51 protein-coding genes (2 of these 51 running past the window's edge) are annotated in these 57,671 nt (G+C 43.8%); 35 read left to right on the top strand and 16 right to left on the bottom strand.

From position 1 onward, the window contains the following. The 9 genes from IDJ77_RS03955 to IDJ77_RS03915 all read left to right on the top strand — a co-directional run. Positions 1-552, top strand: the 3' portion of a protein-coding gene (locus IDJ77_RS03955; protein ID WP_191187630.1) for a TerB family tellurite resistance protein. The gene continues 96 nt to the left of window position 1, outside the view; only the last 552 of its 648 coding nucleotides appear in the window; its start codon lies off the left edge, out of view; the stop codon is at positions 550-552. Positions 553-607: 55 nt separating this feature from the next. Then, complete coding sequence (gene traJ / locus IDJ77_RS03950) at positions 608-1,816, top strand: conjugative transposon protein TraJ (protein ID WP_191187629.1); 1,209 nt, start codon at positions 608-610, stop codon at positions 1,814-1,816. A 2-nt stretch (positions 1,817-1,818) separates the two neighbouring features. Continuing rightward, positions 1,819-2,439, top strand: coding sequence for a conjugative transposon protein TraK (gene traK, locus IDJ77_RS03945; RefSeq protein WP_191187628.1), 621 nt, complete (start codon positions 1,819-1,821; stop codon positions 2,437-2,439). Continuing rightward, positions 2,436-2,663 (top strand): hypothetical protein, encoded by a 228-nt coding sequence (locus IDJ77_RS03940; RefSeq protein ID WP_191187627.1) that lies wholly within the window; start codon positions 2,436-2,438, stop codon positions 2,661-2,663. The genes traK and IDJ77_RS03940 overlap by 4 nt, the downstream gene beginning before the upstream one ends. 1 nt (position 2,664) lies before the next feature. Continuing rightward, positions 2,665-3,693, top strand: a complete 1,029-nt coding sequence (locus IDJ77_RS03935; protein ID WP_191187626.1) for a conjugative transposon protein TraM — start codon at positions 2,665-2,667, stop codon at positions 3,691-3,693. Continuing rightward, positions 3,694-4,920: a hypothetical protein gene (locus IDJ77_RS03930; protein ID WP_191187625.1), complete on the top strand. Its 1,227-nt coding sequence runs from the start codon at positions 3,694-3,696 to the stop codon at positions 4,918-4,920. Between the two features lie 131 nt (positions 4,921-5,051). Then, entirely contained in the window at positions 5,052-5,819 is a 768-nt protein-coding gene (locus IDJ77_RS03925; RefSeq protein WP_191187624.1) for a hypothetical protein, read from the top strand. 177 nt (positions 5,820-5,996) lie between these two features. Beyond that, the gene (locus tag IDJ77_RS03920) at positions 5,997-7,502 is read left to right on the top strand and encodes a CehA/McbA family metallohydrolase (protein ID WP_191187623.1); all 1,506 of its coding nucleotides are present in this window, start codon (positions 5,997-5,999) and stop codon (positions 7,500-7,502) included. 19 nt (positions 7,503-7,521) lie between these two features. Then, positions 7,522-8,907 (top strand): hypothetical protein, encoded by a 1,386-nt coding sequence (locus tag IDJ77_RS03915; RefSeq protein WP_191187622.1) that lies wholly within the window; start codon positions 7,522-7,524, stop codon positions 8,905-8,907. Here the strand turns inward: IDJ77_RS03915 and IDJ77_RS03910 are convergent. The 10 genes from IDJ77_RS03910 to IDJ77_RS03865 all read right to left on the bottom strand — a co-directional run bounded on the left by IDJ77_RS03910 (position 8,904) and on the right by IDJ77_RS03865 (position 23,601). Then, entirely contained in the window at positions 8,904-9,563 is a 660-nt protein-coding gene (locus tag IDJ77_RS03910; RefSeq protein WP_191187621.1) for a hypothetical protein, read from the bottom strand. The genes IDJ77_RS03915 and IDJ77_RS03910 overlap by 4 nt on opposite strands. Before the next feature lie 128 nt (positions 9,564-9,691). After that, positions 9,692-16,768, bottom strand: a complete 7,077-nt coding sequence (locus tag IDJ77_RS03905) for an FG-GAP-like repeat-containing protein (RefSeq protein WP_191187620.1) — start codon at positions 16,766-16,768, stop codon at positions 9,692-9,694. 528 nt (positions 16,769-17,296) lie between these two features. Beyond that, on the bottom strand, positions 17,297-19,216 hold the full coding sequence (gene mobC / locus IDJ77_RS03900) for a conjugal transfer protein MobC (protein ID WP_191187619.1): 1,920 nt from the start codon (positions 19,214-19,216) through the stop codon (positions 17,297-17,299). 4 nt (positions 19,217-19,220) lie between these two features. After that, positions 19,221-20,432 carry a relaxase/mobilization nuclease domain-containing protein gene (locus IDJ77_RS03895; RefSeq protein WP_191187618.1) on the bottom strand — a complete coding sequence of 404 codons (1,212 nt, stop codon included), beginning with the start codon at positions 20,430-20,432 and terminating at the stop codon, positions 19,221-19,223. Next, positions 20,399-20,809: a plasmid mobilization protein gene (locus IDJ77_RS03890; protein WP_191187617.1), complete on the bottom strand. Its 411-nt coding sequence runs from the start codon at positions 20,807-20,809 to the stop codon at positions 20,399-20,401. The genes IDJ77_RS03895 and IDJ77_RS03890 overlap by 34 nt, the downstream gene beginning before the upstream one ends. A gap of 146 nt (positions 20,810-20,955) precedes the next feature. Next, positions 20,956-21,234 carry a hypothetical protein gene (locus tag IDJ77_RS03885; protein WP_191187616.1) on the bottom strand — a complete coding sequence of 93 codons (279 nt, stop codon included), beginning with the start codon at positions 21,232-21,234 and terminating at the stop codon, positions 20,956-20,958. Positions 21,235-21,399: 165 nt separating this feature from the next. Beyond that, positions 21,400-22,017, bottom strand: a complete 618-nt coding sequence (locus IDJ77_RS03880) for a ParA family protein (protein WP_191187615.1) — start codon at positions 22,015-22,017, stop codon at positions 21,400-21,402. 38 nt (positions 22,018-22,055) lie between these two features. Beyond that, positions 22,056-22,364: a hypothetical protein gene (locus tag IDJ77_RS03875; protein WP_191187614.1), complete on the bottom strand. Its 309-nt coding sequence runs from the start codon at positions 22,362-22,364 to the stop codon at positions 22,056-22,058. Positions 22,365-22,418: 54 nt separating this feature from the next. Beyond that, positions 22,419-22,739 carry a helix-turn-helix domain-containing protein gene (locus IDJ77_RS03870; protein WP_224750955.1) on the bottom strand — a complete coding sequence of 107 codons (321 nt, stop codon included), beginning with the start codon at positions 22,737-22,739 and terminating at the stop codon, positions 22,419-22,421. Between the two features lie 211 nt (positions 22,740-22,950). Next, a complete protein-coding gene (locus IDJ77_RS03865; protein ID WP_191187613.1) occupies positions 22,951-23,601 on the bottom strand; it encodes a TetR/AcrR family transcriptional regulator in 651 nt (216 codons plus the stop codon). Positions 23,602-23,924: 323 nt separating this feature from the next. Here IDJ77_RS03865 and IDJ77_RS03860 point away from each other — a divergent pair, with 323 nt between their 5' ends. From IDJ77_RS03860 to IDJ77_RS03790, 15 genes are all read left to right on the top strand, one after another. Further along, positions 23,925-24,977: a sensor histidine kinase gene (locus IDJ77_RS03860; protein WP_191187612.1), complete on the top strand. Its 1,053-nt coding sequence runs from the start codon at positions 23,925-23,927 to the stop codon at positions 24,975-24,977. Continuing rightward, positions 24,974-25,696, top strand: a complete 723-nt coding sequence (locus IDJ77_RS03855; protein ID WP_191187611.1) for a LytR/AlgR family response regulator transcription factor — start codon at positions 24,974-24,976, stop codon at positions 25,694-25,696. The genes IDJ77_RS03860 and IDJ77_RS03855 overlap by 4 nt, the downstream gene beginning before the upstream one ends. Before the next feature lie 209 nt (positions 25,697-25,905). After that, positions 25,906-27,063, top strand: coding sequence for a DUF6268 family outer membrane beta-barrel protein (locus IDJ77_RS03850; RefSeq protein WP_191187610.1), 1,158 nt, complete (start codon positions 25,906-25,908; stop codon positions 27,061-27,063). Between the two features lie 35 nt (positions 27,064-27,098). Continuing rightward, positions 27,099-27,629, top strand: a complete 531-nt coding sequence (locus IDJ77_RS03845; protein WP_191187609.1) for a YceI family protein — start codon at positions 27,099-27,101, stop codon at positions 27,627-27,629. Between the two features lie 2 nt (positions 27,630-27,631). After that, complete coding sequence (locus tag IDJ77_RS03840; protein ID WP_191187608.1) at positions 27,632-28,954, top strand: TolC family protein; 1,323 nt, start codon at positions 27,632-27,634, stop codon at positions 28,952-28,954. Further along, positions 28,951-30,048, top strand: a complete 1,098-nt coding sequence (locus IDJ77_RS03835; RefSeq protein WP_191187607.1) for an efflux RND transporter periplasmic adaptor subunit — start codon at positions 28,951-28,953, stop codon at positions 30,046-30,048. The genes IDJ77_RS03840 and IDJ77_RS03835 overlap by 4 nt, the downstream gene beginning before the upstream one ends. Positions 30,049-30,050: 2 nt before the next feature. Then, positions 30,051-31,298 (top strand): ABC transporter permease, encoded by a 1,248-nt coding sequence (locus IDJ77_RS03830; protein ID WP_191187606.1) that lies wholly within the window; start codon positions 30,051-30,053, stop codon positions 31,296-31,298. A 2-nt stretch (positions 31,299-31,300) separates the two neighbouring features. Continuing rightward, positions 31,301-31,987 carry an ABC transporter ATP-binding protein gene (locus IDJ77_RS03825; protein ID WP_191187605.1) on the top strand — a complete coding sequence of 229 codons (687 nt, stop codon included), beginning with the start codon at positions 31,301-31,303 and terminating at the stop codon, positions 31,985-31,987. A 12-nt stretch (positions 31,988-31,999) separates the two neighbouring features. Next, positions 32,000-34,579 carry a DUF5686 and carboxypeptidase-like regulatory domain-containing protein gene (locus tag IDJ77_RS03820; protein WP_224750954.1) on the top strand — a complete coding sequence of 860 codons (2,580 nt, stop codon included), beginning with the start codon at positions 32,000-32,002 and terminating at the stop codon, positions 34,577-34,579. A 21-nt stretch (positions 34,580-34,600) separates the two neighbouring features. Beyond that, complete coding sequence (locus IDJ77_RS03815) at positions 34,601-34,870, top strand: hypothetical protein (protein ID WP_191187604.1); 270 nt, start codon at positions 34,601-34,603, stop codon at positions 34,868-34,870. Positions 34,871-34,915: 45 nt separating this feature from the next. Then, positions 34,916-35,566, top strand: a complete 651-nt coding sequence (locus IDJ77_RS03810) for an NAD(P)-dependent oxidoreductase (RefSeq protein ID WP_191187603.1) — start codon at positions 34,916-34,918, stop codon at positions 35,564-35,566. A gap of 401 nt (positions 35,567-35,967) precedes the next feature. Then, positions 35,968-36,405, top strand: coding sequence for a thioredoxin family protein (locus tag IDJ77_RS03805; protein ID WP_191187602.1), 438 nt, complete (start codon positions 35,968-35,970; stop codon positions 36,403-36,405). Positions 36,406-36,422: 17 nt separating this feature from the next. Further along, entirely contained in the window at positions 36,423-36,644 is a 222-nt protein-coding gene (locus IDJ77_RS03800; protein WP_191187601.1) for a DUF4266 domain-containing protein, read from the top strand. Positions 36,645-36,667: 23 nt separating this feature from the next. Further along, positions 36,668-37,942, top strand: a complete 1,275-nt coding sequence (locus tag IDJ77_RS03795) for a DUF3570 domain-containing protein (protein ID WP_191187600.1) — start codon at positions 36,668-36,670, stop codon at positions 37,940-37,942. Positions 37,943-37,948: 6 nt separating this feature from the next. Continuing rightward, on the top strand, positions 37,949-38,890 hold the full coding sequence (locus tag IDJ77_RS03790; RefSeq protein ID WP_191187599.1) for an FAD:protein FMN transferase: 942 nt from the start codon (positions 37,949-37,951) through the stop codon (positions 38,888-38,890). Positions 38,891-39,342: 452 nt separating this feature from the next. Here IDJ77_RS03790 and IDJ77_RS03785 read toward each other — a convergent pair whose 3' ends face one another. After that, a complete protein-coding gene (locus IDJ77_RS03785) occupies positions 39,343-39,732 on the bottom strand; it encodes a hypothetical protein (RefSeq protein ID WP_191187598.1) in 390 nt (129 codons plus the stop codon). A 389-nt stretch (positions 39,733-40,121) separates the two neighbouring features. Between IDJ77_RS03785 and IDJ77_RS03780 the strand changes: the two genes are divergently transcribed. The 5 genes from IDJ77_RS03780 to IDJ77_RS03760 all read left to right on the top strand — a co-directional run bounded on the left by IDJ77_RS03780 (position 40,122) and on the right by IDJ77_RS03760 (position 46,243). Next, a complete protein-coding gene (locus tag IDJ77_RS03780; protein ID WP_191187597.1) occupies positions 40,122-40,784 on the top strand; it encodes a LytTR family DNA-binding domain-containing protein in 663 nt (220 codons plus the stop codon). A 147-nt stretch (positions 40,785-40,931) separates the two neighbouring features. Beyond that, complete coding sequence (locus tag IDJ77_RS03775; RefSeq protein WP_191187596.1) at positions 40,932-43,247, top strand: TonB-dependent receptor; 2,316 nt, start codon at positions 40,932-40,934, stop codon at positions 43,245-43,247. Between the two features lie 4 nt (positions 43,248-43,251). Next, positions 43,252-44,052, top strand: a complete 801-nt coding sequence (locus tag IDJ77_RS03770; protein ID WP_191187595.1) for a DUF4249 domain-containing protein — start codon at positions 43,252-43,254, stop codon at positions 44,050-44,052. Between the two features lie 10 nt (positions 44,053-44,062). After that, entirely contained in the window at positions 44,063-45,115 is a 1,053-nt protein-coding gene (locus tag IDJ77_RS03765; RefSeq protein WP_191187594.1) for a sensor histidine kinase, read from the top strand. 24 nt (positions 45,116-45,139) lie between these two features. Then, complete coding sequence (locus tag IDJ77_RS03760; protein ID WP_191187593.1) at positions 45,140-46,243, top strand: MBL fold metallo-hydrolase; 1,104 nt, start codon at positions 45,140-45,142, stop codon at positions 46,241-46,243. A 340-nt stretch (positions 46,244-46,583) separates the two neighbouring features. Here the strand turns inward: IDJ77_RS03760 and IDJ77_RS03755 are convergent, their stop codons facing one another. From IDJ77_RS03755 to IDJ77_RS03740, 4 genes are read right to left on the bottom strand one after another with little or no spacing between them, the layout of a single operon-like run. Then, positions 46,584-46,748: a hypothetical protein gene (locus tag IDJ77_RS03755; protein ID WP_191187592.1), complete on the bottom strand. Its 165-nt coding sequence runs from the start codon at positions 46,746-46,748 to the stop codon at positions 46,584-46,586. 31 nt (positions 46,749-46,779) lie between these two features. Next, on the bottom strand, positions 46,780-47,220 hold the full coding sequence (locus IDJ77_RS03750) for a DUF6934 family protein (RefSeq protein ID WP_191187591.1): 441 nt from the start codon (positions 47,218-47,220) through the stop codon (positions 46,780-46,782). Then, positions 47,201-47,590 (bottom strand): ORF6N domain-containing protein, encoded by a 390-nt coding sequence (locus IDJ77_RS03745; RefSeq protein WP_191187590.1) that lies wholly within the window; start codon positions 47,588-47,590, stop codon positions 47,201-47,203. Before IDJ77_RS03745 ends, IDJ77_RS03750 begins: the two co-directional genes overlap by 20 nt. Positions 47,591-47,604: 14 nt before the next feature. Beyond that, positions 47,605-48,855, bottom strand: coding sequence for a site-specific integrase (locus IDJ77_RS03740; RefSeq protein WP_191187589.1), 1,251 nt, complete (start codon positions 48,853-48,855; stop codon positions 47,605-47,607). A 434-nt stretch (positions 48,856-49,289) separates the two neighbouring features. On the opposite strand from IDJ77_RS03740, the gene IDJ77_RS03735 reads away from it, so the two are divergent. From IDJ77_RS03735 to IDJ77_RS03725, 3 genes are all read left to right on the top strand, one after another. Beyond that, complete coding sequence (locus IDJ77_RS03735; RefSeq protein ID WP_191187588.1) at positions 49,290-50,333, top strand: site-specific integrase; 1,044 nt, start codon at positions 49,290-49,292, stop codon at positions 50,331-50,333. Next, entirely contained in the window at positions 50,330-50,917 is a 588-nt protein-coding gene (locus tag IDJ77_RS03730; protein ID WP_191187587.1) for a hypothetical protein, read from the top strand. The genes IDJ77_RS03735 and IDJ77_RS03730 overlap by 4 nt, the downstream gene beginning before the upstream one ends. A 457-nt stretch (positions 50,918-51,374) precedes the next feature. Beyond that, positions 51,375-51,722, top strand: a complete 348-nt coding sequence (locus tag IDJ77_RS03725; RefSeq protein WP_191187586.1) for a hypothetical protein — start codon at positions 51,375-51,377, stop codon at positions 51,720-51,722. Positions 51,723-51,810: 88 nt separating this feature from the next. Here the strand turns inward: IDJ77_RS03725 and IDJ77_RS03720 are convergent, their stop codons facing one another. Beyond that, entirely contained in the window at positions 51,811-52,251 is a 441-nt protein-coding gene (locus tag IDJ77_RS03720; RefSeq protein WP_191187585.1) for a hypothetical protein, read from the bottom strand. 430 nt (positions 52,252-52,681) lie between these two features. Between IDJ77_RS03720 and IDJ77_RS03715 the strand changes: the two genes are divergently transcribed. The 3 genes in view from IDJ77_RS03715 to IDJ77_RS03705 are tightly spaced (at most 26 nt apart) and all read left to right on the top strand, a layout consistent with a single transcriptional unit that may run on beyond the window. Continuing rightward, a complete protein-coding gene (locus tag IDJ77_RS03715; protein ID WP_191187584.1) occupies positions 52,682-53,749 on the top strand; it encodes a hypothetical protein in 1,068 nt (355 codons plus the stop codon). A gap of 26 nt (positions 53,750-53,775) precedes the next feature. Further along, positions 53,776-57,591, top strand: coding sequence for a SpvB/TcaC N-terminal domain-containing protein (locus IDJ77_RS03710; protein WP_191187583.1), 3,816 nt, complete (start codon positions 53,776-53,778; stop codon positions 57,589-57,591). A 24-nt stretch (positions 57,592-57,615) separates the two neighbouring features. Next, on the top strand, positions 57,616-57,671 hold the start of the coding sequence (locus IDJ77_RS03705; RefSeq protein WP_191187582.1) for a DUF6443 domain-containing protein. It continues 3,595 nt past the right edge of the window; 56 of the gene's 3,651 nt are visible here — the first part of the coding sequence; it begins with the start codon at positions 57,616-57,618; its stop codon lies off the right edge, out of view.

Below are 57,671 nucleotides of genomic sequence, written 5' to 3'. Positions count from 1 at the left end.
CAATTGTTGCTGAACATCGAAAAGCTCACCCAGTTTAAAGCAATCCTATCCGATATGAAAAAAGGTTACCAGATCTATCAGCAAGGTTATGGTACAATATCTAATTTATCAAAAGGCAATTTCGACCTGCATAATGTCTACCTGACCGGTTTGATGGGGGTAAATCCGGCGGTACGGAACAATCCCAGGGTCTCAGAGATCGTAAGCCAGCAAAATGATATCATCAATGAATATAAACGCAGTGCCGGTATGTTCCGTCAAAGCGGTTCATTTAGCCTGAAAGAACTAAACTATTTTGATAATGTGTATAATCAACTGGTGAGGCAGAGCAATGCCAATATCGACGACCTGGCCAGTGTGACATCCGCCGGGCAATTGCGGATGTCAGATGATGACAGGTTACGGGCCATTGACCGTATTTATACGAACAGTTCAGACCAGCTACAATTCCTGCGTTTTTTCAACCGGCAAGCGGTAATGTTGAGCTTGCAGCGTAGTAAAGACTTAAACGATATGCAGGCCCTCAAACGGCTTTACGGCATTGCTAAGTAAAACTCTCAGGCGCCATTTTAAAAAAATGGTTGTGCGAAAAACTACATCTAATATTATGAAAAAGAAGCTAATATTAAGCGCCACACTGGCGCTGACGGGGATTTTCATTCCCTTATTTTCCAGGGCTGACGGCCTCGCAAATGACATTCACGGCCTGCAAAGTGTACTGGATAATGTCTACTCCGAAATGCTCCCTATGTGCAGCCAACTGATCGGTGTGGCCCGGGGCATTGCCGGTTTCGGTGCCCTTTGGTATATAGCGGCCCGTGTCTACCGGCATTTAGCGAACGCCGAAGCGGTTGACTTTTATCCGCTGATGCGTCCTTTCGGTATTGGCCTGGCCATACTTTTATTTCCAACCGTGATCGCAGTAATTAATGGTGTAATGAATCCTGTGGTGACCGCTACGGGTAACATGGTTAAAAGTTCAGATCAGGCCATCACCAAATTATTGGCGCAAAAGCAGGTCGCAATTGAAAAGACAGATACATGGCAAATGTACATTGGAGACGACGGCGAGGGTGACCGCGACAAATGGTACAAATACACTCATCCAAAAGATCAGGACGGACAAAACGATAAATATCTATCAAGCCTTGGCAATGATGTTAAATTTGCCATGGATAAAGCCAGCTTCAAATTCCGTAATAGCGTAAAGCAGTGGATGTCCGAAGTACTACAGGTCGTGTATGAAGCTGCCGCGCTTTGTATCAATACCATTCGTACGTTTTACCTCGTGGTACTGGCAATACTCGGGCCAATCGTATTCGGCCTTTCCGTTTTCGATGGATTCCAGCATACACTTACGACCTGGCTGGCCAAATATCTGAATGTATTCCTATGGCTACCCGTGGCTAATATCTTTGGCAGTATCATCGGGAAAGTGCAGGAGAATATGTTAAGGCTGGATATTCAGCAGGTACAAAGCGCAGGTGACACATTCTTCAGTTCCACAGATACCGCTTACCTCATCTTTTTACTGATTGGTATCGTAGGATACTTCACCGTTCCCGCTGTAGCAGGCTATATTATCAATCCCGGTGGTGGTAATGGCTTACTAAACAAAGTTACGAATCTCACAGCAATCACTCTAAGCACCGTTCAGTCATCTTCTTATGCTGCCGGATCAGCATTAGGAGGGCGCATGGCACAGGGGGCTCAGAATATTGTCAATGCGCCGGGCCATGTTGCTGAAGGTTATCGCTCCGCAGGCTCCAGTAATGTCCAGTCTGAAAAATTAAATGGCAACCCTAAAAAGCAATAATCATGTTTACACACCTAAAAAATATCGAAACTGCATTTCAGCAGAACAAACGCATTGTCGCCTTGGTCATCATGACCAGCGCCATCATCTCTGTCGCGGCAATTTACTTTGCATTTGCCGCTTATCAGAAGGCCTCAGCGCATATTTATGTATTGGCCAACGGTAAAGCACTGGAGGCCATCGCAGCTGACCGGAAAGACAATATCCCGGTTGAAGCAAAAGATCACATCAGTATGTTCCATCATTACTTTTTCACGCTTGATCCGGATGAAAAAGTTATCGATGACAATATCAGCAAAGCATTGTACCTGGCTGATGAAAGCGCCCGTAATCAGTATAATGGCCTGAAGGAAAAAAGCTATTACAACAATCTTATTTCGGGGAATATTAGTCAGACCGTACAGGTTGACAGCATTCAATTAAACATGGATAGCTACCCGTTCGCGTTCAAATGCTTCGCGACTGAAAAACTGATCAGGGCGACCTCCACTATCTACAAACTCCTGGTCACTCAGGGTTACCTGCGTAACGTCAGCCGTTCCGATAATAATCCGCATGGTTTCCTGATTGAGCATTGGGAGACCCTTGTTAATCGAGATACTACCATAAATAGCCAGCCATGATAAAAAATGTAATCGACCGGTTCAGCCGTTGGTTTAATAACCTTCATGGGGGCAGGCAGGTGTGTTATTATTTCGCGTTTTGCCTCTTATTCCTCCTGCTGCTATGGCTGAGTATACGCTATATAAGATTTGATGTGCAAATGTATACCGGCCGGATGCCGCAGCACATCGGCAAGCCATCCGGCCCGCAATTCTCAGATTCATTAACTTTTAAAAAACACTGATATGGAAAAGCAACAAAATTTTTTAATGGTACTACCACTATTGATCATTCCATTTTTAACGATGGCATTTTGGGCTTTGGGTGGCGGCAAAGCCAGCAGCCAGCCTGCAGTCGCCAACAAAGGCCTCGATACCAATCTGCCGGAGGCACAATTCAAGGACAAAGCCAAAACGGATAAAATGGCCATTTACCAGGCAGCACAGCATGATTCCACACAAAACGGCGTTAGCCCTGCCTTTTTACAGTCCATGGGCCTTGATAAGGCATCGCCTAAAAAGACGGATTCAATTACCACTTCCGACGACCAGGCGCAAAAAATCCAAGCGAAACTTGCCCAGTTAAACAAGCAGTTGAGTCAACCTGAGGATGTACGCTCACCAACGGCGGTAAGCGACGAAGAACCAGAACCGCAGCAAGTAAAGCAGCTTAAAAAAATGATGCGCAATATGGATGGTAATAATAACAGGCCCGATCCCGAAATGCAACAATTAAATAAAATGCTGGATAAAATACAGGCTATTCAAAATCCCGCATCCGTGCAGCCGAAGAAAACTACTACGGATACCAGCCGACCGTTCCGGGCCATTCCGGCAGTTATTGATGGAAAACAAAAGGTAGCCGACGGTGCATCCGTCAAACTTAAACTTACTGACACGGCGACGATCAAAAATCAGTTGTTACCCAAGGGCCAGGAAATTTTTGGTTCGTGCCAGATTACCAATCAACGGCTTCTTTTGACCATTCAAAATATCCGTTTGGACAAGCAAATTATTCCGGTCAACCTCACCGTCTTCAGTTTGGACGGCATGCCCGGAATACCGGCACCCGAAGCAGAACTTTCCGGAGCCGCAAGCGGAGGCGCTGATGAAGCCATTCAAAGTATGCAAATCATGAGCATGGATCAAAGTTTTGGTGCTCAGGCAGCGGCGGGTGGCGTGAATGCCGCCAAGGGTTTATTCAGCAAAAAGATCAGGAAAATTAAAGTAAAGCTGAGCAACGAATTTCCTGTGTTACTAAAGGTCAATAAATAAATGATCATGGATGATGAATTGCCTATTGATCCAAGGGAAACGGATTATCTCGACCATTACGACATGTCCTCAGCTACCAATTTTTTCGAACTCAAAACACAACTCGCCGATCTTGGATTCAATGATCCCACTTTGGTGGATGCGCTGCGCGAAAGCATATTTACGGCGGAGTACGCTGTCATTTCCGCCGGGTACAAAGAAACCATCAATGACTTTCGTTTTACAGGGTGGTTCGAATTTCACCGTAATATGGAATCCGGCGCGTACGAATTGGAACAATATCAGGCTATGCTTTACGACTTTGACGGCAGGGCTGCTGATATGATGCTGGATAAAGACATCAATAAAACTGAAGCATTAGAGGTTCTGCGAACCGAGTTTTCGCGTAACGAGCCTGACCTGACTTTATACTGGCCGATGACGCGCCAAACCATGCAAACGTATTTTTTAAACATAAATCAAAATCAGATGAACACAGAAAATTTAAATTACCTGCAAAAGCAATTGCTAAACCTGGGGTTTGGTGAAAAATCAAATGATGAATTGGAAAAGAATATTAAATCCGGAAAAAAGGAGTTTACTATTCCTACCAGTCAGGAGTACAACAAACAAAATGTTGATTATACCCTGCATTACAAAGCGGGTGACAACAACGAAATGTATTTTTTCAATAAATACGATGCTTCCCTACGGGACAAAGAAATGCAGCAGACCTTTTACATTAATAAAGGAGGGGCCATTACCGCTAAAGAGGCCTATAACTTAATGGAAGGTCGCGCCGTGCATAAGCAACTGGAGAATTCAGAGGGGGAGAAGTACAATGCCTGGATCGTTATTGATAAAGAGAATAAGACAGATAACGGAAATTTCAAACTGCGGCCGTTTACGGAGGGTTGGAATTATAAACCAGAAAGGGCCATTGATAAAATGGATATCGTGGGTATCAACGACGAAGGTGCCCGTGAAAAGCTAATGAAGTCATTGGAGAAAGGCAACCGGCACCAGGTGACTGCACTAAAAGACGGAAAGGAAGTAAAACTGTATATAGAGGCTAATCCGGCTGAACACCGGGTAAATTTAACTAACTATAAAGGCGAAGCCCAGCAATTGGAACATTACAAGAAGCCGGAGTTCAAGAATGAAAACAAAAAAGATCAAAAACAAGCGCAGAGTACGGAGGATGCGCCTGAAAAAAAGCAGCGCAAAGGCGCTAAAATGAAAGTTTAATATTAGATTGGCCGAATCTTAATAACCGGCATCCTTGCCGGTTAATTGTGATAAGGTTTAGGTTGAAAGTCCCCGGCAGCGAGTGTTGGGGACTTTTATTGTTGTTTTTACCTGCCCTTTGGTACAAAATCATGAACTATTTCATGGGAACAGCACCGGAACATAAACATGATATTACTTTTGATTTAAGCAGGGTTAATAAGAATTTACTGTTTAGTTTTGCCGACTTAAATATCATCAGTTACATGGCTTACACCTTGACAACCAAATGGGGAAGCTTTAAATACCAGAAGCCGATCGCGCTGGTTATTGCCTCTATGTTATTTCTTTCCGGCGTGAGTTTACTGAACGGAAATATCCCTGTACTGATCCTTTATTACTTTTTTGGTAGTCAGGGTGATTGTTTTTGTAATTCGCCCTGGTATATTACCGCTTTTGGGTTTCTGGTAGTTCTGTTATCCCTTTTTATATTTTATTTGCTTATAATAAACTGGCGTAAGGAAGTTTATCTGAAACTCTTTTATGAGGTGCAACTTGCTGTTAATGCCTTTTTTACCGGGCTTACCATGCGGTTAAATACTGTTGATACCCAAGTACTTGAGCAGCATCATACAGAAGCCCATGCCGCTTATTTACAAGCCCTGAAGTTCGTTTATGAAAATGCGACGCTGTTGGATGACGAAACTGACAAAGACTGCACCAAGTTACTCCATGCGATAGGGTTGAAAATCATTGATTTCAAAACTCACATTAAAGGCATTGAAAGCAATTCTCCAGGCAAGTTAAATTATGACCCCCACCAGGCGAACAGTGGTTTAGCCGCTGAAATGGAACACATCAGAGATCTTTATAAAAAGATAAAATCTGATCTCCGCAGAAAAAACAGATATAAATTATAAAAGCTTAAATGCACCCCGGATTAGCGGTCAAAAAAAGTGTTTGTTATTAGGATTTCGCTTGCCCAACGGTCATTTTCAACGTTTCGGGAGGTAACATTTATTGCGCTTTAATTATACGATAAATTGATTTGATTTATTTGTTATAATCCTTATCTTTAATGCATTAACCGACCTGTCATGAAAAAGTTACTACTCCTATGCTGCCTGACATTATGCGTTTTAACTGCGCGTCCGCAAGCTAATCTGAAAGTTTATTACGGTTTATTACATGCACACACCATGTTGTCTGATGGCTCCGGAACGCCGGAAGAAGCCTACGCGATGGCAAAAGCCAATGGCCTCGACTTTTTCGCTATAACCGAGCACAACCATGCAAAGGCTGAAGATAGCGGCGACGAACGTAAGGATGGTGTACTTATTGCCACTGATCCCAGGCTTTACAACGGCCAAAACAATGTTACGGTTACCCGCAGATGGACAGAAAACGGTCAGCAGCAAACAGAGACCATTAGTGTAAAGCCCCTGATAAAAGCTGCCGCTGCGGCTACTACACAAACTTTCCTGGCGCTTTATGGTCAGGAATTTTCAACCATCACCAGTGGTAATCATGTAAATGTTTTCGGATTGCCGGAAGTAATTACTGTGCCTAATGGAAATTTCAAAGGTTTTTTTGACCTGCTCCGCCAATATGATAGCAACGGATTAAATGCTGTAGTGCAGTTAAATCACCCCGACGTGCACAAGGATCTATTTTACAAGGGCGATGATAACTCGGTAAAAAAAAATATGTACAATGATTATGGCATAGATGCCGGCGATCTCGGGCCGGACTTCGACAACTGGGTAAAAACACAATCCCAGTACACCCACCTGATCGAAGTGCTGACCGGACCGGCTCTATCAAAGGTTTACAGGGACTATAAGCCGTTGGAAGAGGAATATTTCTTTTATTTGAAACAAGGTTTGCGTATTTCACCTACAGCGGGACAGGATAACCATTACAGGACCTGGGGCAGCATTACCGATGCCCGGACCGGTGTACTAAGCGAATCGCTGTCTGAAAAAGATATTCTCAATGCTTTCCGTAACAACCGCACATTTGCGACAGAAGATAAAAATCTCAAAGTAGTCCTTCAGGTGAACGACGCTACTATGGGTTCTGCCATCAACGCAACGGCTGAAAGCGAGCTTAAAATTAAGGTGTCGATCAGCGACACTGATGAACCCAATGCTACTTATGATCTGCAAATTGTCGGTGGTGCCATAAAACCAGAACTGAGCACTATGGCTATCGATTGGAAGGTCGAAGACGGCATACTCCTGACAAAAAACAACGTCAACGGTGGTGATGTGCCATTAACCGGCCTGTTCGCTGCTGCTGAACCTTCATTTTATTATATCAGGATTACTCAAAATTCCGGGCAAAAAAAGGATCGCGCCTGGACTGCACCGGTTTGGGTAAATTTAAATAACGCAGCCGCAAATGTTACACTGACCATGCCGACCGTTGTACCCGCTTCATTTTACTGGACTTCATCAAGCTCATCACAAGTTTACCATAAAAAAGGTTGCCGTTCCATTGACCTGATTAAACCGGAGAATTTGCGATCTGGCGATATCCCGCCTGCGGGACGCACACTGCACGCCTGCGTCATTGAAACGAACGCCGAACAAGAACCTTAAACATAAAAACCTTTTCATTATGTATAAATATCTATTGACCATCCTGGTTATATTTAGCATACAAATCGCCTTTGCACAAACTAAAGATGATTACTATTACGATTATCAGAAAACGTCTTTAACATCAGGCCGCGTTAATACCATATTGCGGGGCATCAATACGGAAAACCTGGGTAGTTTGGTCGAGCAGCAAAAAGACGGTAAAAAATATAACCTCGTGTCCAAATACACTTTCCGCACTTTGATCAAAGGTGACTTTGCGAAGCTCACCGGTACAGATAATTCCGCTACTGTAGGACAATATGCAGCTTTAAGTATTGACCCAAACACCTATAAACTCACTTTTAGCCCATACGCCTGGGTGCCGAGTAGCTCCGTATTGCAAAAGCGAAATTTTAAAAATATTCTATCTTTCGATGTGGGCGCTACGCTAAATAACAAATCGATCCTGGATCTGAAAGAATGGCGGAAAGTTACGGTCGCCTTTTCCTGGACAGGTGTTTTTGGCGTTCGTTACGGTTATGAAGTTGCCGACGCCGAAACTGAAGAAAACCACAAAGCGCCCTATGTTCAGTTGTACAGTGACTTGACGCAACAATTTACTAATGGGTTTGATGCGGCTTTCAAGTATAATGAGCTCAAAAAACGCTATGAGGTCAATAATCGCCGCTACGCTATTAACCATTCCGAATATGCTGATGAGGACGGTTTGAAAGGAGCTTACTTAGATAGCATTGCATTTTACGAGCAAGCAATGGTCAAATCTGAATGGAAAAAAAAGTCCTTTTGGTGGTTGAAAGTCACCGCTAATGCGCTGTCTTTCGATAATGCAGATTATATCGTAAAAGCCCTTCCTGCCACCATCGACGCGCCTTTATCAAAGGCCACCTATACACCTTCAGTAAGTTTGTCGATCAACAATTTCTGGGGTTTTGCCTCAAAATGGAGTTTTTATTGGAATTTGAATGCGCAGCTTGGCATGAAGAATACCTTTTCAGGCATTTACACTCCTGCGACTTACTACGGCTTAAGTAAACTCTCAGATCAGGCTTATTTAGAAAACAGTAAAAAAACGGTCTATCAATTAGATAACGATGAGATCAGAACCAAAATCCTGCCGGATCTTGGAGGTCAGTTCATTATCCTTTATAGTTTGAAAAAGATCGGCCTTGGCCTGGATGCCAGTTACAGCAATAAGTTCGCGATCTCTAATATCACAGGGCAGAATACCGGCTATATATCTTCACCTTCTGTCGGCTTTATCCTGGGTTTAAAAGATAAGACCGGCAAAAGCAACATCAATATCGAACCGTTTTTTAATTATATCGATTACAGAAACATCAATGTGAAAGATGCGCGTTTATGGGGCATAAAGTTTAGCATCCCGGTTAATTCATTATTTTAGGTTAAATGAATATAAGCGGCCAGTTGCGTTGCCGAGGTAAAGGCCCGGCAGCGCACTATCTGGTTGTTTTTTCCTTCATAAAACACTTCAACATAGAATTCAGGATGACTGTATAACGCTACTTTAAAATTGTCCTCATAACGTATGTCAACAAATTTCCCATGAATCGCTGCAGCGGCACTTTCATCCTTATTCAGCGCGTTAAAATCATTAAGGGTCATAAGGCTAAGATATATCGTTGAAGTGGTAATACCAATCTTCCTATTTTTTGTCAGCGGCCACAAGAGTTTACCGTTAAAATTTTCATCGATAAGGAAGGTTTTCCAGTGGCTCTGCTCGGAAACCATGTGCCTTACGGTAATGGTTAAAGTTAGATCCGTGCGTCCGTCCCGCTGTAAATTTTGAGCAATAACTACGCATGCCTTTCTGACAAACTCATCTATGGACGCCTTCTTAATTTCAGGCGGATAAAATACTTCCAGGTAATACTCGGGTTCAAAACGCCGGAGGTCAATGGACAGGCCACGGTTAGCATGAAACTCAAACAGGTATTTAAGGTTGTGCGGTGTGATCTTACGCAGGAGCTTTTTGTTGTTCCAGACCCAATCACACAAATCCTTTTTGAACACTTCGTAAAATTTCCCGGCATAATACATCACACAAAATTATCAAATGGATTTTAACATACTAATGTTTTTAGCATAAATTGTAAACATAAAATAAGGAACGATGGTAAGGATACAAATTCTGTCTGCCCTAAATCATTAGGGCAGACAGGTAATATTTAAGGAGTTGGGCTAACTGTTCCGCCGGAGTAGATATAGTTCATGACATCGCTGAATATATTTTGAAGAGTAGGGCTCGCAGTGTAATTATTAAGCGCCCAATTATCGTTATAATATATGTTCGCTGTCCCATTAATAGCATTCAGAGCCTTGAGCTGTAGCGTCATGGAATTATAATCGCCCATTGTTGCTCCCACGTTAAATGACAAAAGGCGCGATAAGCTTCCGGGTGCGTTAGCACCGACAAACAGCGTAGTAGAATTATCAAAATTTGAGGAAAATCCGAAACTACCGTTTACAACACCTAATTTGTAAGGTATAGAAATGCTTCCCCTGGCACTTCCCTCACCAAAAGGCACTGAAATACCTAATCTTGCCGGACCTTGTGTATTTAACCTGATAGATGCACTTGAACTTACCCTTGTACACAAAGGTAGCCTGCTGTCTCCACACGGATGTTGTTTGTCGTTATATATATCTATTAAAGCCCCAGAAAGCGCCCCATTTGCAAATTTACCCCCGCCTAACATGGAAGACGTACCCCCAATCAGTGCGGAGACCATAGTCTTAAGTTCAGGAGATAAAGAAATTTGAGATGATAATGGCCCAGCCAAAGTGACAAATGAACCGGCAAGAAAACCGTGCTCAAAGCTTCCTCCCATTGCTTCGCTGGCGATTCCTTGGTTTATTCCATGTACAGCAGCTTTCGCGAAATAGCCACCGCTCATTGCTTCTGGATTCCCGAAAGCGGTGCCTATACCAAAAGTAAAGCCGGCAGTCACGCCTCCGATTACGCCTCCTTTAAAACCGTTTTCCAAAGCCTGTTCGAAATTCCCTCCGTTTACTAACGTTGCGGTAAATCCACCGGCAAATCCAGCCGCAGCTCCGCTCAGTACAGCGGTTCCTGCCGTCATACCTCCCGTGAACATCGCTGGCCCCGCAACTGCGTACCCTCCTGCAACTGAAACTACGCCAACCAGTGCCCCCTTCCACCAATTTTCATTCCACTGCCAAGGTAGGAGAGAGCCACCAGCCGCTGACCCTCCCAGGTACGCTGCCACTACAGCAACTACTATAAACCCCCACTTACCGCCGGGATCAATGAAGACAGGCGGATTATTATAGCCATAAGTATATCCGTTAGCAAATTGCGTTGGCGAAAATGAATTATCGACAACTGGATCGACACTTATGAAGCGACCGGTTATGGGGCAATACATTCTAGCGGTCATGTCTACCAAGCCGTAATTTGCCAATGATATTCCACCGAGAAAACCTTTTTCAGCTAAATCCAATGTCTCTTTTGAAAGCGATTTCCAATCATATTTCCAATTGTTTACGTCTCTCTTTAGACCCCAGACGTCGAAGGCCATGCTGTCCAATAACTTTCCTTTAGTATCGGCTATGGCAATAAGTGAATTGTTCGCATCTTTTAATAAAAATGAAATTCCGCCTGTCCTGCTATCAACATGTGCAACAGGACTGCCGTTTACCAAGATAACAGCACGATGATTAAACAATATCCCGTTATTGTCTGAACCGCTGAAGTGATATTCCAATTCAGACATTCCTCCTAAATATGACACGCCTTTATGATTGTCATAATCATAAATACCCACTTTGGATTCATCAAAAGCATAATAGAAATTAATATCCCCAACGCTGAAAGGTAAATTATATTGATTATAGGCTATACCTGCAGATTTATTCGAAACCGAGAAAGGAAAAGTTGAAAGTTCATTTCCGTATCCATCGTACTGTACTCCTTTTGTTGAGGTTATTCCCGTTGGAAGTTCCGTTCGCTTTATTGAACTGAATTTATCTGTTCCTGGCTCATATGAAAACTCAAACTTCATTTCAGTCCCAAATGTTTTTTCGCGAATCGACCCGTTAAGGTTATAACCCACACGTGTAGAGTATTTACCGGTCCTTACCTCCGCGATACGATTTAAATTATCGTAAAAAAGCGAATCGACTAACAACGGTCGTTTTAAATCACCTTGACGAATCACGTTGCCGAGTTTATCGTAATCGTAACTAATGCCTGCCAGCAACTTTCCTGCCGAGGAGTATTCCAAACGCTCTAAGTTGGAAACCATTGGATCATATTTTTGAGTTGCCGCAATCTCATCACCCAATTTATAGGAACCAACCAAGCCGGAAGCATCAGTTTCTCCAAGTTCCCAGACATTCTGTTTGGTGCCGTTTACGGAAACTTCAGCTTTAACTAAAGTACCGTTGTTATAATTATAAAGCACAATGAAGCGTTTGTCATTTTTTTGGGCTGAATAAGGATAGGTGATAGATTTCACTAAACCTTTCTCATATGTATAAACGTATTCTAAATTATCGCGTTCCTTAATACCTGTGTAAGTGAAGACATTTTTATTGTTTGCGTGCATTCGATTATTTAAATTGAATGCTGCGAAACGATGAGTTTTAATTTTACCGGCCTCAGTATATGTAAATATTTCATCGTAAGGATGATCATCAGAGAAACTCTGAATAAGTTTGATTTTGCCTTTTCCATTCTCTTTTTCAGATTGCTGAACATAGGAATAAATTATCCGCTCCAGGTGCCCCGGCCGCAGTGCATTCAGTTGAGTTAATCTGTCCAGCGCATCATATTCATAACGCTTGGCGTAACCGTTAGCATCGGTATACATTGTTTTTTGGCTAAAGGCATTGTATTCAGCAATTTCATCTCGTTTGTAATTCGGATTACGATACAGAGTTCTGTTTCCATTCAAATCATATTGCATACGAAAGGTCCTTTGCTGGGCATCTGTCATTTGTATTATTCTTCCGAAACCATCATATTGATAGGTTACGTAAAATCCATTGTCATCGGCAGTCTTTTCGACTTCGCCAAGCAAGTTTTTTACTGTTATCCGCCGCTGACCTTTCTCATTAAAAACAGTATCAGTAAGTCCATAGTACACGAATTTTACTTTTGTAGAATCTGGAAAAATCGAAAGTATTTTTCTATTTAAGGCATCGTATCGATGTCTCGTAAATCGGGGTTTTGAACCGCTGAAGTAAGGCATTGATTCTCTTATAAGATTACCCTGCCGATCAAAATTATTTACGGTAATGATTGCTCTGCCTTTATGATCGAATATTATTGTTCCGACATTCTTATCTTCAACGTTGTAAAAACGTAGTGTCGGAAGGTTCGAAGTATTGTTTCGCTCAATAGAGACATATCCGTTAGGCAAACCAAACCCGCAATCATTACATATTCTTTTTTCGATTTGAGTTTGACTACCATCTGGCGCTGATATGGTCTGGTATCTGCCTATCACGTCAGCTTTTATTATAGTCTGTGTCTGAGCGTCGCCCATTGCACTTGATACTAAAAGTCCCTGAACAGGTTCGTATTTCTTATATGTAATATAACCCATTGGATCCAGCATTTGCTCAACAAAGCGCCCGTCCTTTGAGTATTGTGTAATTGTAATTCTGGTATTGTTTACGGTTTTAGAAAAGGTCGGGTAAAGGGTGCTGCGGTAAATATTACCGTATTTATTGAGTGCATATTCTTTAGTAATACTGAGCAACGTATCTTGGGCATCACTAACCTCCTTTATCAACTGGCCGTTTTGACTGTCATATTCAAATTTTGCGATACGCTCTACCTCGGTGCCGCTTCGAATAGTTTTAATTGAACTAGACTTTAGCCTGCCGATTAACCAGGAGTTTTCCCATTCGTTCCCTTGCTGTTCATAATAGGTATTCTTCAGATCAATTATTATTTCCCCGTCACCGCCTGTTCCTTTTTTTGTTCGGGACGTTAATAAATTTCCATAACTATCATAGGTCGAACCTATTTCAGAAAAATAAGTCATAATCCCGTTAAGGTCGTTACTAGTAACATTTTGACGAACACAGAACAAGTTGAAAGAAGTCCCTTTGTCCGCAGCACTTAACAAGTATTCAAAATTCTCTTCATTAACCTTCCGGCCTGGTTTTACAAAGGTCTGAATCTGCGTTACAGGCATTAATCCTTTCAACATGTTTTTCCTGTCCTGAAGAAATTTTTTGATTGAATAATTCCCATTTTGAATATTATTAACTGATGTTTCTTGAAAACCCAGAAACCCTCGTCCGTTTAGGGCATAAATGCCTCCTCGATAAGTGTAATGTGTTTGCTTAAAGGTGTTTTTCCCCTGTCCGTCAGTAACCGCTAAAGTATCTACTGCATATTGTGCTGAATTCCACGGGATAAAGGGGTAAGACATCGTAGTAATAAACTGGGGCGCGGTCGACTTAAGAATTGAAGAGTAACTTATTTTTATTCTTTCCTTGTTAGAGTGGAGAAAATTGGAAATAACACCAGCTTTTGTGTTGTCATTTATAGCTGTGAACGTATATAACCCGTCTTCAAGATCGTTCCGTTGCTCTCGTAAACTTGTATCGCTCGGAATTTGTACAGGGTAGGTTAGCAGTAAATCTGATAGGCCATCGCCGTTAAGATCTACTACATATGGTTGCCAATAATCCCCGTACGTTATTTTAGTATAATATTTATAACTGCCAAAAATGTTTGTTACCGTTGAATCCCCTGTATAAGATGCTCCGATAATTCGCTTAACGTTGTTATCAAAATTAAGGTCGGTGTCGATAAAATCCTTAAGCGGTTGCGCCATGGGTGCTGCATATGGTCTTTGCTCGTTGGGAAAAAAACCCGTTTCAACCGGAAAAATCATTCGGATATTGCGCATTACACATTCATGATCGTTAAGATTGCATGCTTCAATAGGCGTTATCTTTGAATCAAACAATGTTTTGTAATGTCTATTATAAATTACCGGCAGGACAAAGTCGGTTACAACCTGCTGACTGTAAGAGAAATTTCTATTCAACAATGTAACTAATTTTGACGACTGGTTTTTGAGTTGAAAAGTTCCTTTACCATCCCCGAAACCGACCAGTGAATGCCATCCTTTTTGATCGGTACGTTGTATTATTATATCAAGAATGCCATCCCCATTAAAGTCTCCAAAACTTGATTTTTGATTTACAGCGAAAGCCTCTTTTGTTACATTTTTTTTATCATTAAAATCAAATTCGCCATTTCCTTTACCAATTGCGCAATAGTAGTCCCACCCGTCTTTACCTGAATTGGAAATTATAACATCTACATTTCCGTCCCGGTTCAGGTCTGAAATCATCATATTTCCCAATTTGGAATAGTCTCCTTTAACAATTACAGAAGAAATAGGGATCGGCGCATTATGTAATGTATCTATGGTATAACCTACAATCCCGTAATCAATCCGATGACTACTTAGCTGATCTTCCACTGCAGACAGTCCGAGCTGCCGGCTATTTGAAAAAACAAAAGATCTTGTAAACCATCCGGAATTGTCTGTCCAGGTAAAGAAAAGGTCTGTAATTCCATCTCCATTTATATCCGCAAGCTGCGAAATGAAGCTCTCATCAGGAATATCTCCCTTATCCAGCTCTCGCGGTTTATCGGCACGTATCATGTCGGCAAAAAATACTATTGACTGATATTTTAATTTATCTTTTTCGAGGTAATAAACCATGATGTCAGAAAAGCCGTCAGCATTGAAATCACCAAAACCATATCGAATTTTTTTCATTCCGATAGCTGGCAATTTCAAAACTCCATGTTTCACTGTTTCTTTAAATCCGGTGTGGTTTCCATTGGCATTGCTTTGAGCGAGATAAAGATAAATAGAGAGACTGTCCTTTTCATTCGAAAGAAATACCAAGTCGTTTTTGCCATCTGCATTAAAATCTCCCGTAAAAGCTTTTGCATCTTTTGGAATCGTTCTGACTATTGTATCTACAATTGACGGCTGGAAACCGCCTTTTCTGTCGTTTATCCCTAGCAAGAGGGAAATTCGGTCACCGATATTTCTGTGTAGCAATTTGTCCGGAAACCCATCACCGTTGAAATCTGCAACTGCTACTTTATAATCTTCTTCGAGATGAAGATTATCCCGCGAAGCACTGCTGACTTTAACAAAAAAGTCTTCTTTTTTTCTATCTGTTTTTTTCCATTCAAATAATATGGCATTTGGCGAATCATCTATTAGATCGCTGTTTTTGCTTTGTTTGACACTTTGTGCAATTTTGGTTAGAAGAAGTTTATTTGAGATATCCTCATAATCATAGGTGAATCGATAAGTTCTGACTGTAAATTTTTCATTCTTGTCCGTCAAATATCTGGACGTAATAGATTCCAGGGGCTTATTTAAAATAATTTTTTCTCCCTGTATATATTTTACACTTTCCCAACCCCAACGGTTTACTGCTTTCCCATCATCATAATAAGAAAACACTATCTCGCCTATTGGACTCTTATTGTCTGTTCCCCCATAAGATATCGAAGATGGTTTGTAAAAGCTGGATAATATATCGTAATTAAAACGAATCCAATTTCCGGTCCTGTCTTTTACTAATGTAAGTAACCAAAGATAAGCAATACCTTTTTTTTGTGTGGTTGAAGTCCTGACGATACCATTAAGGTTTCCTAAAAGACCATCGTTTAGAGTGCCGTAATAATACTCTAAGCCGTCTTTGGTTACCACTTTAAAATAGGCGATTCCGTCCACGGGAGCTCCATTAACTTCTTCAACGGTAATTTTTTTGTATTGGTTATTTTCAGTTCTGTATTCTGTATTTTCAATTCCGTATATTGCTTTAGGATCCACTCCGACCAATCTCGCACCATCGAGGCTTAGTTTGTCTTCTGGTCCAAATGTTATATTTTGCGTCATTGAATCCGTTGCGGCTGTATTTGGACTACGACTTATATAGGAAAACCCGCCTACTGACCAGCCTTCTCCGAGTATGGATACAGAGCTACTTGAATTATAATTTAAGGAAATTCTCGGCGTCATTCCTCCGAGACCAGGCGTAACAGGAAAAGGTAAATTATAAACGGCTGATCCGTTGTCTGAAACAGAGAACGCTCCTTTGAAGCCTGAATAAAGGGGATTCTTATCAGATTGGATTTTTTTTAAATAATCTTGAGAAGAGGTTTGAGCAAATAGGCGAGAAGAGCAAAGCAATAAAACTAATATGGATCTAATCTTTGACATGGCTTTAGGGTTTTAAATTATTATTATGGCGGCTGGCCCACTTTCCATCATCCCTAATTCCCCTTCTGTGCCAGAAACGTTTAAGTAATTATATCCAGTTTATTTTAAAGGAACTTTTCATTGAAGCCAAATTGAAATTAAGTACATGAGGCTCAGGTAATTATTCCAAGTGTATTTTGTAGGCTTATAAAATTAATTATAATTTTAATTGCTTGTATGATTTTGAAAAAATATTTATAGCTTTTGAATTTACTCTTTTTATACGACCTTAATTGAACCTTATGCTCACATGATTTCAGCGCTATATTTTACTACTATATCGACTTCATGAGTGCGACGAGGCTAAATTTGCGACTTCGGGAAGGCCCGGTGCGGGAGAATTCAAATTTGCAATTCAAAGCTTATATCTCATTGATAATCAATGCTACGATACTTTCTGTATCTTGCAAGTAGTCCTGTCAAATAACCAGAAATTTAGACAACAACTTTCCAAAGCACCATGCTTTTATGCTTAAAATACACTTTTTGTTAATGGTCATGGACGATTTCTTCAATAAGTACTTTAATATCCGCCTTAATGCCTTGGTACTTCAATAATATTTCTTTCGGGCTAATATCTCGGATACTTGGTATTTCTCGGTAAGCACCCTCTTCTGCACTGATTGTTTCGTGGTTATTTTGGATCTGGTTATGAAACATTTTAAGATCGATCTTATTGGTGGGATCATCTGCTACCATACCCACAAATTCGCCCGATGACAGGCCTGCTATTTTAGAGGCTGGTATAGCATAATCGAGTTGGTTAGAGCGACTGATGGAAGTATCGCTGCTATTGATCGAAACGCTTTCCTTTTGCTGGTTGATCTTACCAAAGCGTTCGGATAACTGCTTAGCGGTATCACCGGTAACCTGTCCACAGATTATGTTACCAACGATATTCATGATCACCTCAGCCTGTTCGCGACCATAGTCTTTTTTTAACTGGCTATAGTCCTGAACTGCCAAAGTCACCGCTACCTTATTAGAACGTGCAGTTGCAATCAGGTTGTCGATGCCGTTAAAATAAATCGTCGGAAATTCGTCAAAAATGAGACTGCATTTTTGTTGGTTTTTACGATTAACCAACTTGTTGATACGATTCACATACAAGGATAAAACTGCGCCGTAAATCTGTGACTTTTGCGGGTTGTTTGCTAAGCAGACTACTTTAGGGTTATCAGGGTTATTTATATCCAACGAAAAATCATTGCCACTCAACACATAATAAAGTTGTGGCGATGACAGCCGGGCCAGGCTGATTTTAGCACTCGCAATCTGGCCTTCCAATTGCTCATAGGCTTCATTTTTCCAGGCTGAGATGAATGGATTGATCAGTACTTCAATTTCTGGTTCCTCACTTAACGCAGCGAAAAGGTCTTTGTAGTCTACCAGGGACAACTCGATCACATGGGGTAATGTGCAGTATTTACCGCCTTCATACTTTTTAAGAAACCAGATCAACGCGGTTACAAAGTTTATGGGTGATTCCACGAAAAAGTCTCCTTGTTTTTTGATCCATTCGCGGTTTAACCCGAGCATGATCGTACGGGCAGATTCTATAGCATCGGTAATATCCTGCATAGTATCAGGTTCCAGCGGATTGCTGCGATGCATGATCTTTTCAAAATTAATCACATAAAACGACCTGCCTCCATGTTCCCTAAGCGCATTGTAAGCAATTTTGGATAAGTCATCGTACTTGAAATCGTATATGAGCATACTAAAACCTTTTTTAATGTGCTGGGTGATAATGTGCCGGATCACAAAATAGGATTTACCGGCACCGGGACTGCCGCCAACCAATGTTCCGCGAAAAGGGTTTATAATATTAATCCAACTATAACGCTCTTTCCCTTTTAATTGATACTTGGCAGGCAGGTTAATCGAATATTCGTTTTCCAATAGCCTTTCTTCCTGCGGAAAGGTTTCATTTTCCTTGTTGAAGATATCGTCGCCCATTTTGAGTTTCAGTATCCTAAACAATAGGCCACCGCCAGTCATAAATAAAAGATAGCCAAATGAAGTGGTACCTATATAAACCGCAGCTACCGTGATTATTGTAAACGGAAGCGATAGAAACATGGTGCTGATAAAATACAACAGCAAACCAGTAAAGCAATAAGTAACGACAGTTTTCGTCCTGATCTTTTCATCCCTTTTGCCCTTGCTGCCGATCAGCGAAACAACCAGCAACAACAGAGCGATCAGTTTAGCGATGAGCACCGTTTTAAATATTGCCATTTTGGAAAGCGGTAACAAGACATGATCTGCAATTTTATGGGTAAGGTTCAATTCTTTAAATGCCGGGTAACAGCACAAATAGAAATGAATAACCAATATGGTGATACTTATTAGCCTGGTAAAATCAATAATCTTGCGCAGGGCCTGTTCGTTTTCTCCGGTTTGCATAGTGTTATAGATTAAGTCCTTTACGTTTCTTCTTTTTGAATTTGTTGAGCGCGGCCATGTCTTCACGCGCGGGAGCGAACAATATGTCTACTAATCCTTCGCCACTGGTTGATGCATGGCTTTGTGCGTTATCGGCAGACGCATTCAGGCCCGGTTTCCGGATGTTTACGGGGTCAGGCAGTAATTGCGCACTGAACTGATTGGCACTGTAAGTTTTTCCCAGATCGCTGCCATTAAAAACCGCTTTGTTTTTTTGATCGATAAAAGTTACGCCATAGATGCGGCCTTCATCGTTTTGGCGCAGGATAGATTGAATTCCTTCAGCCCTGAGTGCTGATTGAAAACTCCTCCTGGTTTGCGGTTTGGCTAATACTTCATCCAATATTTTGATCAGGCCTTCTTTAAATGGTTTACGCAAATGCGTGTTAAGCCGGAACTTATCCTCCAGCGTTATCAATGTAGGTTTACCATATAGGGTACTTGCTTTAATGGGTACGCCGATCTTGTTGCCTTGCTTATCCAGTATCCAATACACTAATCCTTCACGCGCATACATGCGGGAGTCTTTGGAGCCCCGGTCCGCCTGGATGTTGTACTGTTGTAAAACCGCGTTGAGTTCGGGAACACTGGTAAACTTATAAGCCCTTAATACAAAGCCCAGGACATTGGTTATGGCCCGCTTGGTTTCGGCTTTGCCATATTCTGCCGGAGAGATTTCCGCTTTCAAGTTTGGTTTTTGTGAAGGCTGCTCCTCAGCTTTAGTCAGTCCATATTTGATCTCGATAGCTTTGCGTGTTTTCTCTGATTCATTTTGCCCCAGGTAGTGCAGGCTGATCCGCTCGCCGTCCCGTTTGATATTCGTCGTGACGATATGGATATGCGGATGTCCTGCATCCTCATGCCGGTAAACTAAATAGGGCTGCGTTTCAAAACCGACACCCTGGAGATAATCTTTGACGATCTCCCGCAGGGTTTCATCCGCCAAATTTTCGCCGTTCGGGAAATTCAGGGAGATATGTACGGTATTGGTTTTGGATCGCTGGTTCATCCCGGCCAGGTCGGTTAACCTGAAAAGCTTGTCATTAAAAGACAGTTCATCTTTGTCCTTAAAGTATTTTGCCGCCTCGATCAATGCAGCTTTTTGCTGTTTCACTTTGTTCTCGTTATAGTTTAGCGCGCCGATCAGGCTTTTGCCGCTTTTAATTTTTGCGACCATATATCCGCGTATTGGTTCATCCTGTCTTTAATTTGTTGAATCGACGGCTCCAGTTTGGTGTTGATCACACTGAGCAAATTCATCCAGAGCCTGGCATCGGCATTACCGTGGGCGCTATTGATATTGCGCATCGCCTGGTTGAGATTGTTGCCGATCGCATTCAATTCCTGCCGCAGCAATACCATTTCTTCCAGCATATCATCCATAGCTTTGTCACGGTAAGTAACCGTTACGGGCTTATCCAAAAGCAGGCTGCGCATGTATTCGCTTAGCTTCCTGAACTGGGTCTTTTTGAACTTCCCGTTCAGCAATTGGTACTCGTCAGGTTTCAGCCGGATATTGTACCACCTTGACCTGTTATCTTCCTGTTCACTCATGATCTAAATCTTTAAAAATCCGACTTCGGAGGATTTTTGCCTGGACCGTGGCCGACAGCGGAGGCCGGGGCAAGATTCAATTGTGACACAATTGTACATCTTGCTGACTGCTGCGAAGCGGGCGGTCTTATCCTGCTAACAGTGTTTTAATCGGCATTTTTTGTTTTTTCCTCCGGCTTCGCCTTGTGGCTGAGATAAAGTTCAAGTGCCTGTATATTGATGTCTTTAAGGGACTCATCATACTCCAGTCCGAATGTTTTAAGCCGCTTTAAAAGGCCTTTGGGTATCCGGTTGTTGAACTGTACTTCGGGCTCATTTGGAACGGGTACGGCCTTGACCGGTGTCACCTCTTGGATAGGGGTAGCAGGCCTTTCCTGTCTGAGTTTGTCGGCAAGATTGCCGAGTTTGTTTTTATAATTTTCCATTTGCTATCATTATAGTTTGTTAGCAATTGTTGCCAGTTTACTAGCTTGATAGCTTCCTGTCAACCGCAGCTAGCTTGATAACTTGCTATGACCTTAGCGTGCTAAACTGCTACGATCTTAGTTTGCAATTTTGCTAGCTTGTTAGCTAAATAAAAAGCTAGCTTGCTATATTGCTATTTCAGCACTGATGTGCTCGACAACTTCTTCAGTCAACGCCATAATCTCTTCTTTTGCCCGCTTGTCAGCGCTATTTAAAACGCCCGCGGTCATGGAGGACCGCGCGATACTTACCCGGTCATGCACCCTTGTTTTCAGCAATGGTGTATCCATGCTTTGCAGCAGGACTGCCACTTCCCGGGTAATGCCTGATCGTGGCTTGACCATATTGAGTACGATACCGGCCCTGATCTGCGGCGTCTTTCGCTGCGCTTCCTTAATCAGTGCCAGAGTAGAACGAATGGCCATTACGTCGAAGAAACCGGCCTTGGTCGGTACCAAAATAAAATCAGAGTAAAGAAATAATTCGGGTAAGCGATTGGAGAGATAAGGCGGCGTATCGATGATGACCAGGTCATAGGCCAGCTGCCGGATATCCTGCAATTTATCGACGCCGATAATAGCCAGGTCGGGAAAATCCTCCCGGATGTGATATAAACTACCCTGAAGATCGGTGTCTACAAGGGCTACTGATAATTGATCCTGGAAACAAAGCGCCAGGTTGATCGCTAACGTGCTTTTACCTACGCCACCTTTTTGATGGGCTATGGTGATGATCTTTGCCATGATGTTAGATTTCTGTTTGATAATGATGAGTAATGAGATTACAGAACTGCGTTTTCCCGTTGCCTTTTCTGCAGTTTTAATGATTGCTGGTAGTCGAATATCCAATCGGTCGCCAGCAATTTCCAGTTACGGTAAGGTGTTCCTTTCGGACTGCTCCATTGAGCCCGGTCAAAAAAACTGTAAAACAATTCGGCCTGAACGGTAAATCCTTTTTGATCGAAATAGATCTCAACCAGTTTCTTTTGTGGCGGCATTTCGGTGCCGAAACCTTTTTGACGAATCAATTCGGGTTTGGAAACGGCCCTGCGTTCGGCCAGAATCCGTTTCGCTTTTCGTTTAAACAACATTGCTTTGATTTAAGGCCGGCCTGCAAACAGGCAGGTCCGGCATGGGATAATATGCTATGCGCTTTTGTTGGCAGACATCATGAAGGTGATGTCCTCATAATCGTAGTAAATGGAACCGCCAATTTTGGTAAAAGGCAGGACACCGCTGTCTCGCAAAGATTGAAGGAAACCGTGCGAGATACCCAGCAGCTTTTTTACTTCGGCAGACTTCAACCATTTTTTGCCGGGCTGGCCGCTAAAACATTCTTTAACGATACGCTTAAATTCCTGCAGCATATCTTCTTTCAATACTACAAGATCGCTTTGGGTAACGATCTGGTCCCTTGTTGGGACGATACCGGACATTTTTGCCCGTTGTTGTGTTGCTTTATCCATAACATTCTGATTTATCGGGCATCAAAGTTGGGGTTTATCCAAATAGTTAAATCACAACCTGAAAACACGTTGTGTTATTTTTGTTTAAACGGTCCGCTCAGTCAATACCATTTCCATACTACAGATGGACTTAAAAAGGATAGCACGAAGTTTCAGGTGATTCAAGAAACCCTGTCGCGCCGGCTGGATACCGGCCGCTCAGTTTGTCAACTCAGTTATTTTCGGACAGGCTACGATCAAAGACCATATCGATCACCTGGTCAATTGCATTTAAAATATCCTCCCGTCCGCTATCTGTCGACAGATCTAGATCAGAAAACATTCCACCGTTATAGCGGGTGTGCAGGATCGTGTAATAAATGCCACCGACGATCAGCGCCGCAACTGCTCTGAAATTGATATCAGCGTTATTCAGATATGGGTCTGTCAATTCCAAAAATTGCTGTCCCATTGCTTCCCGGGTACGGTGGATACTCCGCATTAGTTCACTATCACTTGATAATTCCCAGAGAATGAGTTCCTGCATTTCTTTGTCGCGGTGGAAATAAAGGAACTGATTTTTCAGTACGTTGCTGATCAGACGTTTTGTGTCCTCAAGATCTTTAGGCACGGTAAGTTGCCGCATGTTCTCCGCAAATTGCATCCAGTAATCTGTTTCCACCACATAGGCTTCTACCAGGTTGTTAAAGCTTCTAAAATACCGGTAGATCAGTTTCTTATTTACCCCCGCTATTTTTGCTACTTTATTGACGCCTAAGCCGGCGTATCCGTCAGTGCGAAAAACTTCGGCGACGCCGTTGATAAGTTTACGCATGGTTTGCGCTTTATTTTTGACAGGTCGCTCGTTAAGTCCTTTATACATCGTTCCGGTAAAGTATGGTTTGCCATTCGCCTACATAGGCTGTTGGCCGCTGATGAAGTTAAGCGGATGCAGATCACAGCCTTTAGTTATTATACCAAACCGGCGAATCATTATAGCAAAAGCCATTTGACGTATACAAAACAGCTTTACATATGAATCCCGAGGGTTATTTCAGCTGCCAAACCTTATCCTTAGCCGGAAGACCGGCCATGCCGGATCTTAACCGGTAAACAACTCCAACGACATTTCGTATAATTTATAAGCGCTTTGATATAATATTTCCCGGGAGGGTTTTAGCATTGTTTATATTTGATCATACAATTATGTTCGATCAGGAAAATAAAACGGATGCTTATTCACGATTCAAGCGGGCAATAACGAGGTCGAGGGTATTCAGACACCTGTTTATTTTGTCGGTTATTGCTGTAGCTTTCTATTTAAGCAATGAAACCCCATTATACGTACAGTCATTTATTACTTATTATAAATTAGCCTACTGCTCTCTTTGCCTGGCGCTTTGCTATATCAATATGTACGTACTGGTGCCCAAACTGCTGTTTAACGGCAAGCCGACCATTTACAGATTTTCATTCTTCGCAATGATTGCAATAGCCTTTGTCGCTGTGTTGATCAGCCAACTGATATTTAAATCAATAGATCAGCGCCTTTACGACAAAACTATTTTTATTCCCCCGATCATCCCCAACGTATTTATCGCTTTCGTTTTTTTGGGGACCTCGACAGCGATCAAATTATTCCAGCAATGGATAAAGGACACCAAGCGCATCAACGAATTGACCAGTGCCGGGCTCCGATCTGAATTGGAGCAATTGAAAAATCAGATCAACCCGCATTTCCTGTTCAATATGCTTAATAATGCTAATGTGCTGATTCAAAAGGACCCTCAAAAAGCGTCCCAGGTATTGATGAAGTTAAGCGACCTGTTACGCTATCAGTTATATGACAGCAGCAGGGACAGAGTGTTGCTGGCCGGAGAAATCCAATTTTTAAATGATTCACTTGACCTGGAAAAAATCAGGCGGGATAATTTCGATTATACCGTCTCCAACCATGGAGATATTAATGGTGTGCAGGTGCCGCCCTTTCTGTTCATCACTTTTGTTGAGAACGCCATCAAACATAGTCTTTCCACAGAAAGCGCTTCTTTCATTGATATCAGATTTGATATTCATAATGACCGGGTTGATTTTTTTTGCATTAATTCATGTCCGCAAAAAAGATGTAAAAGCGAGGTTGGCGGATTAGGGTTGATCAATATTAAACGTCGACTTGAACTCTTGTACGCGGAACGTCACGAGTTGATCATTCGTGATGATGAGCATCACTATACTGTTAAACTAAATATTCAACTATGAACTGCATCGTTGTAGATGATGAGCCATTGGCCAGGGAAGCCATAATCAGCCTGATCCGGCAAATGCCCGAACTTGAATTAATTAAAGAATTCAGCAGCGCCGACGCCGCGGCCAGGTATCTGGACGCCGAACACGTTGACATCATTTTTCTTGATATCCAGATGCCCGGAACGGATGGCATTACTTTCGCGCAGAACATCCCGCAAAAGACGATGGTGATCTTCACTACAGCCTACAGCCAGTATGCACTTGAAAGTTATGAAATTGACGCATTGGATTATCTGATCAAACCGGTTAAGCCGGAACGTTTTCAACGAGCTGTTGCCAAAGCCATGTCTTATAAAAAATTACTGGAAACAGATACCTACGTTGTTGACATCAACGATATACAGGAAAACTTTTTTTTTATCCGGGCAGACCGGAAAGTTTTTAAGGTGCTTTTTAATGATATATTGTTTATCCAGGGGCTTAAGGATTATGTGGTGCTTTACACGACCGATCAAAAGGTCATTACAGCCATGAACATCAAAACAATACAGGCTAAGCTGCCACCTAATATCTTTATCCGGACCAGTAAATCCTATATTATCAATAAGCATAAGATTAGTTCATTTGATAATAATACTGTTTATATCGATCAGCACGAAATTCCTATCGGCAATACCTATCACGCCGCTTTTTTTGAGGATTTCGTAAACAAAAAACTATTTTCAAAATAACGAACGGTCAACGTTCAAACTTACGCCACTATATGAGCCCCTTTCTGAGCAATCAGAAAGGGGCTTCTTTTTTAAAGGGCAATCTGATCATTACCAATTTAGAATTAAGCGGCAGTATCATCCATTTCATCTAATTGACAGCCTGTTTGGTATAATATCAAAATTACGTCATGTCTCCAAGAGTAGTTTTGAGCATCAAACAAAATAAGATGTACAAGACAATCACCATTTTCCTATTACGAGTAAGCGGGTTTGACCTGCCTGCCTCGCAGGTTTTGTCGGCGGGTCTGCACTTCATGATAGACAACATTCTTTATTATTTCAGGATATCAGGCAATCCGTTCAGGCAAATACTACAACACACATTCACTATTAACTTTTATCCCATGAAGATCATTTTAACCCTGGTGCTGGCATTAGGCTTCACCCCGGCATTTGCCCAAACTGTTGACACGATAACCAAGGTCAAAGGCGAACCCATACAGGAAAAGTTTCCGAACAGAAGAAACTTCGAAGTTAAATACGAGCAATTCGCTCCGACAGATTACGCCCCGGATTTTAACGGTGAGCCCAAAGGCACGGGAAGAATAAGCAATCATTATCGTTTCAAGGCAGCGGTTACCGTTCCGGTATATACCAGCAGTCAGTGGGTGATCAATACCTCAGTAAAGTACAAATATGAAGCCTTTGAATTCGGTGATTTTATACCCCTGCCCGGAACTACGTCGGCCATAACACAGAATCCGCAGGAAAATTATCACCTGTTCACCGGTTCGTTAAGCGTCACGCGCTTTGGTTCCTTATTCGGTAAAAGAATGGCTTATAACGGTTTAATATTGGCCGATGCGACAGACCAGGATTTTGGCCGGGTAAAAGGTAATCTGTCAGCAACAATGATCCTGAAGCGAACTAAGGCAACCAGTTTTGCCCTCGGGATCTCCGCGATGATTGACCGTTCCGCGCCCATTCCGTTCATGCCCATCATTTCCTATCAGCACGCCTTTAATAACGATTGGGCGCTGGACGTATTCCTTCCGCAACGCCTGATGATTAGAAAAGGTGTCTTCAAAAACGGCAGGATATCCCTGGGGACAGAAATGGAAAATGAACTGCTGTATGTGAGAATAGACCCGGCGCAGAACGGAGCCCTGTACGATTACAGGCAGATGGAACTCAAATCGGGACTTACCTACGAGCATAATCTTGGCCATAACATCATTGCCACCTTTAAAGGCGGTATGACGAACTACATGAACGCAAGGGGTGTCATTAAAGGCCAGTCAAGCGACACCTATGAATTCAGGACACACCCTGATCCGGCGGGCTATTTCAGTATTGGCATCTCGTTCCATCCATTTGAGAAATAGACAAAAATTTAAATAAAACCCATAATCAAAACACCATGAAAAAGAGCACCAATCTGCTAATGTTAATGATCGTTATCGGTATAAGTAATATGGCCTTTAACGTGATCACTACCTGGAAGGTAAAAGAGGACGACTATTCTGTTAAAATATCCGGCAAAAAGATAGAAGGAACATTTACGGGCTTAAAAGCGACCTTGAATTTTGATCCCGCGCATTTGGAATCCAGCAATTTAACGGCTACGATCGATGCAGGAAGTTTAAGCACCGGTAACTTTCTGAAAACCAATCATGCACTTTCTGAAGAAGCGCTGGATGCTAAAAAATATCCTGTCATCAAATTTCAGTCTGAAGCTATTTCGAGAAAAGGAAACGCTTATGAAGCCAGCGGCAAACTGACCCTTAAAGGTATCACCAAGGAAATTCTCATTCCATTCACTTTTACGGGTAATAATGCAGAGGGCGCCTTTAAGGGCGATTTTAAATTCAACCCGCACGATTATAACATCAACCGCCATGGCACTCCTGAGGAAATACTGGTTACCCTGAACATTCCCGTAACGCGTTAATCATGAAATCGGCTATCTTTTTATTTATACTGGTATTGTTGCTGCGTGGCCCGTTTGTTTGGGCACAGCAAAAGATAACCTTTCATTCCCTGGATGAAGTTTATACTTATGCAGACAGCCACAGCACTACTTTCCGCAACGCCGGTCAGCAAACCACCCTGGCAAAATACCAGACGCTGGCGGCTAAACTGGGTCAATGGAACCTGCAGGGCAGAACGACGTTCACGCTAACGGATAATACCAAGCTCAATACGAGTTTTATCCCGGCTGAAGTATTTGGCGGGCCGGCGGGTACGTTCCAACCCGTGACTTTCGGGCAAAAATACCAGAGCAACGTCACCTTCGCTCCGCAAATTGACCTGATCAATCCATACGCAGCCGCATTGGTCAGGGCAAATAAAAACAACGAGCAATTAGTTGCCGTTAACAATCTTCTGGATAAAAAGGCTGTTTTTGAAAGTATTTCCGCGGCTTATCATAATATCCTTTCTTACCAGAGACAGATCGCTGTTACGGAGAAAAGCCTGGCGAATGCCGATACGCTAAGTATCATTTTAAATAACAGGCAGCAGGAAGGCCTCGCCAGGGGGCAGGATGTAAATAACGGAGAGGCAAACCGGCTGACGGTTAAAGACAAGTTACAGCAGCTGGAAATACAGCTTTCCCAGCAATACAATAGCCTGAAAGTATTAGCGGACATAGATTCTGCCGCGACCGTCGTTGTCATTCCGTCAGAGAAAGATATGCTATCCGGTCCGAACCTTAGCCTTTCGGCAAATGGCGATCTCCTCCAGCGGCAAAGCGAGTGGCAAACCAAATACCAGGAAGCCACACTCCGTGCTGACAAAAGATGGTATTTGCCTACGGTAAACCTTTTCAGCTCTTTCGGCTGGCAGCAAACCACCAACAATCATTTTTTTGATAGCAGCACTTGGTTCGGAACAAGTTTCGTTGGTTTAAGGTTAACCGTTCCGCTGCTGCCGGAGGCATCGAAGATCGCAACGGTCAAATATGACCGGGTCAACCTGCAGATCGCCAAAAACAACTGGCAGCACAATATGCTGCAGGACCGGATCAATAATAACCAGCTTGAACTGGATTATCAGAAAGCTTTCAAAAGCTACCGGCTTGCGGTGGACATAGAATCCCTCCGTAAAGATTCCTATTACAAAAACCTGGCGATTTACCGGGAAGGCCTGCTGTCGGCAACAGATCTTATTAACTCGTTTGACGACTGGCTTAACAGCGGCCTCAATACAGTGGCGCTCCGGGCGACGGCCGAATACGCAAAAAGTAAAATTATCATTAGTAATACGATCAAATGAAAAGAGAATATATAGGTATAGTGATCGCCGGCTTGGTGCTGTTCACTTCCTGCGGAAGTAAAAACCCGGAAACAAGGGCTATTCATAAAGACATCACCGAAATGGTGTTCGCCTCCGGGATGTTGCAGGCGGATGATCAGTATAATCTGACCGCACAAACCGATGGTTACCTGGTGAAAATGAATTTCAAAGAAGGTGATGACGTGCAGCAGGGTCAGTTGCTGGCCGTTATTGATAACAATCAAAACGTTATAAATGCACGGAGTGCCAGCAAATTGTATGCTATCGCACGCGAAAAAACCGATCCATCTGCGCCGGCACTTTTACAGATCAAAGCGAATATTCAAGCTGCGACGGCCAAGCTTCAGTTGGATCAGCAGCAGGCTGACCGTTATCAAAGACTTTTCGCAAATAACAGTGTTTCGAAATCAGAATATGAAAATGCCCAACTGACACTGACCAATTCGCAGGCCAGTTTAAACGCATTACAGGAGCAATACCAGGATCAGCAGCTGAGCGCCAGGCAACAGGAGGTTTCGCAACGTTATGCAAGTGATGTTAACCGGGTAGTCAAGCTACAGAATCAGCTCACCGCACTTCATACGGGCAGGATATACATCAGACAGAAGCAGTTGGGTGATTATGTCCGTCAGGGTGACGTGATCGCGGTCATCGGCAACCCGGAACTGATCTACGCCCGGCTTAATGTCGACGAAACCAATATGTCGAAACTGAAAACAGGTGATACGGTACTGGTCAAATTAAATACCAATAAGGACAAAGTTTACGCCGCTATTCTGAAGCAGATCCTTCCTGCCTTTGACGACACTACACGTTCCTTCATTGTAAAAGCCTATTTTTTGAAACGCCCTGAACTGGATATCACAGGTACCCAGTTAGAGGCAAATATTATAACCGGCACCAGGAAGAACGCATTGGTTATCCCGGCTGCTTATTTGAGTTACGGCAATAAAGTGACTTTAAAGGAAGGCAAAAAACAGATACCGGTTCGCCCGGGAATTATATCCACCGATTGGGTGGAAATTTTAAGTGGAATCAAGGAAGACGAAACGATCATTATCCCGCAGCATTAATTATGGCAAGGCAATTCAAACATAACATTGATACAGAGATATCGATCACCTATATCATCACCAGCAGAAAGCTGACTTTGGTCGCTGCCCTGGGCGTGACCATCGGCATAGCGATCTTTATATTTATGAACTGTATGACTGCTGGGTTCACCCGCAAGTCCAATACAATGATCTTCAATAATACCCCCCATATCAGGGTGTATAAAGATGACCAGATCAGTCAGCCGCTGATTAAAACCGTCAGCTCAAAGAAGCTGGACATGATCAGCAATCCTAAAGTGGTACCGGAAAGTGACCGGATCGTCGATCCGGATAAGATCGTAGCCTTACTGAAGGCACAGCCAGACGTCCAGATCGTCACGCCGCAAATAGCAGTGAGCGTCTTCTACAACAGCGGGCTTTCCCAGATCAACGGTAACGCGTCCGGTGTAGATATCATAGAAGCGGACAGGATGTTCAATATTAAACCGACGATGGTAGAGGGCCGGATGGAAGATCTGGCGATCCTGCCGAACGGCATCCTGCTGGGTGTCGGGATCGCCGCTAAAATGAACGTCAAAACAGGTGATAACATCAGCATCACTTCATCAAGGAACGTCAACCGGGTCATGAAGGTTGCTGGTTTGTTCAAGACGAATAATTCCATCACCGATAAAACCAAATCGTACATCAGCATACATTCCGCCCAGCAACTCATGCGGGAGGGTGCCAGCTATGTCACCGATATTGATGTCGACGTCACAGATTTTACAAAAGCCGCCGATTATTCTGCTCGTTTTTCTGCACTTACAGGCTATAAAGCCGAAGACTGGAAAGCGGCCAACAACACGCTGGTCAGTGCGGCCAATATGCGAAGCGTTCTGGTTACTGCCATATCCATGTCTATCCTGCTCGTGGCAGGCTTCGGAATCTACAACATCCTGAACATGACCATTAGTCAGAAGATCAATGATATCGCCATCCTTAAAGCCATGGGCTTCCAGGGCAGCGACGTGATCCGGATCTTTGTTTTGCAAGGGGCGCTCATCGGCCTGATGGGCATCATTGCCGGATTGGTCATGGCCGGCCTGCTTGTGTTCTTCACTTCAAAGATCTATGTCGGGGGCGACATCGGCTATTTCCCGATCGTATTTGACGGTTCCATTTTTGTCCGGGGCAGTTTATTCGGACTGGTCATCACCCTGCTGGCGGGTTATCTGCCCGCCAGGAAAGCCGCGAATGTTGACCCGGTATCCATTTTCAGAAAATAATTATGCAACAGGAGATCATTTTACAGGCGGACAGGATCGGGAAATACTTCTATGATCCTGAGAAATTCAAAGTATTAAACGATATCTCGTTTACAGTCAACAAAGGTGAATTTGTAACGCTGGTCGGCAAATCCGGCAGCGGGAAGTCCACATTGCTTTATATACTTTCCACGATGGATACGGACTACCAAGGCGGCCTGAGCATAGACGGCGACCTGGTCACCGGCAGAAAGCAAAATGCGCTGGCCGCACTTCGTAATGAGAAAATAGGGTTTGTATTTCAGTTCCATTACCTGCTCAACGAGTTCAGCTGCCTGAAAAACGTGATGATTCCGGCGCTGCGTTTAGGCAGGTACTCTAAGGAAGAAATAGAAGAGAGGGCATACCAAAAACTACGGATGCTGGGCCTGGAGGAACAGGCGCTTAAGCCAGCCTCTAAACTTTCCGGCGGCCAGCAGCAGCGTATCGCCATAGCGCGTGCGCTGATCAACGATCCGTTGATCATTATGGGTGACGAGCCTACCGGAAACCTGGATTCCAGGAATACGGACACGGTATTTGAAGCTTTCCAGGAACTGGCGCACGAATATGGCCAAACCATTATTGCCGTCACGCATGACAATGATTTTGCAGCTAAATCTGACCGGATCATCGAAATGATGGATGGTCATATTATCAGCCCGCAATAAAGAACAAATATTATGAAAATTTCGAGAACGATCACCCGCAGCTTTTTGTCCATTTGTTTCCTTACCGGATCATTAATTCCTATGATGGGAAACGTTGCCCTTGCACAGGTTACTACTGTGAACGGAACGGTGACCGACGGAAAAAGCGGTAAACCGATATCGTCAGTATCCGTCCTCTTTACCGGGACTAACTACGGTGTAACGACTGATGAGGAAGGCCATTTTACCATTGCCGCGAATGCTTCTTACCATAAGATCACGATTACGCATATGGGATACAGCAGCAGAACACTCGATATAAAACCCGCACAGGAGCAACAGGTCAATGTTGTTTTGCAGCAAAATAGCCAACAGCTTAATGAAGTTCGTGTGGTATCTGCTAAAAAGAAGAAATACAGCAATAAGAACAATCCCGCTGTGGAACTGATCAGGCAGGTGATCGCACATAAAAAGCAGAATCAGCCTGAAAGTTACAAACATATCGAATACAGGCAATATGAACGGATGGTTTTTTCGCTAAGCAATCTGTCAGACCAGTTCAAGAACCGGAGGATCTTTAAGAATTACCAGTTCCTTTTCCGTGAACAGGATTCGACGAATATCGGGGGGAAGAATTTACTGCCGATTTACATGGAAGAAAAGCTTTCGAACAATTTCTACCGGAAATCGCCATTTGCCAAAAAACAGGTGATCGAGGCCAGCAAGCAAGTAACGTATGACGAAAAGTTTGTAGATAACCAGGGATTGACGACCTACTTCAACCGGATGTATCAGGATATTAATATTTATGATAATAATATCTCGCTGCTGTCCAATCAACTGCTTAGCCCGATCTCGGATAATGCTCCAAACCTATATAAATTCTTTATCACCGACACGCTTAAAGAACAATCACCGCAATTGATCGAATTGAGTTTTACCCCGAGAAACACCAACAATATGCTGTTTGAAGGGAAGATCTATATCACGATGGACGGAAATTTTGCGGTGCAAAATGCCTTACTGACGGTCAACAAAAATATTAACCTGAATTTCGTTCGGGAAATGGAGGCCACACTTTCCTTCGAAAAGAACCCGGATGGCCGTTTCCACCTGAGCCAAAGTGACCTGAAGGTCGAGTTCGCCATTAATAAAGATAAAGGCGGCGGGGTTTTCGGCGAACGGGTGGTTACCTTAAAGAACTATAAGATCAATGCTCCCCGGCCGGATGAGATCTATAACGGGCCTGCGCTGGTAACCGCTCCGAACGCTGCTACCAAGGATGATGCATACTGGGTGAATAACCGTCCGGACACCCTGGACGCCAATACAGCGGGAATTTATAAAAACATTGACAGCCTGCAAACCATACCCTCGTTCCGGCGCACGATGGATATTGCCACTTTGGTCCTGGCAGGTTATAAAAGTTTCGGCTGGTTCGAAGTCGGGCCGGTCAATACTTTTTACAGTTTCAACCCGGTGGAAGGTTTCCGGCCACGCCTGGGCGGAAGGACGACCACAGCGCTGAGCAAGCGCTATTATTTCGAGACCTATGGTGCCTACGGTGTCAATGATGAAAAGTTTAAATACTTCCTGAGTACCACCTATTCCATCAATAACAAATCTATCTATTCATTCCCGCAGCATTATGTCCGGGCCAGTTTTCAGCACGATACCAAGATACCCGGACAGGAACTGCAATTCGTGCAGGAAAGCAGTCTGCTTCTTTCCTTTAAAAGGGGCAATAACGACCAGTGGTTGTATAACGACCTGTTCAAGCTGGATTACGTGCACGAGTATCAAAATCATTTTTCCTATGCCTTCGGCTTCAAAAAATGGGGCCAAAGCCCTGCGGGTGCGTTGCACTTTGACAACCTGTTGCCCGATGGAACACTAAACCCTGTGAACAGGATCAACACCACAGAACTTTCCCTTGAACTGCGGTACGCGCCAAAGGAAAAATTCTACCAGGGTAAGTTATACCGGACACCCATACCTGATAAGTATCCGATCTTTACGATGCGTTATAACCAGGGAGTTAAAGCACTGTTCGGCGGCGAATACAATTATCAGAATGTTACCGCCAATGTCACTAAGCGCTTTTACCTGTCCAATTATGGCTTTACGGATGTATCAGCGGAAGGCGGTTATCTCTTTGGAAAGGTGCCTTTCCCGTTATTGGATATCCACCGGGCTAACCAGAGTTACGCGTTCCAGCTGCAGTCGTTCAACCTGATGAATTTCCAGGAATTCGTAAGCGACCGTTATGCGAGCATCACGATGGACCATAATTTCAATGGCTATATTTTTAACAAGATCCCGCTGCTTAAAAAACTAAAACTGCGTGAGGTGGTGAATTTCAAGGCGCTTTGGGGCGGTATCCGCGCTGAAAACGATCCGCAGAATGATCCTTCCCTGTTACGTTTTCCTACAAATGCCGATGGTGTTCCAACCACTTACGCACTAACTAACGGGGCCTACATAGAGGGCAGTGTCGGCATCAGCAATATCTTTAAGATCCTGCGGGTGGATATGGTTAAACGGTTCACCTATCTCAGCAATCCGGATGCCCCGGAATGGGGAGCAAGGGTATTTATCAAGTTTGATTTCTAATGGAATAAAAAAACAAAGATCATGTGGAAAATTTATCGCCTGGTTAAGAAAATTATCCGAAGGATCACTCGGTTGCGCATCATGGTACAAGGCGATCAGTATGCAGTGCCTGATTGTTATCAATCAGCGTGCGAACTTGAAAAAATCCAAGTATGGTACGAAAACCATGAAGATCTTTGGAAACAAACGATCCGCGGGCGGATCATTGCAAGGGTACTTTATAAAGCGCATCGGGCGATCAGTGATGCGGAGGGCCTTTTAGGAAACCCGAAAGGCGACCAACCGCTGTGAATGACAATACCTCCCATTTTTATAAACTATTTTAATTAATAAGACGTGAAAATATTATTACTTGGCGCCACCGGTAAAACCGGAAAATTAGTCATACAGGAGGCCTTAAACAAAGGGCACGACATTGTCGCCATTGCCCGTGTACCCGGAAAATTAATAGATTACAAGGTGAAGATCATCCAGGGAACACCTTACGATTACGAAACTGTTGAAAAGGCAATCACAGGCTGTGATGCTGTCATCAATTTGCTGGATGTGTCCCGGAAGACAAGTAATCCATTTGCTAAGCTGATATCTCCTAAAGATATGATCTCCCGTTCAGCAGGTAATGCCATTAAGGCGATGGAAGCCCGGGGAATCACCAGGTTTATTGCGCTGAGTACTATCGGGGCGGGTGGCTCCTGGAAAAAGGCACCCCTGATTCTTAAATTTTTCGTTTCTATCAGTAATATGAGATACGCTTTCACGGATCTGGGAAGACAGGAGGAACTGCTCAAAAAGTCCTCTCTCGATTACACGATCTGCCGGGCACCGAAGCTAACTGATGAAAAAAAAGGAACGGGTTATCGCATCACCATTGGAGATATAAATCCCCTAACCAGCCGTTTGAGCAGACGTTTTGCTGCGGCCTGTTGTCTAACCTTAATAGAAAGTAAGGAACATATCCGGGAAATCATAAACGTAACAAACAGGTAACTATTCTTGTCCATTTACACATAGGTATCGTTTATTACCTGTGATATGAATGTCCGCAATCCTTTAATAAGCTTTTCAAGAATAAGATTCAAATTACCCCTTGCGTTCTATCGTCTTTTAATTGAAAGAAGCTTTAGTGATACCATGAAGCTTTAACCACAACAGCATTTTTTCTTATACAATACAGGCTCCCGTTCCATTTGGGTGCCTGCAAAACGGGCCTACGCACACCTATCTCATCAGTTTTACCGGTACAGGTTCCGAACGAGCTAATTGTTGATCCATTATTAAATAGGTCAAAAAGCATATTTGCTATAATTTATAATGGCTTTCGTCGAAATATTAAAGGCGGTGTCTTTGCCAAACCTACTTTAGATTAAGCAGATACCAAATTTAATATCATGAAATTATTGATCCTATTCTTCGTGTTTCAACTATCAGCTGTTGAATGGCTGGGTAACATTGACCTTGCCAAAGCCGAAGCGCAAAAGTCCCATAAATTGATTCTGGTTAATTTTGCCGGTTCCGACTGGTGCATACCCTGTATCAGGCTTCGCAAGGAGATACTGGAGTCGGAAAAATTCACTTCCTATGCGCAGGATCACCTGATCCTGCTTCGTGCCGATTTCCCAAGGCAAAAAAAGAACCAACTGAAAAAAGAACAGGCCGCATTAAACGAGGCACTGGCAGATAAATACAACACAGCCGGAACTTTTCCGCTGACGTTGCTTATCGACGCTGACGGAAAGATTTTAAAAAGATGGGAAGGCTTTCCCGATATCACACCGGAACAGTTCGTCGCTCAGATCGTAGCGGTCAGCGAGGCTCAAAATAAATAAACACTAATCGATACATCATGAAAAAACTTATCATCAACGTCACGGCCGGCTGTATGCTGGCATTTTCCTGTGCTTCCTGCGTCAATGTCAAAGAGTATCAGAAAAGCCGGATCAATGATTCGGAAATGGCATTAAGCAACCGGAGAATAGAAAAAAATGAACTGAATTTTCAATCCTACCGCGAAGCCGGGTCTGGAGCAAATGCCGGAAAGACCGGTGGAGGCTGCGGCTGTAATTAACAAAATTAATTAAAAGCAGAAAGATGAAAAAAATCTATTTAACCGCTCTCGGTTTTGCTATGCTTTGCCGGCCGGATGCCTTTGCCCAAACCGGCAAGGACAACTTTAATTATAAAACGCCGTACACCATCGGCAGCTCACCAAAACCGGACACTTCGCATTTCAATCCCCGAAAGTTTCATTTGGATGAGATCAATTTTGTATCCAGTTATTACAGTCAAACCGGGATTCACTCTCCGGTCACCGGAGGTATCGGAAGCCAGGAAGTGACCGACGTCCTGGGTGGCATTACCTTAAATTTTGTCCGCACAAATCGAAATGATAATAAAAATACACTTACGCTTGGCCTGGGCATTGACTACCATTCTTCCGCATCACAGGCCTTTGTTTCGACAACCGGCGCGTCACGAAGGACCGGGAGAAGGATCTACCCATCCATTGACTGGTCAGTAGAAAGCAAAAAGACCGGTAATGTTTTTGGCGTTGGTGCATACCTGTCCAACGAATATAATTATAAGTCTGTCGGCGGCGATGTGCATTACGCGCTCAAAACAGATAACCGGAATGGCGAGTTCACTGTAAAATTACAGGGCTATTTTGACCGTGTAACCCTCATTTATCCGTCGGAATTTGTCCCGCCCGAAACGGTGCCATCGGAAGGCAGTGTGCCCGGTGCTTTTGGCCATGCGGATAACTTCGGGACATCTCCGCGGCGAACGTTTACCGCTTCCTTCGGCTATAGCCAGGTGATTAACAGCCGCCTGCAGATAGCTTTGCTTGCAGATCTTGTGCGACAGAATGGCCTGTTGAGCCTGCCTTTCCACCGCGTTTATTTATCCAATGGACAGGTCGCCATGGAGAAATTGCCTTCCTCCAGGTTTAAGATACCGATAGGTTTCCGGGCAAACTATTTTGCAGGCGATAATATCATTATCCGTTCCTATTATCGCTATTTTTCGGATAACTGGGGAACGAGGGCAAACACCGCTAACCTGGAGGTGGTCTATAAATTCTCGCCATTTTTTTCCATTTCACCGTTTTACCGGTATTATACACAAAATGGTTCAAAGTATTTCGCTCCGTATGCCGCGGCAAATCCTTCTCAGGAATTTTATACCAGTAACTATGATTATGCCAAGCTGAACAGCCACTTTTTGGGTGCCGGTTTCCGGATAGCCCCGCCTAATGGTGTACTTGGCTGGAAGGGCTTACATGACATGGAAATAAGATATGGCCACTATTCCCAGAATACGGACCTGGTATCAGATGTGTTCTCTATCAATCTTGGATTTAAATAAAATATCATGGCCTGTTATCAAACCTTTAAGCAAGCCCTGAAACTGATGGGTAACCGATTTGAGCTCAGCGTCGTTGGCGACGACGAAAAATGGGCCCACGAAAAAATAAATTCGGGCGTAGAGGAGATCAGGCGGATCGAAACACTGCTGACTACTTTCAGCGATGACAGTGAGACCAACCGGGTGAATAATGCGGCAGGTGTCCGGCCCGTAGAGGTAAGCCGTGAAACCTTCGAGCTCGTCAAACGCTCGATCAGGATATCCCATCTGACCCAGGGCGCTTTTGATATCACCTATGGCTCGATAGATAAGCGATTATGGAATTTCGATCAGAACATGACTTCCCTGCCTGATGAGGCTACCGCCAAAAAGATGGTGCGCCTCATCAATTACAGGAATATTGTGCTGGACGAAGATAACTGTACGATCTTTCTTAAAGAGCCGGGTATGCGCATGGGGTTTGGCGGTATCGGAAAAGGATACGCAGCAGAACGCGCCAAGCAGGTCATGATCGGACAAGGTGTTACCAGTGGCGTTGTAAATGCATCGGGCGACCTCACAGCCTGGGGCCTGCAGCCTGACGGCAGAAAATGGACCATAGGTGTTGTCAACCCGGATTTTTCGGACCAGGTCTTTTCCTACCTGGATATTTCGGGCCTGGCCGTTGCCACATCGGGCAACTATGAGAAGTTTATTACCATTGGCGGCAAAAAATACTCACACACCATTAACCCCCGCACCGGCTTGCCGGTGACGGGGATTAAAAGTGTGACGATCATTACGGCAAATGCAGAACTGGCGGATGCCATGGCAACACCGGTCACGATCATGGGCGTCTACGCGGGTTTGGATATGGTCAACCAGATGAAAGATATTGCGGCGATCATTATCGACGATGATGATTTTATTTATACCTCCAATAATATTCGTATCAGTAAGCCCTTATAGCTGGTTTTTAGTACCTGAGGGCATTTCCGCCATCACCGGGAAAGCCCGCAGGCTAAGATTTCAGATCAAATAATCACTATCTCATGATATGAACGAATGCTGGAGCTCGCTTTTTATTTTACTTTAGAGGCCTGGGTAATTATGGGCATTGCACTATATGTACAGCACCGTAAAGACAGCAGGAACAGCCGCCGCGGCCCTACCAAATAAACACGCCGGAATTACCCAATGGCGGGATCGGGTCATTCTGCCGGACAGGATTAATTCTGTTGACTACCATTTGTGAGTCAATCCCATAATTGTTTCTCATTTGTTTAGCAGCCTGCGCTGCATTTTTTCTTCAATCTTGAACAGGTAATTTGTGCCTGCTTTACCCTGACCGGTCTGGAAGATCTGATCGGAAGCAGGACTTTATTTTTTATGGATCAGGATTTTGATTTTACTTCCCGATTTTACAGCGCTTTATTTCTGCATTTACATAACAACGTAAGCCAGATGTTTAACTGCAGGAGCATAATCCCTGCGATAAGATTTACAAAATTGCCGGTCAGCAGACTCAGCAGGATTAAAATACTGAGTACAATGACCAACAGCGCATTGACCTTACGAACATAACTGTTGGAAAGCAGCGGCAACGCCGCACAAAACATCACCAGTCCGGCAACATGCATGACGTAACCGCTCGTCGTTATTCCCGGACGGCAAAAAACAGTAAAACTCTCTGCGAGGCTTCGTTTTGAATCTACTTGCAAAACAAGTATGGCGGTGGCCATCAATAAGGTTCCCGACACCAGTCTTAACGCGGTGTATTTGTGCAAATTATAGGTAAATAATTTATCCATATCGATTATGACACGAAGATATTTCGATAATGGATCGATGGCTGTTTTTTTATACGAAACCCTTTTTAATTTATACCAACTTGATAAAAACACACCGCTCCGTGTCACGGGCTGATATCACCTAATTAATTATTTGAATACTAGAACTGTAGGGTAATTTCGATACGATTTTGTATGGAAAAAACGGGCTTTGCTATAGTTCTTAATGGGTTTGGTATAATACCCGGGCTACGGGTTGCTTTCCCGGTTAATTTAGGGTTAACACCTTAAACATAAATCGATTGACCATGAATTGTATCATTGTTGCGGAAAACGTCGGGGATAAAAGATCCCTTGAGTATTTGATCGTGGACAGACCGGGCTTTACGCTGCTGCAGGTCCTTAACAGTATGAAAGAGGCGATCGTTTATATGCAGGATATTATCGTGGACCTGCTTATCCTGGACAAGAACACCCTTGGACCAGATGACCTGGAAATGAAAAAATCCATTCCTCCCGGTACACTCATTATTTGCACCGGTACGCTGAACAGTTATTGCGAACATGCCAGGTTAAAAAAATTACTGTCCTTTCCGGCCAAATTTCAGCGGATGTTTTACCAAAAGTGTTCGACCCAGGATTCAGCCGTAGCGAGTGTTGACGAAAGTGAGGGTTTATTAATGATCGACCTGGCAGGTGAAGACTTTTTTTATGCCAGGAAGAATAATACCCATGAAAAGATCTTTTTTAAAGACATCACCTATATCGAAGCTTCGGAAAATCTGGCCGTCCTCCACCTGGAAGAGCAGCGACTGATCACGAATCTTAGCATCAACAGCATCCAAACGTTCCTTCCTTCCAAGTTTCAGCGCATAAATTTATCTCTGATCGTGAATATCGATCATACGATCCTGTTCGATCATCAAACGCTATTCGTCGGCAATGAAAAGATCAGGATAAAAGGCACAGCATCCCCGGTATGCGAACCATCGACGGCCGGGATTCCGGTTTGTAAGAGCAGTGGCCGGGCATGTCAAAACCTGTCATGCCCGGCCAATCGGATCAGTGCCTGATGGCCAGCCCATTTACTGATTTTAAAAATCCGCTATGCTTTTTCTGGTCAAAACCCTTCTTTGCTATAATTCTAAACTGCTTTGGTATAATATCCCCCCGGCATTTTATCGCTTCAAATAGTTTTGGGAAACATTATTTATCACACGATGCGCAAATTAATACCATTATTCATTTTCCTTTTGTCTGTGCTTGGGGCGCAGGCCCAAAAAAGGGTCACGATCAGCGGCACGATCACTGCCGGTGCCAAAGCCGAAGGCGTAGAGTCTGCCACAATTTTAGTGGGAAATACAGGAGCCGTTTCTAATCGGAATGGTTATTATTCCATCAGTTTGCCAAAAGGGAACTATCAAATACGTTTCAGTGCGGTCGGCCTCCAGGCCACATCCGTACAGGTTTCCTTAAAAGCAGATACGGTCATCAACATTGCCCTCCAGGCGGACGACAAGTCGTTGGACGAGGTCACCATATTTGCCAATTCAAACAGGCGCAGCCTGGAAAGCCCCCAGATGGGGGTAGAAAAGCTATCGGTCAAGCAAATGAACAAGATACCTGTCTTTATGGGGGAACGCGATGTTCTAAAGACGATCCAATTACTTCCTGGTATCAAATCTGCGGGCGACGGCAACAGCGGACTTTATGTTCGCGGCGGTGCGGCAGATCAGAACCTGATCCTGCTGGACGATGCACCGATCTATAATGCCTCCCATGTGTTCGGTTTTTTCTCCACCTTTAATTCCGATGCGATCAAGGACCTTGCCGTGTACAAAGGAGGAATGCCGGCACAATACGGAGGCAGGCTGTCATCTGTGATCGATGTAAAGATGAACGATGGCGATAACCGGGACTTTCACGTTGCGGGCGGTATCGGGCTGATCTCATCCAGGCTGAATGTGGAGGGTCCGCTCCAGAAAGGCAGATCGTCTTTCCTGGTTTCCGGAAGGCGTACCTATGTCGATGCTTTCCTGCGTTTATCGGGAGATTCGAGTATCAACCGCAATACCATCTATTTTTATGATATCAATGCCAAGATCACCTATGACCTGGGCAAAAAAGACAAGCTTTATTTCTCCCTGTACAACGGTTCCGACAGGCTGGGGATCACCAACAACTTTATCGTCAACTGGGGCAATACGGCATCCACACTGCGCTGGAGCCATAATTACAGCAACAGGCTTTTTGCGAATACCTCGCTGATCTATAGCAATTATGACTACAATATTCAGGTGCAGCAGGGCGTGAACGATGTTAACCTGTTCTCACAGATCCGCGACTTCAATATCAAGCATGAATTGCAATGGTACCTTTATCCTGACCATGAGCTGCGTATCGGCGTCAACGCGATTCATCATACGGTTAGGCCGGGTGAGGTAACAGCTTCGGATCGGTCCAGTTATAACAACACCATCCTGCAAAGGAGATATTCCTGGGAAAATGCCGCTTATATCTCCGATAACTGGAAGATATCGAATAAGCTGAACCTGAATTACGGTGCGCGGTTAACCGCCTTTAGTATCCTGGGTGCGGGAGATTTCTTTAACATCAATTCTGCCGGACAGGTAATTGATACGCTCAGTTACAGCGGGGGGCAGGTTGTGAAAACTTACCTGAACCTTGAGCCTCGGCTGGCCGCAAGTTACCAACTGAACAGCCAGTCCTCGGTAAAGCTGTCTTATGCCCGTAACGTGCAAAACCTGCACCTGATCTCCAATTCGACTACGGCGACTCCAACCGATAAGTGGATAGCCAGTACCAATATTGTAAAGCCGGAAATTGCTGATCAGTTCTCGCTGGGATATTACCGCGACCTTTCCGCGGGAAAGTATGAACTGACCCTGGAAACCTATTATAAAAACATGCAGAACCAGATCGATTACCGGGATGGTGCCGATGTGCTGAACGGGCAGAATAACATCGAATCGCAGTTGCTTTTTGGTAAGGGACGCGCTTATGGCCTGGAGATGCAACTCAAAAAGCAGACCGGGCCAATAACAGGCTGGATCAGTTATACGCTTTCCAAAACGGAGAAGCAGATCAACGGAATCAATAATAACCAATGGTATGATGCCCGGCAGGACCGGACACACGAGATCGCCGTGGTTGGCATGTACCAGATCTCGCCGAAGTGGCAGCTGTCTGCCAGTTGGACCTACTATACGGGTAATGCCGTTTCTTTCCCAAGCGGAAAATACACGGTGAACGACCGGGTCTACTTTTATTACACAGAACGAAACGGCTACCGCATGCCGGCCTATCATCGCCTGGATATCGGTGCAACCAAGAAGCTGAAGCAAACGAAAAAGTACTCTTCGGAACTGACCCTGAGTCTTTATAACGCTTACGGCCGGGAAAATCCATACACGATAGAGTTCGAAACTGCGGACAATGACCCGAACAGGACGGTTGTAAACCAAACGACCCTGTTCCGTTTTGTACCTTCTGTTGCCTATAACTTCAAATTTTAAGACTATGAAAAGATACATTTATATAGCAGTTGTACTGATTGGGGGCTTATTCAGCGCCTGTGAGAAAGAGATCCAGCTTGATCTGAACTCCGCGAACACCAAATATGTTATCGAAGGCATGGTGACCGACCAGCCGGGGCCGGCGATTGTGACGATCACACAAACCAAAAACTTTGATGCGGATAATAACTTTCCCGGGATAAGCGGGGCGGTGGTTACCATAAGTGACAATAACGGGCCCGAAACAACCCTGAATGAAACAACAGCCGGCCGGTATGAAAGTACGGTCGTTACCGGAGTACCGGGTCATTCTTATGCCTTAAAAGTTGTCGTTGGCGGCGAAACATTTACAGCAGTTTCAACCATACCGGCTATTGTAAAGTTCGATAGCTTATATGTTTCCAATGAAGTACTGATGGGCGATGACCGCAGAGTGGCGAATGTGATGTATAAAGACCCGCCTGAAAGAGGTAATTCCTTTCACTATATCCAGTTTGTTAATGGCAGGCGTACCCGCTCCCTTTTTGCAGAGAACGATAACCTGACAAACGGCCGAAATGTCACCACCCAGCTAAGGGTCTATGGCGACGAAGGCGAAGAAAATCCAATCGTGACGGGGGATTCCATCAGGGTGGAGATGCAGGGCATCAACCCGGGCGTGTTCCTGTACTGGTTCAGTCTTCAATCCGCTTCTGGTCGCAGCAACGATGGTGCACCTGCAAACCCGGTTACCAATATTCAGGGCGGGGCGCTCGGTTATTTCAGCGCGCATAATGTTCAGGTTAAAACGGTAGCAGTACCATAAAATTTATAAGATGAATGCCCTTATGTCAACGGATTCGCTCAGCGATTTCTTTCTGCATTTTTTTACTAACGGAAGATACCGGATCGCCCGTCATGGCTTGTTGATCCTCCTGTTGATCGCGAGTACCTGGAAGAACACTATTCCCGGGCCGATCAACGCGGTTATCCATATTATTTTGGCCTTGCTGATCTTATCTTTATTCTATTTCAATATGTACTACCTGGTTCCGAAATACCTATTTAAGGACGGGTTCCTCAATTACTGTTTTCATATCGCCATGATCATCGGTACTATCGTGGTATTGTTGGGTTTATTGAAATATATATGGGCAGTAAAATTAAATGAGCCGCAACGAAGCGAAATGCAGCAGCTGAACCTTTTCAGCGTGGCTTTTGTCGTGATCATGCTCATTGCTTCCTCCGCGACCATCAAGTTGTTCCAAAGATTAATTGTCGATTCCCGCCGGATCAGCGAACTCGAATCGATCACGGCAAAGGCTGAACTGGAGCAACTGAAGAACCAGATCACGCCGCATTTCTTGTTCAATATGCTCAATAATGCCAACGTGCTGACCAAAAGGGACCCGGAAAAAGCCTCACAGGTGCTGATGAAACTGGGCGACCTCCTGCGTTATCAACTGTATGACAGTACCAGGGGTTCGGTGCTGCTGACCGCAGACATTCACTTTTTAGAGGATTTTCTCAATCTGGAGAAGATCAGGCGGGATAATTTCCAAAGTATTATATCCAAGAACGGCGACCTGAGCGGTATTCAGATAGCACCATTGTTATTTATTATTTTTGTTGAAAACGCAGTTAAACACAATATGGATGCCGAGAACCGGTCATATGTGCATTTGTTTTTTACAGTATATGAGCAGGAATTACATTTCAAATGTGTGAATTCAAAGCCGCTTAATAACCATTCAAAACCGAAACCGGGTGGCCTGGGCTTGGTCAACATTGAACGAAGACTCGAGTTATTATATCCTGATAAACATCAATTGAATGTCATCGAAGACGTTGACTCCTTCACGATTTACCTGACCATTAAATTAGGCTAAGATTAGCCTGCTTATATTCCGGATATGAAATCCAATCGCATTAATTATATCAGTCTTGTTTCGATCGTATTGGTCATGGTTGCGGCAGGATGCAGCTTAGTCAGGTCGATCGGCAAAAATCCGGATGGTGCAGAATTAACCCGGGTAGCGTCGCAGCCAAACTATAAGAACGGACAATTTCAAAATCGTGAAGATGAGCGGACCGATTCTGTAAAAGCAAGGGGCAGCAATAATTTTTTTTCAAAATTCAATCGCCCTTCCACAGTCAAGCCGTCATCTCCATTACCCTGGGTAAAAACCGATCTGAAAACCTTGTCCGGTGAGCGGCCTACGGTCGTGTGGTTCGGTCATTCGTCCCTGCTTGTCAAGACAAGGCAGGGGAACGTATTGATCGATCCGATTTTTAGTGGTCATGCTGGTCCCGTACCATTTCTCGTAGGGGCCTTTGAAGGCAGTGATCATTATAAAGCTAAAGATATGCCGCAGATTGATGTGCTCCTGATTTCTCATGACCATTATGATCACCTGGATTATCAAACGGTCAGAAAACTAAGAAAAGCCGTTAAGGCGGTTGTCGTCCCTATGGGGGTAAGCTCTCATTTTGTCTATTGGGGATTCGATCCTAAAAAGATTATTGAACTTAACTTGGGTCAGTCCATAGATTTACCTGGAGGCTTACATATTACCGCATCGCCTGCCCGTCACAGGAGCAACCGTACGTTTACCCAAAATAAAACGTTGTGGGCTTCTTACATTATCCAATCCGAAAATTATAAGCTTTTTTACAGCGGCGACACAGGATATGGTCCCCATTTTAAAGAGATCGGACAAAGTTACGGCCCCTTTGACCTGGCATTTTTGGAGTGCGGTCAGTATAGTAAAAACTGGCCTTATACCCATATGTCGCCGGCGCAAACTGCGCAGGCCGGAATCGATCTGCGGGCCCGAATGATCCAGCCGGTACATTGGGCCAAATTTGCGGAGAGTGATCACCCCTGGCATCAGCCTGTGGATCTGTTGCTACCGAGCGCGAAAAGACTGGCCATAGCAGTAAATACTCCGCTTATCGGAGAACCATACGTTATAGGTGATCCCGCTAAACGAGCGGTATGGTGGTCCTTTGATTGAAGCAACCAATTTCTTCATGTCCAAAGCTTAATAACCCGCATTCATTTTACCAAAGCCAGGAGACGGCGACGTAATTTATAGAATGGACACATTTTCGATATATGTCCAGATTTTTACTAAAAATGGACATATTAGCATTTTAAGGCCCTATCAATATGCACTATACTAGTGCACATATTGTGAACTTTTGCCTAAGCGTGGGTAAGATCGGATCACTTCAGCGGCTTTGTTCCTTTCTATTTAGTCAAATAGGTTCACTGTCAGAACTTGACAGACACTGTTGTTTTTATGGGATGATAAACGGGCTGTAAATTCAGCCCGTTTATTTATATTAATTTGCTTACTTTTTTAAGTTTTCCGGAAATTTGACTTTGCTCATAATGGCGTTTGCCTCCTCCAGTTTTTTAAGCACAAACGGGTCGTTAGCATGGCTCTTTAAATCTTTTACCACAGTGACATGACCGTCATATCGAATGTTGTTATTTTCTTTATTTGTCGCTGACATATCCTTATCGTTGATTATCAAATTTACTGTTTTACTTTCTTTTTACCAAAAATGCATCGTAATTCACATTCGTTTGAAATTGATAAATTTCATCACCGATCATGCCATAAACGTCAAAACTTTTACCGATTTCACTTATCAATCTATTAATTCCCATTTGATACAGCCTCGTTCGCGTAGGGGTACTACCTTTGGCAAATATGAAGTGATCGCCATAATGGTCACAAAATTTAATGATCGTATTCGCCACTGTTGCTAAAACAACATCGCGATCCTCATTATTGCTTGTTATAAGATCATTCATCAAACCAGTTTCGGGGTCTGCATCACCAAAAGCTAAATTGTACATTACGGGATAAACCTGCATCCTGGTGAATGTCACTAATTTTTTTATTCTTCCCTTTGGCCCGTCGCTAAAGAATTCATATTCTTTAAAATCAGTGGTCGTAGAATTATAATGTGGTAAATTCATCGTTATCAATGATTTTTTTGTAAGAAAATAATGATTCAATGATCAGCACGCTTACTTGTGCAACCCTTGTTCCTTTCAGAACGCCGGATAGCATGAATAGTCCGCTATTGGTAAATGCTAAGGGCGGCAGCCGCTTTGTGGCGGACAGGCCTGGCGAAATTTGCTCAGCGACCTCCTGCCACTCATCGGGCGTCAGCCAGAACATGAAATCAGGCGGGAAACGCTTCGATTGTCTGGTTACTGTTTTGTGGAGAACTGCAATGTTCACCTCATATAATGCGGCAGCATCGAAATCAAACACTACCGTTTGGTTACGTACTTTGAAAACTTTGCCGGTTAATAATTCTATCAATTTATCTGGAGTTGCCATGGTCTTCATTTTGATTATTTCTGTTCAATATTTACCTGATTGTTCTCGATGATCTTTTTGAGCTGCCCCATATCGTCGCTGATCTTTTTAAGCAGTACTCTGGCATAGATCTGGGTGGTAGCGATCTTGGTATGGCCCATCATCTTGCTTACTGTTTCAATGGGAACATTATTGGATAGGGTGACCGTGGTGGCGAACGTGTGACGCGCAACCCCGAAAGTGAGCACCTTTTTGATCCCGTTCATAAAGCCGATCTCTTTCAGGTAACTGTTCACTTTTTGATTGGACAGATTAGGGAACAGCGTGCCGGTGATCTCAGCCCGGTCGGAAATACGGTAACGCTCCAATATTTGCTGTGCGAAAGGAAGTATCGGAATGTTGGTCGGCTCGTTGCTTTTCTGGCGGAATAGCTTGATCCACTGCGCACCGTCTTCGCCGGCCGTGATATTGGACTCTTTCAGATTCATCAGGTCTACATAAGAGAGACCGGTATAGCAGCTGAATACAAAAAGATCCCGTACTATATTCAGCCGGTCGACTGCAAAATCTTTTCCCTGGATGGAATTAAGCTCTTTTTGATTGAGAAAGGCGGTCTCGACCTTTTTGTACCGGAACTTGTAATTCTTGAAAGGATCGCGGGATATCCAGGTCAGCTTCAGCGCCAGGGTCGTCATTTTACGGAGACGGATCAGGTGTTTCATCACGCCGTTGTTATTCATCGGCCTTTGATAGTCTTTAGGCTTATGGTTCCGCAAATAGGTCTCAAAATCAATGATGAACTTATAGTCGATATCATTGATCCGGATATCCGTCGTGTTCCGCTTTTCTTTCAGAAATTTCTCCAGGTAGCGGCGCGTAACGGCGTAATGTTTAAGCGTACTCCAGGTCAGGGCCGCAGAGGCCGTCTCATAATGGTAATCCATCAGTTTGCTGAGGGAATAGGTTTCCTCAATTTCTTCTCCCAGGAACATGGATTTAAGCAATTGCGGCGTTACTTCTTTGCCGGCGATCTGCAGTTGCTGGTAATAAGTAGTGATCGTGAATTTCACCTGCTCCAGGTATGCATTGGTCTCTTTGGCTTCGGGAACCTTGATCTTCAGGCCGCCGCGTCCTTTGTCCCAGTTGTCTACTTTGACGTAGTGTTTCAGCGCAAAATGGATACGCTCTTTGTTGATCGTTACGGACACGTAAACGTTGGTCACGCCATCCTTTGCCTTTTCTTTTTTGATGGTGAAATGCACACCAAATGACTGCGATGTCTTCATCTTTTAACAGTTTTTAAATGAATAAATGATTAATTACCGCCTGAAATCGTCATTTTTCAGGGCGCAAAAAGGGCGCAGGAAAGATTTGAATTGCAGTCTTTTTAAGTCTTTTTTGATCTATATTTCAAGACTTAATTAACTGTTTAACAGTCTGTTAACCCATAAATGCGCCTAAAATTAAAAACTAATTTCAGGGTGCCGGATTGGTGTTCCAAAGTGTGCATTCGTAAGGACTGAAAAGGATTGGAATAAAACAAAAAACCCTCTAAATCAGCAATTTAGAGGGTTTTAAGAAGCGGTTAAACTTCATTTTGTGCGCCCACCTGGGCTCGAACCAGGGACCAAAAGATTATGAGTGTTACACACCATAACTGAAGCTGTGTTTAAAGGCTGTTTTTCCTCGAAAAAGAATAAAGTGCGCCAACTATGCGCCAATGTTTACAGAACCTAAAATTGTATCATCAAACGATTTAGAAACCCGCAGCTATGTAACTTTTTATCTAAATAAAAAGAGAGTAAGAGAGTACAACGGTAATTGCCTAAACCTTACTTTAAATCCGAACAGGGCCGAAACGATAACAGAAAGAAACAAGCTTTTAGATAGGCTACGATACGAATTGCACAAGGCATTAGAAACTGAAGCATACCCAGCTTCTAAGTTAATTCCTTTGGAGAAGCCAATCGATGTTATTAACCCTACAGAAGCGCTATTACGAGAAGCACTCAATAAGAAACTTGAATCCGATTTGAGTAAAACGTACAAACGAAATCTTAGACTGATTTTTAACGACTTTATATCCTTTTTAACTGATAGTGAACTTCAAACTGATATAGCTAGCATTTCCACCGTAAGAATTGAAAAGTTTCTAACCAAATATAAATCTTCAGGAACGTACTATATGAACAAACGGAGAGATTTAGGGGTACTGTTTTCCGCTGCCGGTAGGATGATAGATCAAACATTGACATCGGTAAAGAAAACGGAGAGTAGGAGGGTAAAGGCTCGCTTACATAAAGCGTATGATAAGGAACAGCTAAAACCAATTTTAACCTACTTAAAGGAGAATAATTACAATATGTATCTCTGCTGCTTGATTACTTATAGTTGTTGGCTCCGCCCACATGAAGAAGTTAGATTGTTAAGCAGGCAACATTTTAGAAATAACAATTCTAAAATTCACCTCTCAGGCGATGAGAATAAAAGTCTTAAAGTTAGAGTCGTCTATATTCCCGATTACGTTCAGCTTGAATTAAACCCAATATTAGCACTACTTGACAAGAATCAAAATATCTTTAGTCATGCTGTTAAGCCTTTTAACGATGCTTATTTCAATACGCAGTGGAAAAGGGCCTGGAACAAGATGTTTGACAAGGGATTGGTTCACGTAAATCAAACAATTTACTCCTTTCGCCACACTGCCGCGATTGACGTATTCAAAAGAACTAAAGATGTTTACCTTTTACAACAGATGATTTGACTAAATACATATTAGACAGCCAATCAGGCGACTTTTATGTTGATGCAGCAATCACCATTCATGGACATTACCACCGTCGAAATGAAAGAGATATGACGGTGAGAGAGTTGTTTTTGCGCGCATTGAAGAGTCGTCGCAAAACAAGAACGGATTACGTACTTAAGCACTTGGGAATAGCGGCTAAACATTTAGAACAGTTTGAAATTGATGTACCGGATGCGTACAACCAATTATTAAAAACAGTTATGGGATTTGAGCCAGCTGCAATCGGTTCGCTTTGGAAATATCCTGTGTATTGGGATTTTGAGAGATTTGTGCACATATATCTTCGTCATTACAAAGAGTTTTTTATAAAAGCGTCCGGAAAGGGGCAAGGAACAAGTTTCCAATATAACTATGGAGACATAAGACGAATAATAAAAATTGTTTTGGACATGCATAAAGACGATATACAAGCTTCGCTAAGTGCTGGAAAACCGTACAATAAGTATGATAACCAAGGAGCATATTATAACGGTAACTACTATACCTTTCGAATTGCTGAAGATGGGAAACTGATGCAGTTTCATCCGCAGGAACAATAATTGATTTTATTGACAGCGCGCCATCTTAGTCATAGCGTAAAGGCAACGACCACCAGTCCCGCAAGGTGGGTCGACAATAATTAAATCAAACCATTGGATTTAGTAGGAATAGAATGTAGATTTGTTAAACAAGAAACCCCAAGGCTGGCACCTTAGGGTTCTTACGCTCATCCGGACGGAATTTTACCGTCGAATACCGAGTTAGTTCTCGATACTGTTTCATCTCTATCGGCGCGATTGAAGTACAAAGCAAGGAAGTAAAACTTCTTTGCTTTTGTTATGTAAAGATACACCAGACGACAATTTTACAAGAATTCATTTTACTAACATAGGCATAACGGCATCATGATTCGATCATGTCCGAATGCACAGTGTCACAATGATTTACATTTGTTGAAAACTCGTAAGTCTACCGCACTTTAGTGCCGCTATTATATGTTGGTCTGAACTTACTATTTTGTCTGCTATACTAGCAGCAATCTATTTTGTGGTGAACTGGTACAAGAATAAGCAAAAACGATATCGCCAGTTATTAAATGGACAATGGGCTAATTTTGATGCAATTGGCGCACCTTCACAGACCCATTATTTTAATCTTAGTTTACATGCTGATAAAGAAGACGGCACGGTGATCGGTACTTTGGAAATTACAGAATTTGGAAATGATAACAGCGCCCTATTTAGCTTAAATGGAGATATGCGTTATAAAAGTGTAAAGTTAACAACTACCGTTGTACGTCATGGGGAAGCACATCATTATGACATTGTTAAAGTGAAAGTATTAATAAAAGGAATTTGTCATTAAGGAGTACTTCTAAAACAAGCGACTTTTTTCCAAGTAAGGCGTCAATAATATCGAGGAACGACCCGCAACCGGTTTTGCACTATTAAGCCTATGGCCAGCACAATGTTAACAAAGCTAACTGCATGACGCTCCAAAACGCGATGTTGCCGTCGCCGATTCTCCTCAGGATTATCTTGATTTTAACGTACCCGCCCTTGTTCCTGACGATTGCAACAAATCCCCAAAACGCCATCTCCCTCATGTCCTGGGAGCCGTTTGCCTTCTTTCTCCCGACTTTGCACCACTGCCTCCGGTATTCCTGCTCCGTCCCGGATTTCGTGACAACGCCCGGAACGAGGCGAAGAAGGTCAAACTTCAGCAGCTGGCTTGGCTTTTCCCGCTCCCCGCTGTCGGAAAATTGGAGGTGATGAAACCCGTCCGAGTTGAAGACGACCGGCTTCGCGAAGTACGGGCAGGAAAGCTGCCCTATTCCCTTGTAGAACAGGTCTGCTTCCTCCTTTTCCTTCTTGTGTCGAGACAGTAATCCCACTGCTCACTATTCTATCACCATGGCCGCGTTTGTGTAACACGCTTGTGTAGAATAGCAAGTGAAAGCGTATAGCATCGTCTTGCAGCAACATGAGCGACGGATTAGGCGTAAGTGTTAAAAAGCTCCAGACATAAGACGATTGATTTGCCAAAACTTATTTGCAAATAAATTTGGCAATCCGTTTATAATGTATATTTTTAGAATAAATCCTAAATAGCCCAAATCACAATAACATGCAGTCATACCCACAAAACACTTAGCGCGGAGCAAATTCCCAGCACGGGCATCACAATGATTCCGCCAAATCACAACCCGACGAAGCGACTCGTTCGTTCTGTATTCTCACGTTGCGTGAAAACGGCGGATTTAATACGGTGTCCAATTTTCTGAATCAATCGTACTTCTGATTTCCAAAACACAATCTCATATTATGAAAAGACTAGTATTCACTTTTGCAATGATTGCCTTTGCGTCTGCAGCCGCGAATGCCCAAAACACGTATCCCTGGCCCTCTACGGCGGCCAACATAGGCATCGGTATCGGCAATACGACCACTCCTTCGCAACCCCTGACCGTTGCCGGATCCGGCGCGACATCCGTAGCCTTCCTTCGGTCAATTGCGGGAGGAAACGCCTCGCTGGGAATGGCCCTCGGGCAGAACTTCTTCGGGTCATTTAACTCGACCACTTTATCGGAACTTCAGACGGCGCGGATCCGCGCAATTGCCACCCAGAACTGGTCCACCGGCTCGCGGGGAACCGCGCTCGGCTTCAGCGTGGTAGCCAACGGCACAACCACTCTGAACGAGGCTCTTTATATCGATCAGAACGGCAGGGTCGGCATTGGAACGAACATGCCCGTTTCTGCCCTTACGCTCGGAGGCACTGGCAACGCCAACCCGAACACGGGCGCGGAAGTCGAGTATGTCGGAGAGAACCTCTCTTTTCAAAACCAGGCTACAGGAGGCGGAGCATACACGCTGGGCAGCATCAAAATAGTGCAGCCCACCGGCTACTATGGAGACCGTGGCGACATGATATTCTCCTTAGGCTCCGGCGGCGGCGGGATTGCCGAAAGGATGAGAATCAACGCATCCGGTAATGTTGGAATAGGCATTACAAATGCGCAAAACAAGCTCGATGTCAACGGTACCATTCATTCACAAAAGGTGGTTATAGACTTAATCGGATGGAACGACTATGTGTTCGACAAGGGCTACAAGTTGCCAAGCCTGTCAGAAGTCAAAGCCTTCATCGACAAAAACCATCACTTGCCGGAAATACCATCAGAAAAAGAAATGGTGAAGAACGGTTTGGATGTTAGTGAGATGAACAAACTTTTAATGAAGAAAGTAGAGGAATTGACGCTTTATTTGATTCAGAAAGATAAGCAGGATAAAATAAATGATCAGAAAAATCAATTCAAGATCAAGCAGCTGCAACACGCTGTAATGCGGCTAAGTAAACCGAAAAATAAACGCGGATTGGAAGCTAATTGAACCTGACAGACAAACTCAAAAATGTTATGAAATATTTATTATTTTTCATACTTGCAGCAATTTCCTTAAAATCATTTGGCCAGATGACGCAAAAGCCAAGCGACCTGCAAAATGTAATTCCTCCTTCGCCAAACGCGTCGGGTTTAGGAAAATACGCCGACTGGCCCGTCAGCTTGTACACAGGAGTCCCGGATATCAATATCCCGCTTTATGAATTAAAGGGCAGATCAATAAAGATTCCGGTATCATTGAGCTATCATGCTTCGGGTATAAAGGTTGGTGAAGTTGCCTCTTCGGTTGGGTTAGGATGGTCGCTTAACGGAGGCGGAGTTATTACAAGGTCGGTAAGGGGGTTGCCGGATGAGACAGGCGGCATAGGGTACCTGGATGTCCGAAATCAATATAGCAATCCGGGTGATATGTCGTCAGCAACGACAAATGCCGCCTCAGATTCTTTGATCACCGTACAGGCCGCCCAGGGCCAGACGGATACCGAGCCCGATTTGTATATGTTCAATGCGCTTGGAAGATCGTTCAAATTTTATTTTTCGGGGGACGGGACGATCCTGACACAGCCCTACAGTAAGATCATCATTAAAGTCAATAAACCCGACAGCACCTGGAGAGTGACCATGGACGATGGCACCAGATTGTTATTCGGCGGAGCTTCTGCTGTTGAACTGACAACGACAACCCGAGCCATGGCATCTGCTTCCGAACTGCCTAATTTTATCGGTGCCTGGTACCTGAAAAAAATAACAACGCCCACCGGCGAAGTTATCAAATTCAACTACGAAACTTCGGTGATCAAACAAGATGCTTTCTTCTACCAGGTTGATTACCTTTTTAAAAGTATGCCGATAAGCAGCACCTGCTCACAGGGGACGTCGACCAGCAAAAGCCCGTCGTCCAAGTGGGAAACACAGCAGGTAGTTCAGCTTAACCTATCAAGCGTAGAATCGGACCTGGACAAGGTCACTTTTGTTAATGATACTACCGGCAGGATTGATCTTAAGGGAGGAAAAGTGGTTAAAGAATTAAATGTATTTTCTAAATCCGCCAATAAATATATCCATAAATTTAAATTCTTTTACAATTACACTGTAGCAACCGCTGGAAACCACTACACTAATCCAAACTCTATACAATCAGGCTACCGGCTTAAACTGGCCTCCATTCAGGAGGTGCCCACTGACAATTCATCACCCAAAGTCTGGAACTTTTCTTACAATCCATTAACGCTGCCAAGCCGGCAGTCGTACGCACAGGATCACTGGGGCTACTATAACGGCGGAGTAAGCAATACTACCATGTTACCCAAGGTGCCGGGATTCGATAATCCAAGTTTGTATTCATGGGGAGAACGGGATGGCGATTCTACATTTATGGCTGCGGAGATGCTGACAAAGATCACCTATCCAACCGGCGGGTCTTCGAGATTTAATTTCGAACCGAACAGCATACCTACAACAAAGGATTACCAGGTAAGCCAAACCGTGAATTCTAATTTATACCTAACCGTGAACCAGAACCCGTTCACTAACGTAAAAAGTACTCCTTTTACATTAACTCAAGGCCAGTATGTTACGTTAAGCCTGACATCAAGTTTCAGCAACAGCATTTCTAACGATTATGGGCCTACTATCAATTTAGGATCACTGGCGATATTAAATTCATCTAATGCTATGGTGGGGATCATCCAAATAACAAACAATAAATTATCCGGTGGTAATTACAACACATCAGTCACCGCTCATCTGCAGCCGGGCAGCTACACCCTAAAAGCCACCAGCATTTCTCAATCTTCCGATTTCGTTACCTCGTCAGACTTCGTTTCTATCCAGGGTAAAGTAGATTATCAGGGCTCAACCGGCGTAAGGGCCTACAATCAGCCCGTTGGGGGGCTGCGGGTGAAAAGCATTGTCGATTCCTCCGGCACGTCGCCGCTCAAAGTGCGAACCTTTAAGTACGAGAATCCGAATGTGGTGCCCTTTGATCCGGTAAATGGCTACATCACCTCGGTAAAGGACATCAAGTTCGATTGTACAGGAGATTGTGAACCGGCATCCGGAAACTGGAATGGGGACGGGCACGGTAACAGCAGCGGCAACAGTATCAGCAACAGCGGTGGCTGTAATGAAGTTACCGTATTAGTACTTTACTTTAATCCTGATGGTACCGTGTTGAGTAAAACCTCTTATCGAACGTGTTCAACATATATCAGGGGGCCACTGCGCGACACTGTTTATTACGCAATGGAAAATAGCGGCTACAACGAACCGGGTGAAAAAGACGTGATCGGCTTGTTAAAAGATGGCGATGATGAAACTTCGCATTTAACGGATCTGGCCCCAAGTATCAGCATTACAGGATTACCGGGATCAATCATTTCGTCGGTAATTTACGATGCACGGAGTATGTCCACGAAATATTCTTTGGGAAGTATACAGGGCGGCACTGTCGGGTACGGAAAAGTGACTAGTTACGACGGGCAGAACGGAGAAAACGGGTACACCGTTTCGATATTTTCGCAGGCGCAGGATTTGGGCGTTGGTGTAGCCCTGGTGTTCCCCTACCCACCGGTCGTTCCGCTCGACTGGCAAAAAGGGTTGTTATTAAACGAAACCACCTACACCGGCACCAATATTCCGTCAAGCAGAAACGTAAGCAGCTACCAGTTTGTAAACAATAAAAGCATAAAGGTTTTTAAGGCGGCAATGGCTTACAACGTTTTAACCGGTTGTTATGCCTTTGGAAGGCTAACTGATTTTGTGACTAAAACCTTTTACACGCTTTTAACCCAGCAAACCCAAAAAGTAAATAGTTCAGCTATCAGCTATTTCAACAACGGTGCCGATTCCGTAATAACTACTACCAATTATTTTTACGATAACGCATCAAACCTACAGCCAACGCGCATAGAGGCGCTGAACAGCAAGGGCGAAAACATGAAGACCATCAGCCGTACGGCGTTGGAAAAAACGGACATTAACGCCTCGATACCCTTAACTACGGCGGCTTCGGCAGCCATTGATACCATGCTTGCACGTAATATCCTCACTAACCCGTTAGAAACGGAAAGTTACAAGAACGGCGTTTTGGTGAACAAGACAATTACCAATTACCAGCTATTTAGTAATAATGTGCTGCCGCAAGAAGTCCAGACGCAGGATGGGGCCAACAGCCTGCAAAGCAGGGCAACCATAACCGGTTATGATAGTTACGGCAACTTACTGGAGCAAAAAAAGACCGGGGGGCCAGTTAACGCCTATATATGGGGTTATATTGCTAACTACCCCATAGCCGCGGTGGTGAACGCCGCGGCTGCGGATATTGCCTATACCAGTTTTGAAAACGGCGCATCCGGCAACTGGGTGATAAATTCGCCCGTTCGCGACAGCGTTACCACGGCCCTTTCGGGTGCTAAATGTTATAACCTAACTAACGGCAGTTTAAGCAAAAGCGGATTAAACTCTTCAGGCACCTACATTATTTCCTACTGGAAACAGAACGGCGGCCCGCTCAGCATAACAGGCACGGTAAGCGGCTACCCCGTTACCGGCGATACCCGGCGCGGCTGGACGTATTACGAGCATAAAATAACCGGACAAACCGCAGTTACCTTATCGGGCACAGGCAATATCGACGAAGTGCGCCTGTACCCTGCGGGTGCACAGATGAGTACTTATACCTACGACCCGCTCGTGGGGATAACGAGCGTTACCGATGTAAACAGCAAGACCACTTATTACGAGTATGACAATTTTCAGCGACTGCTAAATATCAGAGATCAGGATGGGAACATCGTAACGAGGAATATTTATCATTACCAGGGCCAGTAAAGGATAACCTAAACTAAAAAAGACATGGTGAACCATAACCTATTAAAAACAACCACCTGTAAGGGGGCCATGGCCCTTAT

It is taken from the genome of Mucilaginibacter pankratovii (assembly GCF_014773265.1).
GTDB lineage: Bacteria > Bacteroidota > Bacteroidia > Sphingobacteriales > Sphingobacteriaceae > Mucilaginibacter > Mucilaginibacter pankratovii.
The sequence above is the reverse complement of the archived record's forward strand: the minus strand, read 5'-3'. Positions and strand labels throughout refer to the sequence as shown.

Bases quoted from the DNA above. Each gene is read 5' to 3' on its own strand.
- IDJ77_RS03915 (WP_191187622.1), top strand. From the start codon at position 7,522: ATGTATAAATATCTATTGACCATCCTGGTTATATTTAGCATACAAATC.
- mobC (WP_191187619.1), bottom strand. From the start codon at position 19,216: ATGCAAACCGGAGAAAACGAACAGGCCCTGCGCAAGATTATTGATTTT.
- IDJ77_RS03885 (WP_191187616.1), bottom strand. From the start codon at position 21,234: ATGGAAAATTATAAAAACAAACTCGGCAATCTTGCCGACAAACTCAGA.
- IDJ77_RS03860 (WP_191187612.1), top strand. From the start codon at position 23,925: ATGTTCGATCAGGAAAATAAAACGGATGCTTATTCACGATTCAAGCGG.
- IDJ77_RS03890 (WP_191187617.1), bottom strand. From the start codon at position 20,809: ATGAGTGAACAGGAAGATAACAGGTCAAGGTGGTACAATATCCGGCTG.
- IDJ77_RS03865 (WP_191187613.1), bottom strand. From the start codon at position 23,601: ATGTATAAAGGACTTAACGAGCGACCTGTCAAAAATAAAGCGCAAACC.
- IDJ77_RS03790 (WP_191187599.1), top strand. From the start codon at position 37,949: ATGGCCTGTTATCAAACCTTTAAGCAAGCCCTGAAACTGATGGGTAAC.
- IDJ77_RS03795 (WP_191187600.1), top strand. From the start codon at position 36,668: ATGAAAAAAATCTATTTAACCGCTCTCGGTTTTGCTATGCTTTGCCGG.
- IDJ77_RS03940 (WP_191187627.1), top strand. From the start codon at position 2,436: ATGATAAAAAATGTAATCGACCGGTTCAGCCGTTGGTTTAATAACCTT.
- IDJ77_RS03835 (WP_191187607.1), top strand. From the start codon at position 28,951: ATGAAAAGAGAATATATAGGTATAGTGATCGCCGGCTTGGTGCTGTTC.
- IDJ77_RS03840 (WP_191187608.1), top strand. From the start codon at position 27,632: ATGAAATCGGCTATCTTTTTATTTATACTGGTATTGTTGCTGCGTGGC.
- IDJ77_RS03750 (WP_191187591.1), bottom strand. From the start codon at position 47,220: ATGAATTTACCACATTATAATTCTACGACCACTGATTTTAAAGAATAT.
- IDJ77_RS03770 (WP_191187595.1), top strand. From the start codon at position 43,252: ATGAAAAGATACATTTATATAGCAGTTGTACTGATTGGGGGCTTATTC.
- IDJ77_RS03875 (WP_191187614.1), bottom strand. From the start codon at position 22,364: ATGTTGTTTAAACGAAAAGCGAAACGGATTCTGGCCGAACGCAGGGCC.
- IDJ77_RS03930 (WP_191187625.1), top strand. From the start codon at position 3,694: ATGATCATGGATGATGAATTGCCTATTGATCCAAGGGAAACGGATTAT.
- IDJ77_RS03880 (WP_191187615.1), bottom strand. From the start codon at position 22,017: ATGGCAAAGATCATCACCATAGCCCATCAAAAAGGTGGCGTAGGTAAA.
- IDJ77_RS03815 (WP_191187604.1), top strand. From the start codon at position 34,601: ATGTGGAAAATTTATCGCCTGGTTAAGAAAATTATCCGAAGGATCACT.
- IDJ77_RS03715 (WP_191187584.1), top strand. From the start codon at position 52,682: ATGAAAAGACTAGTATTCACTTTTGCAATGATTGCCTTTGCGTCTGCA.
- IDJ77_RS03910 (WP_191187621.1), bottom strand. From the start codon at position 9,563: ATGTATTATGCCGGGAAATTTTACGAAGTGTTCAAAAAGGATTTGTGT.
- IDJ77_RS03870 (WP_224750955.1), bottom strand. From the start codon at position 22,739: ATGGATAAAGCAACACAACAACGGGCAAAAATGTCCGGTATCGTCCCA.
- IDJ77_RS03925 (WP_191187624.1), top strand. From the start codon at position 5,052: ATGAACTATTTCATGGGAACAGCACCGGAACATAAACATGATATTACT.
- IDJ77_RS03755 (WP_191187592.1), bottom strand. From the start codon at position 46,748: ATGTCAGCGACAAATAAAGAAAATAACAACATTCGATATGACGGTCAT.
- IDJ77_RS03895 (WP_191187618.1), bottom strand. From the start codon at position 20,432: ATGGTCGCAAAAATTAAAAGCGGCAAAAGCCTGATCGGCGCGCTAAAC.
- IDJ77_RS03800 (WP_191187601.1), top strand. From the start codon at position 36,423: ATGAAAAAACTTATCATCAACGTCACGGCCGGCTGTATGCTGGCATTT.
- IDJ77_RS03855 (WP_191187611.1), top strand. From the start codon at position 24,974: ATGAACTGCATCGTTGTAGATGATGAGCCATTGGCCAGGGAAGCCATA.
- IDJ77_RS03780 (WP_191187597.1), top strand. From the start codon at position 40,122: ATGAAAGAGGCGATCGTTTATATGCAGGATATTATCGTGGACCTGCTT.
- IDJ77_RS03845 (WP_191187609.1), top strand. From the start codon at position 27,099: ATGAAAAAGAGCACCAATCTGCTAATGTTAATGATCGTTATCGGTATA.
- IDJ77_RS03935 (WP_191187626.1), top strand. From the start codon at position 2,665: ATGGAAAAGCAACAAAATTTTTTAATGGTACTACCACTATTGATCATT.
- IDJ77_RS03710 (WP_191187583.1), top strand. From the start codon at position 53,776: ATGAAATATTTATTATTTTTCATACTTGCAGCAATTTCCTTAAAATCA.
- IDJ77_RS03760 (WP_191187593.1), top strand. From the start codon at position 45,140: ATGAAATCCAATCGCATTAATTATATCAGTCTTGTTTCGATCGTATTG.
- IDJ77_RS03825 (WP_191187605.1), top strand. From the start codon at position 31,301: ATGCAACAGGAGATCATTTTACAGGCGGACAGGATCGGGAAATACTTC.
- IDJ77_RS03785 (WP_191187598.1), bottom strand. From the start codon at position 39,732: ATGGATAAATTATTTACCTATAATTTGCACAAATACACCGCGTTAAGA.
- IDJ77_RS03905 (WP_191187620.1), bottom strand. From the start codon at position 16,768: ATGTCAAAGATTAGATCCATATTAGTTTTATTGCTTTGCTCTTCTCGC.
- traK (WP_191187628.1), top strand. From the start codon at position 1,819: ATGTTTACACACCTAAAAAATATCGAAACTGCATTTCAGCAGAACAAA.
- IDJ77_RS03775 (WP_191187596.1), top strand. From the start codon at position 40,932: ATGCGCAAATTAATACCATTATTCATTTTCCTTTTGTCTGTGCTTGGG.
- IDJ77_RS03830 (WP_191187606.1), top strand. From the start codon at position 30,051: ATGGCAAGGCAATTCAAACATAACATTGATACAGAGATATCGATCACC.
- IDJ77_RS03740 (WP_191187589.1), bottom strand. From the start codon at position 48,855: ATGAAGACATCGCAGTCATTTGGTGTGCATTTCACCATCAAAAAAGAA.
- IDJ77_RS03805 (WP_191187602.1), top strand. From the start codon at position 35,968: ATGAAATTATTGATCCTATTCTTCGTGTTTCAACTATCAGCTGTTGAA.
- IDJ77_RS03920 (WP_191187623.1), top strand. From the start codon at position 5,997: ATGAAAAAGTTACTACTCCTATGCTGCCTGACATTATGCGTTTTAACT.
- IDJ77_RS03745 (WP_191187590.1), bottom strand. From the start codon at position 47,590: ATGGCAACTCCAGATAAATTGATAGAATTATTAACCGGCAAAGTTTTC.
- IDJ77_RS03765 (WP_191187594.1), top strand. From the start codon at position 44,063: ATGAATGCCCTTATGTCAACGGATTCGCTCAGCGATTTCTTTCTGCAT.
- traJ (WP_191187629.1), top strand. From the start codon at position 608: ATGAAAAAGAAGCTAATATTAAGCGCCACACTGGCGCTGACGGGGATT.
- IDJ77_RS03820 (WP_224750954.1), top strand. From the start codon at position 32,000: ATGAAAATTTCGAGAACGATCACCCGCAGCTTTTTGTCCATTTGTTTC.
- IDJ77_RS03735 (WP_191187588.1), top strand. From the start codon at position 49,290: ATGTTTACAGAACCTAAAATTGTATCATCAAACGATTTAGAAACCCGC.
- IDJ77_RS03850 (WP_191187610.1), top strand. From the start codon at position 25,906: ATGTACAAGACAATCACCATTTTCCTATTACGAGTAAGCGGGTTTGAC.